The organism is Agromyces sp. NPDC058110, from assembly GCF_042884735.1.
In the GTDB taxonomy this organism is placed as follows: Bacteria; Actinomycetota; Actinomycetes; order Actinomycetales; family Microbacteriaceae; genus Agromyces.
Genome location: NZ_JBHVTI010000004.1, coordinates 1 through 57671, shown reverse-complemented (window position 1 = coordinate 57671; position 57671 = coordinate 1). Strand labels below are relative to the sequence as shown.

The 57671-nt window shown below is 72.6% G+C and carries 47 protein-coding genes (1 of these 47 running past the window's edge); 28 read left to right on the top strand and 19 right to left on the bottom strand.

Annotation, left to right across the window (positions count from 1 at the left end; genetic code table 11):
- The 11 genes from ACFVS8_RS10525 to ddaH form a co-directional block, all read left to right on the top strand.
- Window positions 1–770 carry the 3' portion of an ABC transporter ATP-binding protein gene (locus ACFVS8_RS10525; RefSeq protein WP_387061348.1) on the top strand. The gene continues 139 nt to the left of window position 1, outside the view, so the window shows 770 of its 909 coding nt (coding positions 140–909); its start codon lies beyond the left edge, outside the window; its stop codon occupies window positions 768–770.
- Between the two features lie 5 nt (window positions 771–775).
- A complete protein-coding gene (locus ACFVS8_RS10520; protein ID WP_387061346.1) occupies window positions 776–1624 on the top strand; it encodes an ABC transporter permease in 849 nt (282 codons plus the stop codon).
- A complete protein-coding gene (locus tag ACFVS8_RS10515; protein WP_387061343.1) occupies window positions 1621–1971 on the top strand; it encodes a helix-turn-helix transcriptional regulator in 351 nt (116 codons plus the stop codon). Before ACFVS8_RS10520 ends, ACFVS8_RS10515 begins: the two co-directional genes overlap by 4 nt.
- A gap of 170 nt (window positions 1972–2141) precedes the next feature.
- Complete coding sequence (gene sucC / locus ACFVS8_RS10510) at window positions 2142–3305, top strand: ADP-forming succinate--CoA ligase subunit beta (protein WP_387061341.1); 1164 nt, start codon at window positions 2142–2144, stop codon at window positions 3303–3305.
- A gap of 13 nt (window positions 3306–3318) precedes the next feature.
- Window positions 3319–4221 (top strand): succinate--CoA ligase subunit alpha, encoded by a 903-nt coding sequence (gene sucD / locus ACFVS8_RS10505; protein ID WP_387061339.1) that lies wholly within the window; start codon window positions 3319–3321, stop codon window positions 4219–4221.
- Window positions 4222–4406: 185 nt separating this feature from the next.
- A complete protein-coding gene (locus ACFVS8_RS10500) occupies window positions 4407–6011 on the top strand; it encodes a hypothetical protein (RefSeq protein ID WP_387061336.1) in 1605 nt (534 codons plus the stop codon).
- A gap of 31 nt (window positions 6012–6042) precedes the next feature.
- Window positions 6043–7668 (top strand): DUF6350 family protein, encoded by a 1626-nt coding sequence (locus tag ACFVS8_RS10495; protein ID WP_387061333.1) that lies wholly within the window; start codon window positions 6043–6045, stop codon window positions 7666–7668.
- Between the two features lie 9 nt (window positions 7669–7677).
- Complete coding sequence (gene purN / locus ACFVS8_RS10490; RefSeq protein WP_387061330.1) at window positions 7678–8268, top strand: phosphoribosylglycinamide formyltransferase; 591 nt, start codon at window positions 7678–7680, stop codon at window positions 8266–8268.
- Entirely contained in the window at window positions 8265–9875 is a 1611-nt protein-coding gene (gene purH, locus ACFVS8_RS10485; RefSeq protein WP_387061327.1) for a bifunctional phosphoribosylaminoimidazolecarboxamide formyltransferase/IMP cyclohydrolase, read from the top strand. The genes purN and purH overlap by 4 nt, the downstream gene beginning before the upstream one ends.
- 189 nt (window positions 9876–10064) lie before the next feature.
- Window positions 10065–11165 carry a Glu/Leu/Phe/Val dehydrogenase dimerization domain-containing protein gene (locus tag ACFVS8_RS10480; RefSeq protein ID WP_387061325.1) on the top strand — a complete coding sequence of 367 codons (1101 nt, stop codon included), beginning with the start codon at window positions 10065–10067 and terminating at the stop codon, window positions 11163–11165.
- A 31-nt stretch (window positions 11166–11196) separates the two neighbouring features.
- Window positions 11197–12450: a dimethylargininase gene (gene ddaH, locus ACFVS8_RS10475; protein WP_387061323.1), complete on the top strand. Its 1254-nt coding sequence runs from the start codon at window positions 11197–11199 to the stop codon at window positions 12448–12450.
- Here ddaH and ACFVS8_RS10470 read toward each other — a convergent pair.
- From ACFVS8_RS10470 to ACFVS8_RS10455, 4 genes are read right to left on the bottom strand one after another with little or no spacing between them, the layout of a single operon-like run.
- A complete protein-coding gene (locus tag ACFVS8_RS10470; protein WP_387061320.1) occupies window positions 12437–13126 on the bottom strand; it encodes an ABC transporter ATP-binding protein in 690 nt (229 codons plus the stop codon). The genes ddaH and ACFVS8_RS10470 overlap by 14 nt on opposite strands.
- Window positions 13123–14175, bottom strand: coding sequence for an ABC transporter ATP-binding protein (locus tag ACFVS8_RS10465; protein ID WP_387061318.1), 1053 nt, complete (start codon window positions 14173–14175; stop codon window positions 13123–13125). The genes ACFVS8_RS10470 and ACFVS8_RS10465 overlap by 4 nt, the downstream gene beginning before the upstream one ends.
- 4 nt (window positions 14176–14179) lie before the next feature.
- A complete protein-coding gene (locus ACFVS8_RS10460) occupies window positions 14180–16930 on the bottom strand; it encodes an FtsX-like permease family protein (protein ID WP_387061316.1) in 2751 nt (916 codons plus the stop codon).
- On the bottom strand, window positions 16927–19959 hold the full coding sequence (locus tag ACFVS8_RS10455) for a hypothetical protein (protein WP_387061314.1): 3033 nt from the start codon (window positions 19957–19959) through the stop codon (window positions 16927–16929). The genes ACFVS8_RS10460 and ACFVS8_RS10455 overlap by 4 nt, the downstream gene beginning before the upstream one ends.
- A 458-nt stretch (window positions 19960–20417) precedes the next feature.
- Between ACFVS8_RS10455 and ACFVS8_RS10450 the strand changes: the two genes are divergently transcribed.
- Window positions 20418–22337 (top strand): ABC transporter ATP-binding protein, encoded by a 1920-nt coding sequence (locus ACFVS8_RS10450; protein WP_387061312.1) that lies wholly within the window; start codon window positions 20418–20420, stop codon window positions 22335–22337.
- Complete coding sequence (locus ACFVS8_RS10445) at window positions 22334–24139, top strand: ABC transporter ATP-binding protein (protein ID WP_387061310.1); 1806 nt, start codon at window positions 22334–22336, stop codon at window positions 24137–24139. Before ACFVS8_RS10450 ends, ACFVS8_RS10445 begins: the two co-directional genes overlap by 4 nt.
- A gap of 87 nt (window positions 24140–24226) precedes the next feature.
- Here ACFVS8_RS10445 and ACFVS8_RS10440 read toward each other — a convergent pair whose 3' ends face one another.
- On the bottom strand, window positions 24227–25654 hold the full coding sequence (locus ACFVS8_RS10440) for a type III PLP-dependent enzyme (protein ID WP_387061308.1): 1428 nt from the start codon (window positions 25652–25654) through the stop codon (window positions 24227–24229).
- Window positions 25651–26313, bottom strand: a complete 663-nt coding sequence (locus ACFVS8_RS10435; protein ID WP_387061305.1) for a hypothetical protein — start codon at window positions 26311–26313, stop codon at window positions 25651–25653. Before ACFVS8_RS10435 ends, ACFVS8_RS10440 begins: the two co-directional genes overlap by 4 nt.
- A 190-nt stretch (window positions 26314–26503) precedes the next feature.
- Between ACFVS8_RS10435 and ACFVS8_RS10430 the strand changes: the two genes are divergently transcribed.
- Window positions 26504–27166, top strand: a complete 663-nt coding sequence (locus tag ACFVS8_RS10430; RefSeq protein ID WP_387061302.1) for a response regulator — start codon at window positions 26504–26506, stop codon at window positions 27164–27166.
- 56 nt (window positions 27167–27222) lie between these two features.
- Window positions 27223–28974, top strand: a complete 1752-nt coding sequence (locus ACFVS8_RS10425; RefSeq protein ID WP_387061299.1) for a sensor histidine kinase — start codon at window positions 27223–27225, stop codon at window positions 28972–28974.
- A gap of 49 nt (window positions 28975–29023) precedes the next feature.
- Here the strand turns inward: ACFVS8_RS10425 and ACFVS8_RS10420 are convergent, their stop codons facing one another.
- A complete protein-coding gene (locus tag ACFVS8_RS10420; protein ID WP_387061296.1) occupies window positions 29024–29362 on the bottom strand; it encodes an MGMT family protein in 339 nt (112 codons plus the stop codon).
- Window positions 29363–29396: 34 nt separating this feature from the next.
- Window positions 29397–29849, bottom strand: coding sequence for a GNAT family N-acetyltransferase (locus ACFVS8_RS10415; RefSeq protein WP_387061294.1), 453 nt, complete (start codon window positions 29847–29849; stop codon window positions 29397–29399).
- A 225-nt stretch (window positions 29850–30074) separates the two neighbouring features.
- On the opposite strand from ACFVS8_RS10415, the gene ACFVS8_RS10410 reads away from it, so the two are divergent.
- The 9 genes from ACFVS8_RS10410 (at window position 30075) to ACFVS8_RS10370 (ending at window position 41434) form a co-directional block, all read left to right on the top strand.
- Window positions 30075–31292: an NADP-dependent isocitrate dehydrogenase gene (locus tag ACFVS8_RS10410; RefSeq protein WP_387061291.1), complete on the top strand. Its 1218-nt coding sequence runs from the start codon at window positions 30075–30077 to the stop codon at window positions 31290–31292.
- A 188-nt stretch (window positions 31293–31480) separates the two neighbouring features.
- On the top strand, window positions 31481–33439 hold the full coding sequence (locus tag ACFVS8_RS10405; protein WP_387061288.1) for a heavy metal translocating P-type ATPase: 1959 nt from the start codon (window positions 31481–31483) through the stop codon (window positions 33437–33439).
- Between the two features lie 185 nt (window positions 33440–33624).
- Entirely contained in the window at window positions 33625–34860 is a 1236-nt protein-coding gene (locus ACFVS8_RS10400; protein ID WP_387061286.1) for an ROK family transcriptional regulator, read from the top strand.
- A 69-nt stretch (window positions 34861–34929) separates the two neighbouring features.
- Window positions 34930–36174 carry an extracellular solute-binding protein gene (locus ACFVS8_RS10395; RefSeq protein ID WP_387061283.1) on the top strand — a complete coding sequence of 415 codons (1245 nt, stop codon included), beginning with the start codon at window positions 34930–34932 and terminating at the stop codon, window positions 36172–36174.
- A 131-nt stretch (window positions 36175–36305) separates the two neighbouring features.
- The gene (locus ACFVS8_RS10390; protein ID WP_387061280.1) at window positions 36306–37289 is read left to right on the top strand and encodes a carbohydrate ABC transporter permease; all 984 of its coding nucleotides are present in this window, start codon (window positions 36306–36308) and stop codon (window positions 37287–37289) included.
- Window positions 37286–38215: a carbohydrate ABC transporter permease gene (locus ACFVS8_RS10385; protein WP_387061277.1), complete on the top strand. Its 930-nt coding sequence runs from the start codon at window positions 37286–37288 to the stop codon at window positions 38213–38215. Before ACFVS8_RS10390 ends, ACFVS8_RS10385 begins: the two co-directional genes overlap by 4 nt.
- Complete coding sequence (locus ACFVS8_RS10380) at window positions 38212–39741, top strand: glycoside hydrolase family 3 protein (protein WP_387061275.1); 1530 nt, start codon at window positions 38212–38214, stop codon at window positions 39739–39741. The genes ACFVS8_RS10385 and ACFVS8_RS10380 overlap by 4 nt, the downstream gene beginning before the upstream one ends.
- Window positions 39738–40664, top strand: coding sequence for an ROK family protein (locus ACFVS8_RS10375; protein ID WP_387061273.1), 927 nt, complete (start codon window positions 39738–39740; stop codon window positions 40662–40664). The genes ACFVS8_RS10380 and ACFVS8_RS10375 overlap by 4 nt, the downstream gene beginning before the upstream one ends.
- Window positions 40649–41434, top strand: a complete 786-nt coding sequence (locus tag ACFVS8_RS10370; RefSeq protein WP_387061269.1) for a glucosamine-6-phosphate deaminase — start codon at window positions 40649–40651, stop codon at window positions 41432–41434. Before ACFVS8_RS10375 ends, ACFVS8_RS10370 begins: the two co-directional genes overlap by 16 nt.
- 61 nt (window positions 41435–41495) lie before the next feature.
- On the opposite strand, the gene ACFVS8_RS10365 is transcribed toward ACFVS8_RS10370, so the two are convergent.
- Window positions 41496–42086, bottom strand: a complete 591-nt coding sequence (locus tag ACFVS8_RS10365) for a TetR/AcrR family transcriptional regulator (protein WP_387061266.1) — start codon at window positions 42084–42086, stop codon at window positions 41496–41498.
- 121 nt (window positions 42087–42207) lie between these two features.
- On the opposite strand from ACFVS8_RS10365, the gene ACFVS8_RS10360 reads away from it, so the two are divergent.
- Entirely contained in the window at window positions 42208–43260 is a 1053-nt protein-coding gene (locus ACFVS8_RS10360) for a hypothetical protein (RefSeq protein ID WP_387061263.1), read from the top strand.
- A gap of 102 nt (window positions 43261–43362) precedes the next feature.
- Here ACFVS8_RS10360 and ACFVS8_RS10355 read toward each other — a convergent pair whose 3' ends face one another.
- From ACFVS8_RS10355 to ACFVS8_RS10315, 9 genes are all read right to left on the bottom strand, one after another.
- Window positions 43363–43728: a YrdB family protein gene (locus tag ACFVS8_RS10355; RefSeq protein ID WP_387061260.1), complete on the bottom strand. Its 366-nt coding sequence runs from the start codon at window positions 43726–43728 to the stop codon at window positions 43363–43365.
- Between the two features lie 166 nt (window positions 43729–43894).
- Complete coding sequence (purU, locus tag ACFVS8_RS10350; protein WP_387061258.1) at window positions 43895–44767, bottom strand: formyltetrahydrofolate deformylase; 873 nt, start codon at window positions 44765–44767, stop codon at window positions 43895–43897.
- A gap of 20 nt (window positions 44768–44787) precedes the next feature.
- Window positions 44788–46785, bottom strand: coding sequence for a sigma-70 family RNA polymerase sigma factor (locus tag ACFVS8_RS10345; RefSeq protein ID WP_387061255.1), 1998 nt, complete (start codon window positions 46783–46785; stop codon window positions 44788–44790).
- A 345-nt stretch (window positions 46786–47130) separates the two neighbouring features.
- Window positions 47131–48297, bottom strand: a complete 1167-nt coding sequence (gene nagA, locus ACFVS8_RS10340; protein ID WP_387061252.1) for an N-acetylglucosamine-6-phosphate deacetylase — start codon at window positions 48295–48297, stop codon at window positions 47131–47133.
- Complete coding sequence (locus ACFVS8_RS10335; RefSeq protein WP_387061249.1) at window positions 48294–49082, bottom strand: DeoR/GlpR family DNA-binding transcription regulator; 789 nt, start codon at window positions 49080–49082, stop codon at window positions 48294–48296. The genes nagA and ACFVS8_RS10335 overlap by 4 nt, the downstream gene beginning before the upstream one ends.
- On the bottom strand, window positions 49079–49933 hold the full coding sequence (locus tag ACFVS8_RS10330) for a class II fructose-bisphosphate aldolase (RefSeq protein WP_387061246.1): 855 nt from the start codon (window positions 49931–49933) through the stop codon (window positions 49079–49081). The genes ACFVS8_RS10335 and ACFVS8_RS10330 overlap by 4 nt, the downstream gene beginning before the upstream one ends.
- Window positions 49930–50985 (bottom strand): 1-phosphofructokinase family hexose kinase, encoded by a 1056-nt coding sequence (locus ACFVS8_RS10325; protein WP_387061243.1) that lies wholly within the window; start codon window positions 50983–50985, stop codon window positions 49930–49932. The genes ACFVS8_RS10330 and ACFVS8_RS10325 overlap by 4 nt, the downstream gene beginning before the upstream one ends.
- Complete coding sequence (locus ACFVS8_RS10320; RefSeq protein ID WP_387061239.1) at window positions 50982–51950, bottom strand: ROK family protein; 969 nt, start codon at window positions 51948–51950, stop codon at window positions 50982–50984. The genes ACFVS8_RS10325 and ACFVS8_RS10320 overlap by 4 nt, the downstream gene beginning before the upstream one ends.
- A gap of 2 nt (window positions 51951–51952) precedes the next feature.
- Window positions 51953–52822 carry an SIS domain-containing protein gene (locus ACFVS8_RS10315; RefSeq protein ID WP_387062592.1) on the bottom strand — a complete coding sequence of 290 codons (870 nt, stop codon included), beginning with the start codon at window positions 52820–52822 and terminating at the stop codon, window positions 51953–51955.
- Between the two features lie 421 nt (window positions 52823–53243).
- On the opposite strand from ACFVS8_RS10315, the gene ACFVS8_RS10310 reads away from it, so the two are divergent.
- From ACFVS8_RS10310 to ACFVS8_RS10300, 3 genes are read left to right on the top strand one after another with little or no spacing between them, the layout of a single operon-like run.
- Window positions 53244–54488 carry an extracellular solute-binding protein gene (locus ACFVS8_RS10310; RefSeq protein ID WP_387061235.1) on the top strand — a complete coding sequence of 415 codons (1245 nt, stop codon included), beginning with the start codon at window positions 53244–53246 and terminating at the stop codon, window positions 54486–54488.
- A 59-nt stretch (window positions 54489–54547) separates the two neighbouring features.
- Window positions 54548–55552 carry a carbohydrate ABC transporter permease gene (locus ACFVS8_RS10305; RefSeq protein WP_387061232.1) on the top strand — a complete coding sequence of 335 codons (1005 nt, stop codon included), beginning with the start codon at window positions 54548–54550 and terminating at the stop codon, window positions 55550–55552.
- A gap of 2 nt (window positions 55553–55554) precedes the next feature.
- Window positions 55555–56487 (top strand): carbohydrate ABC transporter permease, encoded by a 933-nt coding sequence (locus ACFVS8_RS10300; RefSeq protein WP_387061229.1) that lies wholly within the window; start codon window positions 55555–55557, stop codon window positions 56485–56487.
- Window positions 56488–56585: 98 nt separating this feature from the next.
- Here ACFVS8_RS10300 and ACFVS8_RS10295 read toward each other — a convergent pair whose 3' ends face one another.
- Window positions 56586–57284: an endonuclease domain-containing protein gene (locus tag ACFVS8_RS10295; RefSeq protein ID WP_387061226.1), complete on the bottom strand. Its 699-nt coding sequence runs from the start codon at window positions 57282–57284 to the stop codon at window positions 56586–56588.
- Window positions 57285–57671: the final 387 nt, after the last annotated feature.

Here is a 57671-nt window from a genome sequence, read left to right as displayed (position 1 = left end):
CCACGATCGAGATCCTCGAGGGCTTCCGAGAGCGACTGGGCGGCGAGGTCGCCGTGCTCGGCGAAGATCCCGCGCACGCCGGAGAGGCATGGCGTGCGAAGGTCGGCGTCGTGCTGCAATCGTGGCGCGACCACGCGAGATGGCGGGTCGGCGAGCTGCTCGAGCAGTTCGGGACGATGTACGAGCCGTACGCGGCATCCGATCGCCCCGGTCCGTACGGGGCAGACGACCTGCTCGAGCTCGTCGGGCTCGAGAGCCATCGCACGTCGCAGGTGCGTTCGTTGTCGGGCGGCCAGCGTCGCCGCCTCGACGTGGCCATCGGCCTCGTCGGCCGACCCGAGCTGCTGTTCCTCGACGAGCCGACGACCGGCTTCGACCCGATCGCGCGGCACGACTTCCATGAGCTGATCCATCGGCTGAGCGACTTCGACGACACGACCGTGCTGCTCACGACGCACGACCTTGCCGAAGCGGAGAAGATCGCGAGCCGCATCCTGATCCTCGACGGAGGCCGCATCGTCGCCGACGGCAGCCCGGCCGACCTCGCAGCCGAGGTCGCCGGCGCCAGCGAGATCACGTGGCGCGAGGGCGGCACGCGGCACGTGCACAGCGCGAGCGACCCCGTGCCGTTCGTGCGCGACCTGCTCGTGCGACCCGACGTGATCGTCACCGAACTGCAGGTACGAGCGCAGACGCTCGAGGAGACCTACCTCGCGATGGTCGCCCGGCACGAGGCGGCGCCCGTCGACATCGTCATCGGGGAGGGGTGATCGCCGTGAACCCGAGGACGAACGCGGTGCGTGCGGGCATCAGGCGCGGCATCACCGAGCACTGGATCTCCCTGCGAACCCCGAGCGAGACGGCGTACACCGTCGTCGGCCTGATCGCGCTCGCCCTGGTGCTGTGGTTCACCCGTGACGGCGAGCTCGCGCCCGGGGTGCCGGTCACGTCGTTCATCATGCCGAGCCTCCTGACGATTCAGCTGCTGATGATCACCTGCTACGGTCTCGCCGCGGTCGTGGTCGCGGAGCGCGAAGACGGCACGCTGATCCGCGCCCGATCCCTGCCCGACGGACTCCGGGCCTACGCCACCGGCCTCCTCACGCGCATCATGTGCGAGTTCATCGAGTCGATCGTGCTGACGCTGTTCATCGCCGCGATCATCCTCGGTTCGACGTTCGGCATCGACGCCGCCGGGCTGGCGGTGACCGTGGGCATCCTCGTGCTCGGCACGATCGCCCTCACGACCTTCGGCCTCGTGCTCGGAACGCTCTTCCGCAACCCGCGGGCGGTCGGCGGCTGGGGTTTCGTCGTGGTCGGCCTGCTCGCGTGGGTCTCCGGACTCCTCCAGCCGCTCGCCTCGATGCCGGCGTGGGTGCAGATCATCGGCCAGGGCTCGCCGCTCTACTGGATCGGGCACGCGCTGCGCTTCGCGTTCCTCCCCGAGGGGGCCGGAGCTCTCGAGCCCGCCGGAGGCTGGCAACTGGGCATCGCCTTCGCGGTCGTCGCGGTCTGGGCCGTCGTCGGGGCGGCGCTGGCGCCGACCGTCCTGCGCCGCGTCGCACGCCGCGAGACGGGCTCGGCGATCGAGGCGCGGCGCCAGGCCGCGCTGCAGCGGGCATGACCGGGGTCGCAGAGGGCGGCGGGCGGGTCGCCGATGCACGTGCGGCGGCCGAGCGCACCGAGTCTGCCGAGCGCACGGCTCCCGCCGTCGCGGTCGAGCGCACGGAGCGATCGGAGCGCACGGATGTCGTGCACAACCGTGTGGCCATGCTGCGCGCCGAGCGGCGGGTCACCCGGCGGGAGTTCGCCGAGGCGATCGGCGTGCACTACCAGACGGTCGGATACCTCGAGCGCGGCGAGTTCAATCCGAGCCTGCATCTCGCCCTCAGGATCGCGCGGTTCTTCGAGGTGCCGGTGGAGTTCGTCTTCTCGCTCGACGAGTTCGACCGCATCGGGCCGACGAACTGACCCGCCAGCGGCCCGGCATCCGGGGCCGAGGCCTCGCGTTCGGCCGCTCGCCGGGAGCGGAGTAGCATGGACGGCGGCCCCGCTTCTCTCGACTTCGAGAGACTTTCGCCGGGGCGACACCCACCAGCCACTGTGCGCGGTCGCGCGTGCGGACCGATTGGAAGTAGAGCGTGGATCTTTACGAGTACCAGGCCAGAGACCTGTTCGAACAGTACGGGGTCCCGGTGCTCCCGGGCATCGTCGCCGACACCGCCGAGGAGGTGCGCGCCGCGGCCGAGAAGCTCGGCGGCGTGGTCGTCGTCAAGGCGCAGGTGAAGACGGGCGGCCGCGGCAAGGCGGGCGGCGTCAAGGTCGCCAAGACCCCCGACGAGGCGTTCGAGGCGGCCCAGGCCATCCTCGGCCTCGACATCAAGGGCCACGTCGTCAAGCGCGTCATGGTCGCGGGCGGCGCGCGCATCGCGCAGGAGTTCTACTTCTCGGTGCTGCTCGACCGGGCCAACCGCTCCTACCTCTCGCTCACGAGCGTCGAGGGCGGCATGGAGATCGAGCAGCTCGCCGTCGAGAAGCCCGAGGCGCTCGCCCGCATCGAGGTCGACCCCATCGCCGGCGTCGACGCCGCGAAGGCCCGCGAGATCGCGGTCGCCGCGAACTTCCCGGCCGAGCTGGTCGACAAGGTCGCCGACGTCTTCGTGAAGCTCTACGAGGTCTACAAGGGCGAAGACGCGACGCTCGTCGAGGTCAACCCGCTCATCCTCGACGAAGACGGCAACGTCATCGCGCTCGACGGCAAGGTCACGCTCGACGAGAACGCCGAGTTCCGTCACGCCAACCACGCGCTCCTCGAAGACAAGGCCGCGGCCGACCCGCTCGAGGCGGCCGCCAAGGCGCTCGACCTCAACTACGTCAAGCTCGACGGCGAGGTCGGCATCATCGGCAACGGCGCGGGCCTCGTCATGTCGACGCTCGACGTCGTCGCCTACGCGGGCGAGAACCACGGCGGCGTCAAGCCCGCCAACTTCCTCGACATCGGCGGCGGCGCCTCGGCCGAGGTCATGGCCAACGGCCTCGGCATCATCCTCGGCGACCCGCAGGTCAAGAGCGTGTTCGTCAACGTCTTCGGCGGCATCACCGCGTGCGACCAGGTCGCCAAGGGCATCGTCGGCGCGCTCGCCGAGCTCGGCTCGACCGCGAACAAGCCGCTCGTCGTGCGCCTCGACGGCAACAACGTCGTCGAGGGCCGCCGCATCCTCGAGGAGGCCGCGCACCCGCTCGTCACCCTCGCCGAGAACATGGACCAGGGCGCCGACAAGGCCGCCGAGCTGGCGAACGCGTAAGGGGCGCACAGAAATGACGATCTTCCTCAACAAGGACTCCAAGGTCATCGTCCAGGGCATCACCGGCGGCGAGGGCTCCAAGCACACCGCGCGCATGCTCGCCGCGGGCACCCAGGTGGTCGGCGGCGTCAACGCGCGCAAGGCCGGCACCACGGTGCTGCACACGGATGCCTCGGGCAACCCGGTCGAGCTCCCCGTCTTCGCGAGCGTGGCCGAGGCCATCGCGGCGACCGGCGCCGACGTGTCGATCGCGTTCGTTCCGCCGGCGTTCACGAAGGACGCCGTGGTCGAGGCCATCGACGCCGAGATCCCGCTCCTCGTGATCATCACCGAGGGCGTGCCCGTGCAGGACTCGGCCGAGTTCTGGGCCTACGCCAAGGAGAAGGGCGCGAAGACCCGCATCATCGGCCCGAACTGCCCCGGCATCATCAGCCCCGGTGAGTCGCTCGTCGGCATCACCCCGGCGAACATCACCGGCAAGGGCCCGATCGGCCTCGTGTCGAAGTCGGGCACGCTGACGTACCAGATGATGTACGAGCTCCGCGACCTCGGCTTCTCGACGGCCATCGGCATCGGCGGCGACCCGATCATCGGCACGACGCACATCGACGCCCTCGCGGCGTTCGAGGCCGACCCCGAGACCAAGGCCATCGTCATGATCGGCGAGATCGGCGGCGACGCCGAGGAGCGCGCGGCCGACTTCATCAAGGCGAACGTCACCAAGCCGGTCGTCGGCTACGTCGCGGGCTTCACCGCCCCCGAGGGCAAGACCATGGGCCACGCGGGCGCGATCGTGTCCGGCTCCGCCGGCACCGCGCAGGCGAAGAAGGAGGCCCTCGAGGCCGCCGGCGTCAAGGTCGGCAAGACACCGTCCGAGACCGCCCAGCTGCTCCGCGAGGTCTACGCAGCACTCTGATCGGATGCCACGGCCCGGCGCTCGTGTGCCGGGCCGTGCGCGTTCGCGGCGAACGCCCGTCCGCTGCTCCCCGCTTCGGCGCGGGGGTGCGGACGGGCGTTTTCGCGTCCTCCCGTGAAGAACGGCTGCGTTCGCCGCATCCGCGCCGATATGGTGTGGGAAACGCGGTACGTCGGGGGGACGGCATGGCACAGACAGGCGATCAGGAACTGCTCGCACGCATCGAGGCGCTCGAGGCCGAGAACGCGCGGCTCCGCGTCGAGGTCGAGGCTCCGGCGGCCGCGCAGGCCGCCGCGTCCGAGAAGGTCCGGCGCTCGGGTCGCGGCCGCGTCGCGGTCGCGACCGTGCTCGTGATCATCGGCGTGCTGCTCGCCCCGATCGCCGTGCTCGGCGCCTGGGCGAAGACCCAGCTGGTCGACACCGACACGTTCGTCGCGACCTTCGCGCCGTTGGCCGACGATCCCCAGGTGCAGGCCGTCGTCTCGGAGAAGGCGACCGACGCGGTGCTCGAGTCGGTCGACATCGAGGGCTACACCTCGGCGGTGTTCGACGCCATCAAGGATCTCGGCCTCCCGCCGCGCGCGGAGCAGGCGCTCGGGCTGCTCGAGGGGCCGGCGACCCAGGGCATCCAGTCCCTCGTGGGGCAGATCGTGAACCGGTTCGTCACCTCCGACGCGTTCGGCGACATCTTCGAGCAGGCCCTGCGCGTCACGCACAAGCAGACGATCGCGGCACTGCAGGGCAGCTCCGACACGGCGATCGACATCAGCGCAGCCGGCGAGCTCGGCATCCAGTTGGGGCCGATCGTCTCCGCGGTCAAGGAGCGGCTCGTCGACGCCGGCGTCGGGTTCGCCTCGGCGATCCCCGACGTCGATCGCGTCATCGTCATCGCCCAGTCCGACGCCCTCCCGACCGTGCAGATCGTGTACGCGCTCGCGGTCTCCGCGGGCACCTGGCTGCCGTGGGTCGCGGTGGCGTTCCTCGTCGCCGGCATCCTCGTGGCACCCAGGCGCCGAACGGCGATCATCTGGACCACGTCGGCGCTCGCGGTCTCGATGCTGGTGCTCGGCAGCGGGTTCGGCATCGCGCGCCTGTACTTCATCGGCACGGTGGCCCCCGGCATCATCCCGGCCGGCGCGGCCGAGGTGATCTACGACCAGATCGTCGACCGCATGGTGGCCACGACGGTCGCGATCGCGATCTTCGCCGTCGCGGTCGCCGTGATCGCCTGGCTCAGCGGTCCGGGCGCGCTGCCGCGCAAGCTGCGGGGCTTCGTCGACGCCGGGTTCGGCGCACTGCGCCGCTCGGCGGCCGAGCGCGGGCTGACGACGGGGGCGTTCGGAGCGTGGCTGGGTCGGCAGCGGGTGCTCGTGTTCTCGCTGATCGCGCTCGGCGGCGTCGCCGTGATCCTGTTCTCGCGGCCGATCACGACGTCGCTCGTGGTCTGGACGATCGTCGTCGTGCTGCTGCTGGTGCTGATCGTCGAGCTGCTGCAGCGCCCGGCCGACGAGGTCGAGGCCGCCCTCGCCGCACGCAGGGCTGCCGAAGAGGCCGAGGCGGCCGCCATCGACGCCGACGGAGCCGGGGGAGCGGGCGACGGCGACACGGCCGTGCTCGGGGTCGAGCCCGAACGTGCCGCCGACGACGAGCCCGACGAGCGGATCGACCTCGGCGACGCGGGCGCCGCGGCATCCGTCGCCGGCGCGACCCCCGCCGCCGGCGCGACGGCCACGACCACCCGCGCGAAGAAGGGCCCGGGTCCGAAGGATCGCGCCACGCCTGCCGAGTGAGTGCCGCACTCCGGGCTAGGCTCCCGGAGGAATGAGACGCACCACGATCGCCCTGCTCGCCTCGCTGGAGGCGCTCGTCGCAGCGCTCATCGGCTTCGCCCTGGCGATCGTGCCGCTCATGCTGCTCTGGGCGGTGCACTTCGGGCTCGCGGTCGACGCCATGGTCTTCGTGCACGGCGCGGCGGGGGTGTGGCTGCTCGGCCACGGCGTGAACCTCACCGCGCAGGTCGACCCGGTGACGGCGTCGCGCACGGGCCTCGAGGGCGCCGGCGACCCGTTCGCGATCTCGATCGCCCTGCTCGGCATCGCACTGCTGACGTTCGCGGCCGGACTGCGGATCGGGCGCCGTTCCGCCGCCGCTGATCACGCGCTCACGGGTGCGGTCGCGGCCATGGTCGTGTTCGCGCTCGCGGGCGCAGGCGCGGTGGCGCTGGTCGAGTCGCCGGCGCTGCACGCGAATCCGTGGTGGTCGGTCGGCCTGCCGGCGTTCGTCGTGGGGCTCGGCGCGCTCGTCGGCGCCGTGGGGGAGTCGGCGGCGAACCCGTCGACGGATGTCGCGAACGCCGGGTTCGTGCGACGAACCGTCGCCGAGCTGCCGCCCGCCCTCGTCGATGCGGCCGCGGTCTCGGTGCGCGTCGGCGCCGGCGCCGCGTTCGGGGTGCTCGCGGTGGCCGGAGCGCTCGTCGCGCTCGCGATCACGCTCGACTACGCGACGATCGCGGGGCTGTACCAGGCACTCGATCCGGGCGTCGACGGCGGCATCGCCCTGACCATGGCTCAGCTCGCACTGCTGCCGAACGTCGTCGTCTGGGCCGCCGCCTGGCTCCTCGGGCCCGGATTCGCCCTCGGCTCGGGCACGGTGGTGTCGTCGGGGGCGACGGCGCTCGGACCGGTGCCCGGCATCCCGCTGCTCGGCGCGCTTCCCGAGCAGTCGCCCGCGCTCGGCGCGCTGTGGCTCGTCGTGCCGGTGCTGCTCGGGTTCGTCGGCGCGTGGCTGATCGGCACCACCCGGCGTCGTGCTGCGCACGGCGAGGGCGACCGATGGTGGTGGCCGCTCGCGGTCGCCGCGGGTTCCGCGCTCGTCGCGGGTACGACGCTGGGGCTGCTGGCGCGCTGGTCGTCGGGCGCCGTGGGGCCGGGCCGCCTCGTCGAGGTCGGCCCCGACGGCGTGGCGGTCGGGCTCGTGGCCGCTGCGACGGTCGGCGTCGGCGCGCTCGCGGGCGGGTACGCGGCCCTCGTGCGTCGACGCGAAGAGGCCGGGTCGGATGTCGCCGTGCGCGACCGCTGGACGGCGACGTCCGACGAGCGCAGCACGCGCACCGTCGCGACGCGCACCGTCGCGACGCGCACCGTCGCGACGCGCACCGCCGCGACCGCGACGCCCGCCACGACGCCGCCCGCAGGGCCCGCCGCGATGCCCGCCCGCGACCCCGAGCCGGCGCGGAGCGCCGAGCCCGCCCGGCGCCCTGCGGCCGCCCGGCCGGTCGAACCGCCGCGCACGCCGGTGCCTCGCGCGGACCCTGCGAGATCCGATGCCCCGCGCGAGGCCGCTCCGCCCGCCACGGACCCCGACGCGCCGTGGTGGCGTCGTGACGCACCCCCGACCCGCGACGACGGCGACGCCCACGACACCGAGGCCTTCGACACGACCCGGTAGGCTCGTATGGTGCTGAAGCTCGTCGTGCTCATCTCTGGCACCGGATCCAACCTTCGTTCCCTCCTCGAGGCCGCTCGAGACGTCGAGTTCCCCGCTCGGGTCGTCGCGATCGGCGCCGACCGCGACGCCGACGGCCTGGCCCTCGGCGAGGAGTTCGGCATCCCGACCTTCACGGTGCCGTTCACCGCGTACCCCGACCGCGATGCGTGGGGTGCCGAGCTCATCGAGCAGGTGCGCCTGTGGGAGCCCGACCTCGTGATCCTCTCGGGGCTCATGCGGCTCGTGCCGCCCGCGGTGGTCGACGCGTTCTCCCCGGCGCTCATCAACACGCACCCCGCCTACCTGCCCGAGTTCCCGGGTGCCCACGGCGTGCGCGACGCGCTGGCCGCCGGCGTCGACCAGACGGGTGCGAGCCTCATCGTCGTCGACAACTCGGTCGACGGGGGCCCGATCATCGCCCAGGAGCGCGTGCCCGTACTGCCTGGCGACACCGAGTCGTCGCTGCACGACCGCATCAAGCCCGTCGAGCGACGCCTGCTGATCCAGGCCGTGCTCGACATCGCCAATTCGCATCTCGACCTGAAGGAACTCGCCCGATGAGCGGACACACGATCGACCCGAGCCTCTACCGCCCCCGCGACGTCGTCCCGGTGCGTCGGGCGCTCATCGCGGTGAGCGACAAGCGCGGCCTCGTCGAACTCGCCACCGAGCTCGTCGCCGCCGGCGTCGAGCTCGTCTCGACCGGGGGCACGGGCAAGGCCATCGCCGACGCGGGCCTGCCCGTCACCCAGGTCGCCGAGGTCACGGGCTACCCCGAGCACCTCGACGGCCGCGTTCGCACGCTGCACCCCGCGGTGCACTCCGGCCTGCTCGCCGACCTGCGGCTCGAGCACCATGAGACCCAGCTCGCCGAGCTCGACATCAAGCCGTACGAGCTCGTCGTCGTGAACCTCTACCCGTTCGCCGAGACCGTCGCCTCCGGCGCCGGCGAGGCAGAGGTCGTCGAGCAGATCGACATCGGCGGGCCCGCCATGGTGCGCGCGTCGGCGAAGAATCACCCGAACGTCGCCGTCGTCGTCTCGCCCGACCGGTACGCCGAGATCGCCGCGGCCGTCGCCGCGGGCGGCACGACCCTCGCGCAGCGTCAGGTGCTGGCCCGCGAGGCGTTCCGGCACACCGCGTCGTACGACGTGGCGGTCGCGAGCTGGATCGGCTCGGTCGTCGTGCCCGACCAGCCCGCAGAGGAGTCCCCGTTCCCCGCGTGGGTGGGCGGCACCTGGTCGAAGGACGCCGACCTCCGCTACGGCGAGAACTCGCACCAGCGGGCCGCGATCTACGCCTCGAACGGCGGCCGGCCCGGCATCGCCCAGTCGGTCGTGCTGCACGGCAAGGAGATGTCGTACAACAACTACGTCGACGCCGACGCCGCCGTGCGGGCCGCGTTCGACTTCGACGAGCCCGCCGTGGCGATCATCAAGCACGCGAACCCGTGCGGCATCGCCGTCGCGTCGGCCGGGGCATCCGACCCGATCGCCGACGCGCACCGCCGCGCCCACGAGTGCGACCCGGTGTCGGCGTACGGCGGCGTGATCGCGGCCAATCGCACGGTGACGCTCGAGATGGCGCAGACCGTCTCGGGCATCTTCACCGAGGTGCTCATCGCGCCCGCGTTCGAGGGCGAGGCGCTCGAGCTGCTCATGCAGAAGAAGAACATCCGACTGCTCACCCTGCCCGAGGGCTTCGAGCCGACCTCGGTCGAGCTCAAGCAGGTCTCGGGCGGACTCCTGCTCCAGCAGGCCGACCGCCGCTTCGCGCCGGCATCCGAGTGGACCCTCGCCGCGGGCGAGCCGGCCGACGAGGCGACCCTCGCCGACCTCGAGTTCGCGTGGCGGGCGTGCCGTGCCGTGAAGTCGAACGCCATCCTGCTCGCCTCGGGCGGCGCCTCGGTCGGCGTCGGCATGGGCCAGGTCAACCGGGTCGACTCGTGCAGGCTCGCCGTCGAGCGGGCGGGCGACCGCGCCGCCGGTTCGGTGGCCGCCTCCGACGCGTTCTTCCCCTTCGCCGACGGCCTGCAGATCCTGCTTGACGGCGGCGTGCGCGCGGTCGTGCAGCCCGGCGGCTCGGTGCGCGACGACGAGGTGGTCGAGGCGGCGAAGGCCGCAGGCGTCACGATGTACTTCACCGGCGAGCGCCACTTCTTCCACTGATCAGGGCGGCTCGCCGGGGCCCGTCCCGACGCGGCCCGCGAGACGACGGCGACGGATGCCGCGGGCGGCCGCCCGCGGCATCCGTCGTTCGTCGTGGCGGCCGACGATCGCAGTACCCTTGAGGTGAAGGCGCTCATGAGGCGCCCGCACCGCTCCGCCCACAAGGCGGACTCAGAAGGAGAACGATCGATGACGATCACCCACGCCCCCGCACACCCGATCCCGGCGGGGGCCACCGCAGCAGCACTCCCGCTCGACGCACCCGACCACGAACGCGTGCTCGTCTCGCACGGCCGGCGTTCCGGCCTCACGATCATCGTGGCCGTGCACTCCACCCGGCTCGGCCAGGCCCTCGGCGGCGCACGGCTGTGGCGCTACGCGAGCTGGACCGACGGCCTCGCCGACGCGCTGCGCCTCTCGCAGGCCATGACCATGAAGAACGCCGCGGCCGGCCTCGCGCGCGGCGGCGGCAAGTCCGTCGTCGTGATCCCCGAGGGCCTCGCCCTCGACGGGCGCGCGATCCACGACGCGATGCTCGACCTCGGCGACGCGATCGAGTCGCTCGGCGGGGCGTACATGACCGCCGAAGACGTCGGCACGAGCGCCGAGCTGATGGCCGTCGTCGCCGAACGCACCGAGCACGTGTGCGGGCTCCCCGCCGAGCAGGGCGGCGTCGGCGAACCGGCCGACGCCACCGCCGCGGGCGTGCACGCCTCGATCGTCGCCACCGTGGCGCACGTGTTCGGCTCGCCCGACCTCGCCGGCCGGCACTTCGTGATCTCGGGCCTCGGCCAGGTCGGCGGCCGGCTCGCCCGCTCGCTCACCGCCGCGGGGGCCGAGCTCACCGTCACGGATGTCGCGGTCGGCAAGCGCGCCCTCGCCGACGAGCTCGGGGCGGCGTGGGTCGACCCCGCCGACGCGCACCTCGTCGAGGCCGACGTCTTCGTGCCGTGCGGGCTCGGCGGCGTGCTGACGCCCGAGGTCGTGCGCGACCTCCGGGTGCGCGCCGTCGTCGGCGCCGCGAACAACCAGCTCGCCTCGCGCGAGGTCGCCGGGCTGCTCGCCGCGCGCGGCATCGTCTGGGCGCCCGACTTCGTGGCGAACGCGGGCGGCGTCATCTACCTCGACGTCGCGAGCCGCCCCGGAGCCGACCAGGCCGCACTCGACGCGCGCATCGCCGCCATCGGCGACACCGTCGCCTCGGTGCTGCGCTCGGCCGAGGAGCACGGCACGACGACCCTCGCCGCCGCCGACCGGCTGGCGCACGCGAGGCTCGACGCCGCGAACTGAGCGTGCGGCGGGGGCCGCTAGGCTCGTGGCCATGACGTCCCCCGCCGCCACGCCCGCCACCCCTGCCCGGTTCAGACCCGAGCCCACGCTCGGACGCCGGGTGCTGGCGGTGTTCGCGGCATCCGCGGCCGTCGCCGCGCTGGCCGCCGTGGTCGCCGTGCTGGCGTTCTTCATCGGCAACGCCCAGTCGCCGCAGGCCTTCGGCCAGATCTCGGGCCACTTCGCGCTCATGGCGTTCATCACCTGGGCGCTCCTGTCGGTCGGCAACGCGGCCGGCGCGACCCGCGCGTGGTTCCTCACCCTCATCACGGGCTTCACGTCGGCCTGCCTCGCATCGCTCATCGGCACGACCATCACGGCGGCGTCGATCGGGTACCCCGTCTCCGCCCCGCTGTTCCTGTTCGTCGTGGGCTCCCTGGTGAGCCTCAACCTGCTCTTCATCATCGCGGTCGTCGTGGGCGAGATGTTCCTCGCGCCCCGGGTGCTGCGGGGCATCCTCGACTACGCGCCGCAGCGCGCGCCCCGCCGCATCGCGCTCGTGCGCATTCCCGCGACGAACCTCGACGAGGGCCTGCTCACGCACGTCGAGCGCCGACCGGTCGACCACGCCCTCGCCGACGACCAGTGGGACAACTACTGCGCGGCGCTCGTGGCCGAGGGCTGGGAGACCATCGAGGTCGACGCGGCTCCCGACCTCGCCGACTCGGTGTTCGTCGAGGACGCCGTCGTCATGTTCGGCGACCTCGCCGTCATCGCCCACCCCGGCGCCGAGTCGCGTCGCCCCGAGACCGAGGCCGTCGAACGCGCGGTCCGATCGATCCCGGGGGTGACGGTCGCGAGCATCATCGCACCCGGCACGCTCGACGGCGGCGACGTGCTGAAGGTCGGCTCGACGGTCTACGTCGGCGCCAGCAGCCGCACGAACGCCGAGGGCATCCGGCAGCTGCGCGCGCTCCTCGCCCCGCACGGCTACGAGGTCGTGGCGGTGCCGCTGACGAAGGCGCTGCACCTGAAGAGCGCGGTGACCGCGCTGCCCGACGGTACCGTCATCGGAGACCCCGAGCGCATCGACGTGCCCAGCCTGTTCCCGCGCTTCCTGCCGGTCGGCGAGCCCGAGGGCGTCGCGGTGGTCGCCCTCAGCGACGAGTCGCTGCTCATGTCGTCGGCCGCGCCGAAGACGGCCGCGATGCTCTCGGACCTCGGCTACCGGGTGGTCACGGTCGACATCAGCGAGTTCGAGAAGCTCGAGGGCTGCGTCACCTGCCTGTCGGTCAGGGTGCGCTGACCTCCGCCGCTCGCGCCACGCCGTCGTGCAGTTCGAGCACGCGATCGGCCCGGCGCGCGAGCGCCGGATCGTGCGTCGTGACGACGGCCGCGACGCCGCGCGCATGCACGAGCTCGCCGATGAGGTCCATCACCGTCGCCGCCGTGCCGCTATCGAGCTGACCGGTCGGCTCGTCGGCCAGCAGGAGCCGCGGGCGGGCGGCGAGCGCCCTGGCGATGCCGACGCGACGCTGCTGACCGCCGGAGAGCTCGTAGGGGCGCTGGGCGCCGTGGGCGCCGAGCCCGACGGCCTCCAGCGCCTCGGCCACCCGGGCCTCGCGCTCGTCGGGCTGCATGCGCAGCAGTCGCAGCGGCACCTCGACGTTCTCCGACGCCGCGAGCACCGGGATGAGCCCGAACGACTGGAACACGTAGCCGAGCTGCTCCCGCCGGATCGCGGCGAGGGCGTCGTCGCCGAGCGTCGACAGGTCGGCATCGCCGAGGAGTACCCGGCCGGAGGTCGGCCGGTCGAGGCCGCCGAGCAGGTTCAGCAGGGTCGTCTTGCCGGCGCCCGACGGCCCGGTGACCACGAGCAGCTCGCCCGGGCGCACCTCGAGCGAGACATCGGCAACGGCGTGGACGACGCCCGCCTCGGTCTCGAAGTCGCGGCTGACGTGTTCGGCGGCGAGCGTGCTCATCGCGCCTCCTCCTCGGGGTGCTGACGCGGATCGGCTGCGGGGGAGGGCGCGGAAGCCGACTCAGGACCGACCTCGGGCACGGCCTCGGGCCCGGGCACGGCCTCGGGCCCGGCCGCCGCCTCGGCCGCCGGCGCCGCAGGTCCGGGATCTGCCGCGGACGAGGGCGTTCCGCCGCCGGGCCAGACGCCCACGTGGTCGGGCTCGAGGGCGAGGCGCACGCGGTCGTGGAGGTCGAGGCGCTGCACGAACTCGTGGGGCAGCTGCAGTCGCCCCACACGGTCGAGCACCGCGAACTCCTCCGCGACGTGCTCCTCTGCTCCGTGCTCGTCGACGCGGGTGGAGCGCAGCACCTCGGTGGAGGTCCGGCCGTCGCGGATCTGCACGGTGCGCCGCACGTGGCCGGAGACGGTCGGGTCGTGCGTCACGATGAGCGTCGTCACGCCGAGCTCCTCATTGACGCTGCGCATGGCCTCGAGCACGGCCGACGAGGTCGCCTCGTCGAGCTCGCCGGTCGGTTCGTCGGCGAGCAGCACGAGCGGATCGTTCGCGAGGGCGACCGCGATCGCGACGCGCTGCTGCTGACCTCCCGAGAGGTCGGCGGGCCGCCGGTCGCGCACGTCGCCGACCCGGAGCAGGTCGAGCAGCTCGCCCACGCGGCCGGCCCGCGCGGGTCCGCGCGAGGTGCCGGCGACGCTCATGGCGAGGGCGACGTTCTCGGCCGCGGTCAGGTAGGGGAGCAGGTTGCGCGACGCCTGCTGCCAGACGAAGCCGACGGTGTGCCTGCGGTACTGCACGCGCTCGCGCGATCCCATGGCGAGCAGGTCGTGGCCGGCGACGCTCGCACTGCCCGCGGTGGCGGTGTCGAGGCCGGAGAGGATCGTGAGCAGCGTCGACTTGCCGGAGCCCGAGGCGCCGATGACGGCGACCATCTCGCCGGGATCCACGCGCAGGTTCAACCCCTGCAGCGCCTGCACCTCGACGCCGTCGGCGGTGAAGATGCGTACCAGGTCGGTGCACAGGATGTGCGGGTGGGTCAGCGTGTCTGCCACGTGATCATCCTTCCTCCTCCTTGCGCATCGCGCGGGCCACGTCGATGCGCGAGCCGAGCGATGCCGCCAGCGCCGACGCGACGACGGTGACGACGACGGATGCCGCGAGCACCGCCGAGATGAGCAGCGGGTCGTACGCGACCGCCGGTTGCGCGTCACCGCCCGTGAACGCGCTGAGGTCGATCCCGCCGAGCACCACGAAGGGCAGCACGGCGCCGAGCGCCGCCCCGACGACGAGCGACACCGCCGCGACCGGGCCGATCTCCCACGCCACGAGCCCGCGCTCGCCGCGCCGGTCGAGTCCGAGCGTCGCGAGCAGGGGAAGCAGGCGCTCGCGCGCCGGGCGGCCGACGACGAGCGTGAGCACGATCGCGAGGGCCGTGAGCAGGCTGGAGAGCACGATCGCGGCGATCAGCGCGGCGATGAGCCCCTGCACGGTCGGGCCCGAGTGCAGGGCCTCGGCGAGGCTGCCGGGGGTCTCGACCGTGCTGCCCGGCGCGATGCGCTCGAGCGCCGCGACGACCTCGTCGGCGTCTGCGCCCTCGTCGAACCGCACGAGCACGGTTCGCGGCACGAGCGTGTCGGTGTACGGCTTCGCGTTCGCGCGGTCGATCAGCATCCAGTTGGCGCGCGGCGAGTACGCGGTGGTGCCGTCGACGACGCCGACGACGGAGTACGGGTCGCCGTCGAGCTCGACGTCGTCGGCATCCGCCGTCACCGCGGCGACGACGCCCGAGAGCAGCACGGGCACGCCGTCGTCGGCGGCCGGGGCGGCCAGTGCCTCGGGCAGCGGCGTGGCATCGGGGCGGCCCTGCTGCACGGCGCGCATCTCGGCGACGTCGACGACGATGAGCGTCGTCGTGCGCTGGCGGCCGTCGATCGAGATCGAGGCGTTCCTCGACGAGTACACGGGAGCGATGGCCGCGACGCCGGGCGTGTCGGCGAACTCTCCGAGCTGCGCCTGCGTCAGCGGCAGCCCCGACACCGAGGCATCCGCCCCCACCCGATGGGATGCCGCGGCGTCGACGCCCGAGCGGATCGTGCCGAGCAGCACCGACGAGAACACCGCGACCGAGACGCCCACGACGACCGCGAGCACCGGCACGAGCCCGGCCGACGGGTCGCGCAGCGCGCGGGCCGACCCGAGGAAGCCCACGAGCCCCGGCTTCGCGGCCATCGACCGCACGATGCGCGCGAGCGGCAGCGGATAGACCCGGAGCACGACGAGGCACGCGGCGAGCGAGAGCAGCAGCGGCACCGCGGCGAGCAGGGGGTCGACGCCGACGGCGGCCGCGGAGCCGGCCAGGCCGCGGCGCAGCAGCAGCACCACGGAGGTCGCGGCGAGCAGCACGACCACGAGCTCGCCGATCCAGCGCAGCCGTCCGCCGCCCGCCGTGCCGAGGTCTGCGCGGGCGCGACGCAGCGGGCTGAGCGAGGGCGCCGAGGCGATCAGCAGCGCCGCCGGCGTCGCCGCGAAGACCGCCGCGACCGTCCACCCGACCGGCCCGCCGTCGGCGTCGAAGGCGAGCGTGCCGGCGATGCCGCCGACGACCGCCGCGGGCACGCCGATCAGGGCGCCCTCGAGCGCGAGGATGCCGCGCAGCTGCCCGGTCGAGGCGCCGCGTGCCGCGACGAGCTCGAGGCCCTCGCGTCGCCGTTCGAACACCACGCGAGCGCCCAGCACGAGCACGGCGACCATGACGCCGATGGGACCGGAGGCGACGGTCGCGAGCACGGCGTCGCTCGCGGTCGCGGCGGCGGTCGCGACCGCGAGTTCGTCGCGCAGGCTGCTCGAGAAGCCCAGCTCGCCGACCGTGAAGTACTCGTCGATCCATTCGCCGTCGCCGACCACGTGAAGGTCGCTCGAGAAGCGGCCGAGCATGGTCTGCAGCCCTGCCGTGGCGTCGGCCGTGATGCGCGACGTGTCGATCGGGATCCAGACCTCGAGCGTCAGCGGCACGCTGACCCGGGCGAAGTCCGCCCAGGAGGCGGGGTCGAGGAACGCGATGGCGGTGATCTCGGGCGGTGCGAGCCCGTTGTCGACGACCGAGGGCTCGAGCGCGGGCACGAGATGCGTCCACACCCCGTCGTCGGGGTCGACGGCCGCCACGGTGCCGGCGAGCACGACCGGCTGCGGGGCGCCGTCGACGTCGATGATCCGTTCGTCGCCGATCGCCCACTCCATTCGCTCGGCGACGGCGCCGGTGAGCACGAGCTCGATGGGGGAGTCGGACGGCACGTCGGCGTCGACGGGTGCCGGCCAGTCGCCCGCGGTGAGCTGGAGATGCTCGCGCATGCGCGGGTCGAAACCGGGCATGATGCGGTACGACGGCGAGCTCGGGCCGGCGCCGGGCACCTGCGCCCTGATGGGCGCGACGGTGAGCATCGCGAGCGGGGGTTCGGTGATCGCGGCGAGCGGCGCGGGCATCTCGTCGACGATCGCCGAGAGGCGGTCCTCCTGCGCGCCCCACACGGCCGCGACGTCCTCGTCGAGCGTCGTCGCGCCCGATGCCGGACCGACGCCCGGGCGTTCGCGCGAGGTCGCCGTGAGGTCGAGCTCGGCCGCGGGCACCGACTCCAGCTGCTCGTGCAGCGCGGCGGTGTGGAGGGCCGTCGCCGCGCGGGGCACGGCCGTCGCGAGCAGCGCCCCGGCGAGCACGAGCATCGCGAGCAGGATCGATGCGCCCGGCGAGGTGGTCAGCTGGCGTCGCAGCAGCCCGGCGGTCGAGAGGTGGGAGTGGTGCGCCCGGCTCATCGTTCCTCCTCGCGGATGCCGGGCGTCGCCGCGAGTCGCCTGACGGATGCCGCGGCCGCGAGGCCGACCGCGGCGGCGATCGCGAGGAACGCGACGAGCGCCGCAGCCCAGGGCAGGGCATCGAGTCGCAGGTCGACCGCCAGCCCGGCGGGCGCGCCGGCGACGGCGGCGCGGGCCAGTTCGCGGGCGGTCGTGAGCCCGGCGAGCGCGCCGACGACCGCGCCGATGGCGACGGCGGAGCCGACCGCGGTCGCGAGCTCGGCGAACCGCGACCGCGCCTGCAGGCCTGCGGGCATGCCGAGCGCGCGCAGCACGACGACCTCGCCGAACCGGGTGCGGGCGAGTGCCGCGGTGAGCGCGGCGAGGGCGACCGCCGCGAACGCCAGCGCGCCGCCCGCCCCGGCCCAGAGCGCGGCCACGGCCGGGCCGATGAGCGGGGAGGACGACGCATCCGCTCGTGTGGTTGCGGTGAGCGCCGTCGTGCGGCCGTCGCGGATGCCGTCGGCGACGCCGGTCGGGTCGGCCGTGGTGATCCAGCGCTCGGTCGACGCCGGAACGCCGGCGTCGGCGCGGAACGCCGCCGCCGAGAGTGCGCCGAGGTCCGCGAGCACGCCCGCGTCGCCGGCACCGGGAACGGCGGGGGTGATGCCCGCGACGGTCGCCTGCACGTCGGCACCGCCCGTGAGCACTCGGAACGCGAGGGAATCGCCCGTCTGCGCGCCGAGGCGTTCGGCGAGGGCCGCGCCGAGCACCACCTGCACGGGTGCCGGCTCGGCGCCGCCGTCGACGGGCGCCCGCCCGCTCGGGCGCTCGGCGCTCACGCGCACGGTGCGTTCGGGCTCAGGGGCGGCTCCCGCATCGGCGCCGTCGAAGGTCGCGCCTCCGAAGCCCACCTCGACCTCGCCGAGCCCCTGCGAGCCGGTGAGGGCCGCATCGAATCCGAGCAGGCGGAGCCCGTCGACGTCGGGGAGCGTCGCGGTGCCCGAGCCGCCGCCGGACGCGACCTCGAAGGACCCGGCCGGGATCCGGCTCGCGTCGCCGCCGGGGCCGAGCACCCACGCCGACACGGCGACCTCGCCGGGAACGCCGACGGGCGCGGTCACCCGCACCGGGACCTCGAGGGACGTGGCGCCCGTCGGGACCCCGGCCCCCGGCGACCCGGGCACGAGCACGTCGGCCGCAGCCGGCAGCAGGCCCGCCAGGTCGGCGTCGTGCACGGGCAGCGCGACGAGCGTCGCCGGTTCGGAACCGATGCGCACCTCGCCCGTGAACACCGGGAGGCTCGCATCGACTCGCGCGGAACCCGCGAACGGGTCGTCGAGGGCGAGCGGATCGGGGCCGCTCACGACCGACCGGCCCGCGAACGCGACCCGGACGTCGCCGCCGAGCGCCGAGGCCGCGGCCGCGCGGTCGAACGCCTGCCAGCTGCCCGCGAAGGCGGCGGTGAGCGTGAGCCCGCCGACCGCGAGCACGGTCACGAGGGAGGCCGAGGCGTAGAGCCCGGCACGGCGGGCCAGCTGCCGCATCGGCAGTGAGGGCACGAGGCCGGGTCGGCGGGCGGCGACGCGTTCGAGGCCGTGCGCGATCGGACGCATCAGGGCGTTGCCGACCAGGGCGAGCGCGACCAGCACGAGCACCGGGGCGAGCACGGCGACCGGATCGACCTCGAGCACGCCGGCCGAGTCGCGAACGAGCGGGGATCCGTAGAGCCGGAACTGCCACAGCGTCAGCGCCGCGGCGACGGCGACGAGCAGCACGCCGCCCGCGACGGCCGCGCGCGGGATCCGGCCGACCTCGTCGCCCGAACCGCGCAGCAGCGGGCGCGTCGCCTCCCACCAGGCGCGCCCGGCGACGAGCGCGATCGACCCGAGCACGCAGGCGACGCCGACGGCCGCGGCGGTCGTCGGGATGCGCGGCGTGCCGGGCACGACGGCGTCGAGCACGCCCCACGCGATCGCGATGCCCGCGAGTGCCGCCGGGATCGCCAGCGCCGCGACCTCGGCGGCGGTGCCCGCGACCAGCCTGAGCGCCGACGCGCCCCGAGCGCGCAGGAGCACGGTCTCGCCGCGCCGCGCCGCCGCGAGGAGCGCTGCGAGCCGGTCGATCGCGGCGAACCCGGCGAACGCGAGCAGCAGCACGGGCAGGGGGGCGATCGCCCGAACGGCCGTGAGCCCGGCGAGCAGGCGGTCGAGCGTCGCGGTGAGCCCACCCGAGGCGGCGAGCCCGTCGGTGCCGATGCCGTCTGTCGCGCGGAGGGCGGGCTCGACGTTCGGCAGCGTCGAACGCAGCGCAGCCGCCCGCTCGGGCGTCGCGCCGTCGACGGTCGCGGTCCAGCGCACGACGACCGCCGCGGGCAGGTCGGCGAGGTCGGCCTCGTCGGCGACCGCGAAGGGGCCGGCGGCGCCGTCGACCAGCCCTGCAGCCACGATCGGCTCGCCGAACCAGGCGGGCTCCGAGGCGTCGACGGGCTGCCACGTGCCGACCACCACGAGCCGGGTGCGCGCGGAGTCGCCCAGGTCGACCACGTCGCCGAGGCCGATGCCGAGCGCCTCCGCCGCGGTCGCCTGCACGGCGGTGGCGACGGCGCCGGGACCCGCCTCGTCGGCCGCCCCGGCCGCCTGCGGGTCGTCGGGCCAGACTCCGTCGACGAGGCTCGCGCGCCCCTCGAGTCCGGGGTCGGCGAGCAGCACCGCGTCGAACGGGCGCCCCTCGGTCTCCGCCTCGACGGGCGTGGTCTGCACCGACCGCTCCCAGGCCGCGCCGGACGGCACGATCATGCGATCGAGCACGGATGCCGCGGCATCCGCCTGCTCGTCCGGATCCGCCGACATGCGGATCTGCCACCGCGCGGCCCCGTCGACCCCGGTGGCCGAGGCGAGGCTGCTGCGCAGCCCGGTGGTCGACGAGCCGGCCAGCGCATCGAGCACCGCCGTGCCGAGCAGCACGAGCACCAGCACGACGCACGCGATCGCCGCGAACACGCCGCCGTGCGCGCGTGCGCGCGCTGCTGCGGTCGTGATCGCACCCACGAGAGCTCCTCGGTCGTCGTTCGGGCCGCGACGAGGGCGGAGTCAGGGCGACCCTCGAGCGCAGGACGAGTGGGCACAGCCTACTCACGAATCCGGTCTTGCAGGGAAGGGATCCTGCGTAATAGTCTGTAGGGCTGGCTGCGCTCGCCGCGGCCCGCTGGTGATGAAGACGACGATGACGCAGGAGGACACCATGCAGACAGACAGCTACGCCCGCCCGTTCGTGGCCGGTAGCGCTCTGCGTCCGGTCTCCTCGGCCCAGGGCGCGCTTCGCGGGTAGCCAGACCCGGCTCCGCAGGCTCAGCCTGCCCGATCAGCGGGAGCTTCCTCCTCAGAGGCAGACCCGCCCGGCGGTCCCACCGCCTTCTCGTCGCCGTCCGCGACGCTGTTCCAGCCCACGCGCTGCCGATCCGCCATCAGTGTGCGGTCCTCGGCAACCGTTTCGAAAGGGATCCGGCTTGTCCGCCACCCAGCACCACCCCGACCCCACGTCCACCCCGAACGCGGTGCGCGCGCTGTGGCGCCTGCGCCCGTTCATCGGTCGCGCCGCGCCCGCGTTCGTGCTGAGCGCCGTGTTCGCCTCGGCGGGCCAGCTCATCGGCCTCAGCATCCCGCAGGTGCTCGAGTCGATGGTCGACGGCCCGCTCGCGCACGGCGAGGCGTCCGCCGTCGTGCCGTTCGCCCTGCTCATCCTCGGCCTCGGCGCGCTCGAGGCCGTGATGTACGCGCTGCGCCGCTGGGTCGTCGTCGGCCCGGGCACGCGGGTCGAGTCGCGCATGCGCAACGCGCTCTACGCCAAGCTGCAGGACCTGCCCGTGAGCTTCCACGACAAGTGGCCGAGCGGGCAGCTCCTCTCGCGCGCCGTGAGCGACCTCGGCCTCGTCCGCCGCTGGCTCTCGTTCGGGCTCGTGTTCACGTTCGTGAACCTGCTCACGATCGTGGTCGGCACGGGCATCCTCATCTCGATGAACTGGATGCTCGGGCTCGTGTTCTTCGTGTGCGCGACGCCGCTCTGGATCGTCGGCTTCCGCTTCGAGGGCCGCTACTCCGAGATGTCGCGCCGCAGCCAGGACCAGGCGGGCGACCTTGCGACCGCGGTCGAGGAGTCGGTGCACGGCATCCGCGTGCTGAAGGCCTTCGGCCGGGGCAAGCACGCGCTCTCGAGCTTCCGCAGGCAGGCGGAGTCGCTGCGCAGCACCGAGATCGAGAAGGCGCGCCTCGACGCGAACATCTGGGCGTGGCTGCTGCTCGTGCCCGCGCTCTCGATCGCGCTGTGCCTCGGCCTCGGCATCTGGCTCACCGCGAACGGGCAGATGAGCGTCGGCGCGCTGGTCGCGTTCTTCGCGACCGCGACGATGCTCGCCTGGCCCATCGAGTCGATCGGGTTCCTGCTCGCGTTCGCGCTCGACGCGCGCACCGCGACCGACCGGTTCTTCGAGGTCATCGACGCCGAGAACACCGTGACCGACCCCGAGGCGCCGCGCGTGCTCGACCGGGCGTCGGGCGCACTGCGCTTCGACGACGTGCGGTTCCGCTACCAGGACTCGCCCGAGCGGTTCGGCGACCTGCTGCAGGGCGTCGACCTCGACGTGCGGCCGGGGGAGACGATGGCGCTCGTGGGCCTCACCGGCTCCGGCAAGACGACCATGACGGCGCTCACCACGCGCCTCTACGACGTCACCGGCGGCTCGATCACGCTCGACGGCGTCGACGTGCGGGCGTTCACGCGCGAGGAGCTCCGACGGCACGTCGCCATGGCGTTCGAGGACGCGACGCTCTTCAGCGACTCGGTACGGGCCAACGTGCTGCTCGGGCGCCCCGAGCTCGAGGGCGAGGCCGCCGAGCAGGTGCTGCACGAGGCGCTGCGCGTCGCCCAGGCGGGCTTCGCCTACGACCTGCCCGAGGGTGTCGACACCAAGGTCGGCGAGGAGGGCATGAGCCTGTCGGGCGGGCAGCGTCAGCGGCTCGCGCTCGCACGAGCGGTCGCGGCCAAGCCCGCGGTGCTCGTGCTCGACGACCCGCTCTCGGCGCTCGACGTCGCGACCGAGGCCCGCGTCGAGGCCGAACTCCGCACGGTGCTCGCCTCGACCACGGCGCTCATCGTCGCGCACCGCCCCTCGACGGTCATGATGGCCGACCGGGTGGCGCTCCTCGAAGACGGCCGCATCACCGCGGTCGGCACGCACTCCGACCTCCTGCGCGAGTCGGAGCACTACCGCTTCGTCATCTCCAGCCTCGAGGACGAGGCCGTGAACCAGCCGGGATTCGGCGAGGTCGCGGCATCCGACACCGAGGCGGCCGGACGCGAGGCGGCCGAACGGGAACTCAGATTGCAGAACACCATGACCGGACCGATCAGCACGGGAGGCGCATCATGAGCGTGAGCGGCGTCCAGGGCGAAGAACGCCTCGACTACACGCGCGCCGAGTCGCGCGAGATCCGGCGCCGTTCGGGGCGCCTCCTGGGGTCGCTGCTGCGGCCGCAGCGCACGCGCCTGTGGCTCACGGCGCTCGCCGTCGTACTCTCGTCGGCGGCGCAGGCCGCAGGCCCGGCGATCATCGCGTACGGCATCGACAGCGGCATCCCCGCGCTCCTCGAGCAGGACTGGTTCCCGGCCGGCATGGCCGTGCTCGCGTACCTCGCGACGGGCGTCGTCGGCGCGTTCCTCATCTCGGTGTACATCCGCCTGTCGGCGCGCGTCAGCCAGGCGGTGCTCATCGACCTGCGCACGCGCGTGTTCCTGCACACGCAGCGGCTGAGCCTCGAGTTCCACGAGTCGTACACGTCGGGCCGCATCATCTCGCGGCAGACGAGCGACCTCGACGCGATCCGCGAACTCCTCGACGAGGGACTCGTGGTGCTCGTGCGCTCGTTCACCTACATGGCGTTCACGGCGCTCGCGCTCGTGCTGCTCGATCCGCTGTCGGGACTCGTGCTGCTCGTCGCGCTCGTTCCGATGACGCTCGTGACGCGGTGGTTCCAGGTGCGCTCGCAGGCGCTGTTCCGGCGTTCGCGCGTGGCGTCGGCGAGCCTCATCGTGAAGTTCGTCGAGACCATGACGGGCATCAGGGCCGTGCAGGCGTTCCGCACCGAGCGCCGCAACGCCGACGAGTTCGGCGACCTCGTCGAGGACTACCGCGATGTCAACGCGCGCGTGCTGGGGCTGTTCACCGTGTTCAACCCGGCGCTAGCGTTCATCGGCGCGGTCTCCGTGGCGGCGACGATCGTGCTCGGCGGGTTCCGCGTGGTCGACGGCTCGCTCGCGATCGGCGTGCTGCTCGCGGCCGTGCTCTACGTGAAGCGGTTCTTCGACCCGATGGAGGACATCGCGGTGTTCTACAACGGCTACCAGTCGGCTTCGAGCGCGCTCGAGAAGATCTCGGGAGTGCTCGACGAGAAGCCGGGCGTGCCCGACCCGACGCACCCGGTCGACCTCTGGAACGCGAAGGGCCGCGTGCGGTTCGAGAACGTCGAGTTCGCGTACACGCCCGAGCGGGTCATCCTGCCGCGCTTCGACCTCGAGCTGCCCGCGGGGCAGACGATCGCGCTCGTCGGCTCGACGGGCGCCGGCAAGACGACGCTCGCCAAGCTCATCGCCCGGTTCTACGACCCGAGCGACGGCGTGGTCGAGCTCGACGGCGTCGACCTGCGTGCGCTGCACCCGAAGGACCTGCGCCGCGCGATCGTCATGGTCACGCAGGAGGCGTACCTCTTCTCGGGGTCGGTCGCCGACAACATCGCGCTCGGCAAGCCCGACGCGACGTTCGCCGAGATCGTGGCCGCGGCCGAGGCGGTCGGCGCGCACGAGTTCATCGAGGGCCTGCCGAACGGGTACGACACCGACGTGAACAAGCGCGGCGGGCGCGTGAGCGCCGGGCAGCGGCAGCTCATCTCGTTCGCGAGGGCGTTCCTCGCCGACCCGGCCGTGCTGATCCTCGACGAGGCGACGAGCTCGCTCGACATCCCGAGCGAGCGCCTCGTGCAGGAGGGGCTGCAGTCGCTGCTGGCCGACCGCACGGCCGTCATCATCGCGCACCGCCTCTCGACGGTCGCGATCGCCGACCGCGTGCTCGTCATGGAACACGGTCGCATCGTCGAGGACGGTTCGCCGGCCGAGCTCATCGGCGGCGACGGGCGGTTCGCGGCCCTGCACGCGGCCTGGCGCGACTCGCTCGTCTGAGTCGGGGCGCACGAGCGCGAACACGGCCGCCCGCGGCATCCGTCATCGTCGGAGCGGATGCCGCCGGCGGCCGTGCCCCGCGCCGGCTCAGCGGGAGGTGTGCTGCGGGTCGCGCCCGAGCACGTGGATCGGGGTGCGGTCGATGCCGTTGAAACCCGTCGCGGTCGCCCAGGTGTAGGCGCCCATCATGGGGCTCACGAGCAGGTCGCCCGTGGCGAGCCTCGGAAGCATCGCGCCCCGCGCGATGACGTCGACGCTGTCGCACGTGGGCCCGGCGAGCGTCACGGGCTCGTACGCGCGTTCGCGCAGGCGCCGGACGGCCCGTTCCGCCGTCTCGTCGGCCGGCGGACGGAAGGCGAGCTCGGACGCGGCGAAGACGAGCGCGTGCACGCCCTCGGCCGGGATGTTCGAGTACGAGCCGTAGACGCCGTCGTCGAGATGGGCCCACCGCCCGTCGGAACGCTCGGAGGTGCCGATCACGCGCGTCGCGAGCGTCATCGCGGGCGCCGCGACGAACCGGCCGGGCTCGACGATCACGCGGTACCTCTCCGGCGCCTCCGCGAGCGCCTCGCGGATGCCGTGCGCGATCACGCCGACGGCCGGCACCGGCTCGTCGTAGGCGACCGGGAACCCGCCGCCGAGGTCGAGCGTGTCGAACTCGACCCCGAACCGGTCCTCGAGGGCGCGCATGAGCCTCAGCGTGCGGGCGACGGCCCGCTGCCAGGGGCGAGCGCTCGTCGTCTGGCTGCCGACGTGGAAGGTGAAGCCCGCAACCGGCCGCCCCGCCCGCAGGCAGTGCTCGACGAGCGAGGGAGCGTCGTCGGGGGAGACGCCGAACTTCGCGGACAGGTCGGAGACGGCATCGGGGTTCGGGAACGACAGCCGCACGAGCACCCTGGCGTCGGCGGGCAGGCCCGAGAACTTGTCGACCTCGCCGGCGTCGTCGACGACGAAGGTGCGCACGCCGCAGTGGTACGCGCCCGTGAGATCCGCGACCGTCTTCACGGGGTGCGTGTGCACGCACCTCGACAGGTCGACGCCCTCGTGCTCGAGGAGGTCGAGCTCGCGCCGCGAGGCGACGTCGAAGCTCGCGCCGAACGCGTCGACGGCCCGGATGAGCGCGGGGTGCGGCAGCGCCTTCAGCGCGACCGCGATCTCGACGCCGGGCAGCTGCCTCCGGAGTTCGAGCAGCTGCGAGGTGATCGCGTCGGGGTCGAGCACGAGCAGCGGCGTGCCGTGCTCCTCGACGAGCGCCGCGAGGCCGATGCGACGGGCCTCGCGTGCGAGGCTGCGGCGCACGAGCTCGCGGTGGGGCGGCACCTCGTGCGCCTCGGCCGGCCCCTCCGTGTGCGGCGGCAGCCCTTCGTGCAGGCGCGCCTCGGCCTCGGCCTCGCCGGCGCGGCGTGCCTCGCCGGCGCGGCGTGCCTCGCGGCGCTCGGCCCTCGTGCGGCGCCGCGACGCGCCCGCGGGTGCGCGGTCGGCGTGCCGGCCGTGCTCGGTGGTGGTGACGGTCATCGGGAGCCTCCGGTGATCAGTGGTCGGGCGAGCGCGCCCGGCCGGACGGTGGAGCGGGCAGGGGTGCCGGCCCGGTGCGGGGCGGCGTCCGACGTCGCGGGGCCTGCGGTCGCGGCGCCGGCCGAGGCGTCGCCGTGCGTCGCGGGGCCCGCCGCCGTGGCATCCGTCGGTTCCGCGCCGGGCAGGATGATGCGGCGGCCCGTCTCGAACGAGACGATGGCGATCGCGTAGAAGACGGCGTCGGCGACGAGCTTCCCGGCGAGCCACGCGCCGGGGTTCGGCCCCCACAGGGAGCCGGCCGTCCAGAGCAGCGCGGGCCGCACGAGCAGCGTGTCGACGAGCTCGGCCGGGCCGAACTCGACGGCGATGCTCCGGAGCGAGAGCCAGGCGGTGGCGAGGGCCGCCCGACCGCGGCCGTGCGCCGTGCGGATCGCCCGCACCCGCGGCGAGACGGCGTGCCCGTGCACGGCGCGCACGACCACGGGCGTGTAGTACCCGACCGTCTCGGCGAGGCTGCCGACGAGCGCCGCGACGGCGAGCGAGCCGGTCGCCTCGTGCGCGTACCACGCGCCGGCGACCGCGGCCACGGTGCCGAGCGCCTCCGCCGGGAGGTAGCGCAGCAGCCAGGCGCGTGCCCGGGCGCGCGTGATCTGGGTCATGTCGGGCAGCCTGTTCGACGGCTCCCCGCGCCGCATCGGTGCCTCCACCCACCCGGCGTCTGGGCCTGCCCTGAGCACCGCGCCCGCCAGTACCCCTAGTTTGGGGGTACTGGAAGCGCGTTCGCTGGCGGTAGGGTCGCTCAAGCGGACAAGCCCGCCGCAGTGTGCCTGACGACCGGAGGGTGCCCCCATGAACGATGCCCGCCCGCTCCGCGTCGCCATCGCCGACGACGCACTTCTGCTGCGCGAAGGCATCGCGAAGGTGCTCGAGGGCGGCGGCATCGACGTCGTCGCCTCGGTCGGCACGGGCGACGAGCTCGTCGAAGCGGTTCGCGGCGGCGGCATCGACGCGGCGGTGCTCGACATCCGCATGCCTCCGACCCACCGCGACGAGGGCGTCCGCGCCCTCGAGACCATCCGCGCCGGCGGATCGACCATCGGCGTGCTCCTGCTCTCGATGTACGCGACGCCCGAGTATGCGCTGCGCGTGATGCAGGCCGGCAGCGGCACCGGCTACCTCCTGAAGGAGCGCGTCTCCGAGCCCGAGACGCTCGTGCGCGCCGTCGAGACGGTCGCCTCCGGCGGTTCTGTGGTCGACCCTGAGGTCGTCGAGCAGCTCGTCAAGCGCACGCGCGCCGACGACCCGATCTCGCGGCTCACCGAGCGCGAGCGGTCGGTGCTCGAGCTCATGGCGCAGGGCTACTCCAACGGCGGCATCGCCCAGACCCTGTTCCTCGGCCTGAAGACCGTCGAGACGCACGTCCGCAGCATCCTGCAGAAGCTCGACCTCGAGGAGTCGCCAGAGCACCACCGGCGCGTGCTCGCCGTGCTCACCCTCCTCGGCGAACGGTGATGGCCCCCGGCCGCAGAGGCCGGATCGTCAGACGCACCATCACCATCGCGCTCGCGGTGACGCTCAGCCTCGCGATGGAGGTCGGCGGGTTCCTCGCGACGCCGCCCGACCAGCGTCCGGAGGTGTCGTACACCACGCTGCACGCGATCGTGCCGCTCGTGTTCGCGGCGTGCGCGGGCGTGGCCTGGCACATCGGGCCGGCGCGCACCCCGGCCCGCCTCATGATCGCGTTCGTCGTGCTCTGGATCCCACAGTCGTTCTACTTCGTCATCGGCGGCTGGCAGTGGGTCTGGCCGGTCGTGCGGGGCGTCGACCTCGCCTGGGCGGTCATCGCCGGCGTGCTCGTGCTCGTCTACCCCAAAGGCCGGCTGAGCGGCCGGTTCGACCGCTGGATCGCCGGCATCGCGATCGTGTCGTTCGTCGTGAACCTGCTCGTCGTGGTGCTGTTCGCCGGGCCCGATGCGAACCCGTGCGGGTGCGCCGTGAACGGCTACCAGATCGCCGAGGCGCCGGTGCTGTTCGCCGTCTCGGACCTCGGGTACCGCATCATCGGCGTGGGCCTCGCGCTCGTCATCGCCGGGCGACTGCTCGTGCGCTGGGTCCGTGCCAGCGTGCCGGCCCGCACCGTCGCGTTCCTCATGCCCGTCGCGCTGTTCGCGTGGGCGACGACGCTCTCCGCGCAGGCCGTCGGCTACCTCTTCTCGGCCGAGGCCGACATGGTGCTCGCCACGTTCTCGCTCATCGCGATCGCGTCGATCCCGGTGAGCTTCGACGCGGGCGTCGCGCACACCCGCAACATGCGCGCCAGGGTCGCCGACCTCATGCGCATCACGCGCGAGGGCGCAGACCGCGGGCTGTGGGCCGAGTCGCTCGCGCGCACGCTGCGCGACGCGTCCGTGCGGGTGTTCTGGTGGGACGAGACCAGGGGCAGGTACGCGGATGCCGCGGGCGACCCGATCTCCGAGGAGGACATCGGGTCGCGGGCGGGCCACAGCATCCTCCCGGTGTCCTCGCCCCTGGGCGCCCCCATCGCGCTCATCCGCCACGACCGCGTGCTCACCGACAACATGCGCCTGCTCGACGGCGTCTCGAGCGCGCTCAGGCTCTCGGTCGACAACGGTCGCCTGCGCTCCGAAATCGAGCGCACGCTCGAACAGGTGCGCCAGTCGCGCCAGCGCATCGTCGAGGCGGGCGTCGAGGCGCGTCGGCGCATCGAGCGCGACCTGCACGACGGCGCCCAGCAGCATCTCGTCTCGCTCGGCATGCAGCTGAGGCTCGCGGCGAACGGTGCGAGGGATGCCGGTCGGGCCGACATCGCCGACGACCTCGAGCGCACGATCGTGACCCTGAACCAGGCGCTGCGGGAGCTCCGCGAACTCGCCCACGGCATCCACCCGAGCCTGCTCAGCTCCGGCGGGCTCGCGCTCGCCGTGCCCGAGCTCGCCGGTCGCTGCCCCGTGCCGGTCGAGGTCGAGGTGCAGGGCGAGGGGCGCCTGCCCGAGCTCATCGAGTCGACCGCCTACTTCGCGATCGCCGAGGCGCTCGCGAACATCGCGAAGCACTCCTGGGCGACGCGTGCCTGGGTGCGTGCGCACGTCGTCGACGGCGACCTCGTGCTCGAGGTGCGCGACAACGGCGTCGGCGGCGCATCGGTCGACGGCGGCACCGGCATGCTGGGCATCGTCGACCGCATCGACGCGGTCGACGGCGTGCTCGCGGTCGAGAGCCCCGCGGGCGCCGGAACGACGATCACGGTGCGGATCCCGCTCGGCGAGTCGAAGTGGGGCGCGTCGGAGTGGGGGCTCTGAGCCGCAGCGCTCATGCGCTCCCGGTGGCCGGCCGAGCGGGCCGAACCGGTCAGGCGCGCCAGCGCGCCCGACGCAGGTCGATGCGGTAGCCGTCGTCGTCGCCCGACGGCACGAGCGGGGTGCCCTCGGCGTCGTAGTGCGGCCTCGCCGAGGCGGCGTGGCCGGCGGGGGGCCGTCCGTCGGCGCGCACGACGCGCCACCACGGGGCGTCGGATCCGTACCTCGCCATGACCGTGCCGACCGCGCGGGCCGCACGCGTTCCGAGGAGCGCCGCGACGTCGCCGTAGGTCGCCACCTGCCCCGACGGGATATCGGCGACCACGACGAGCACCGCCTCGACGAACCCCGTCGCGACGGGATCGGTCGGCTGCGGCATCCGTTCGCTCACGAGGTGCGCGACGCCAGGTCGTGACGCCGTCGGCTCAGAGGGCGAGCGCGCCGATGACGTCGCCGTACGCGGTCTCGCCGACGTCGGCGAAGCCGATGCGGTGGAAGAAGGCCTCGGGGCCGTCTTCGCCTGGCTCCCAGAGCACCGTGATGCGGTCGAATCCGCGGCGCTTGGCCTCTTCGGCGAGCGACTGCGCGAGGAACCGGCCGACGCCCTTGCCCTGGGCGCCCGCGTCGACGTTGATGCGCCAGATGCAGGCCCGGAACTCCTCGTGCGCGTTCTCGGGATCGAAGTTGCCGTGGATGAAGCCGACGACCCGCTCGTCGAGCGTGACGACGCGCTGCCACGAGGTGGCCGGATTCACGACCGAGGCCTCTGCCGAATAGGTGACCGGCGCGATGAACTGCTCCTGGCCGGGCTTCAACGAGAGCGTGTTCGCCGCCACGATGTTCGACGCGGACAGTTCTTCCAGTCTCAGCTCAGCCATGCTGCCAAGGCTAACCCGACGAGGCCGTACCGGGAAAGCGGGGGAGTCTCGCCCGCAGCGAACGCGTCAGGAGCGCCGAGACGTGCGTCGGCGACGGCGCTCCCGGACGCCGGATGTCTCGATGTCAAGATATCCGGACGGACACGGTAAACTGCACGATGGCGTTCGCGCGCCCTCTCGAGACTTCCTCGATTCTTCCCGACCACCGCAAGGAGACCCCGCATCGTGTCCAAGATCAAGGTTGAAGGCACCGTCGTCGAACTCGACGGCGACGAGATGACCCGCATCATCTGGCAGGCCATCAAGGACCAGCTCATCCACCCGTACCTCGACGTGAACCTCGAGTACTACGACCTCTCGATCCAGAAGCGCGACGAGACCGACGACCAGATCACGGTCGACGCGGCGCACGCCATCCAGAAGCACGGCGTCGGCGTCAAGTGCGCCACCATCACCCCCGACGAGGCCCGCGTCGAGGAGTTCGGCCTGAAGAAGATGTGGCGCTCGCCCAACGGCACGATCCGCAACATCCTCGGCGGCGTGATCTTCCGCGAGCCCATCATCATCTCGAACATCCCGCGCCTCGTGCCCGGCTGGAACAAGCCGATCATCGTCGGCCGCCACGCGTTCGGCGACCAGTACCGCGCCACCGACTTCAAGTTCGAGGGCGAGGGCACCCTCACGATGACCTTCACCCCGAAGGACGGCTCCGAGCCGCAGTCGTTCGAGGTCTTCCAGGCGCCCGGCGCCGGCGTCGCCATGGGCATGTACAACCTCGACGAGTCCATCAAGGACTTCGCACGCGCCTCGCTGAACTACGGCCTCTCGCGCAACTACCCGGTGTACCTCTCGACGAAGAACACCATCCTCAAGGCCTACGACGGCCGCTTCAAGGACCTCTTCCAGGAGGTCTTCGAGGCCGAGTTCAAGGAGGCGTTCGACGCCGCAGGCCTCACCTACGAGCACCGCCTCATCGACGACATGGTCGCGGCGTCGCTCAAGTGGGAAGGCGGCTACGTCTGGGCCTGCAAGAACTACGACGGCGACGTGCAGTCCGACACCGTCGCGCAGGGCTTCGGCTCGCTCGGCCTCATGACCTCGGTCCTGGCCACGCCCGACGGCAAGGTCGTCGAGGCCGAGGCTGCGCACGGCACGGTCACCCGCCACTACCGCCAGCACCAGCAGGGCAAGCCCACCTCGACGAACCCGATCGCCTCGATCTACGCCTGGACGCGCGGCCTCGCGCACCGCGGCAAGCTCGACGGCAACCAGGAGCTCATCGACTTCTCGCTGACCCTCGAAGACGTCGTCATCAAGACGGTCGAATCCGGCGCCATGACGAAGGACCTCGCGGCCCTCGTCGGCCCCGAGCAGGGCTACCAGACGACCGAGGAGTTCCTCCAGACGCTGGCCGACAACCTGAAGGCGCGCATCGCGGCGTAGTCGACACGGTTCGACCGGAGGGGCGGATGCTGTGGGCCCACGCGCCCGAGGCTCCGCGCATCGCGAAGCGATGTGTGGAGTGGCGTGGGGAGCATCCGCCCCTCCGTCGTCTCCCGAGCGGCGCGCCGAGGCATCCGCCCTCCGTGTCGCCCCGCCCGCCTGTACGGCGTGCGGGGCAGGATGGAGGCATGGCACGCCTGCTGAAGCTCGCCGCCCGGTACTGGGCCGTCACGCTCACGATCGCGATCGGATGCCTCGGCATCGTGCTCGCGCTCACCGGCGCCGGAGCCGTGGTGCCGTGGCTCTTCAGCGCATACGCGCTCGCCATCGCGGCGTGGCAGGCCGTCGGCATGGTCCGCGACATGCTGCGCGGGCACTGGGGCCTCGACGTGCTCGCGATCACCGCGATCGTGGCGACCGTCGCCGTCGGCGAGTACATCGCGGCGCTGCTCGTCGTGCTCATGCTCACGGGCGGCGAGGCGCTCGAGGACTACGCGAACCGCCGCGCCAAGCGCGAGCTCGACGCGCTGCTGACGCGGGCGCCGCAGCTCGCCCACCGGATCGAGGGCGACGGCATCGTCGAGATCCACGCCGACCAGGTCGCGGTGGGCGACGTGCTGCTCGTGCGCCCGAGCGAGATCCTGCCGGTCGACGGCACGCTGCGCTCGGCGGCGGCGACCCTCGACGAATCGTCGATCACCGGCGAGAGCGTGCCGGTCGAGCGCCGGGCGGGCGACGCGCTGCTGAGCGGCGCGGTGAACGGCCAGGCCGCGATCGAGATCGTCGCCACCGCGACGGCCGGTGAGAGCCAGTACCAGCAGATCGTGGCGCTCGTCGCCGAGGCCTCGGAATCGAAGGCGCCGGTCGTGCGCCTGGCCGACCGGTTCGCGGTGCCGTTCACGGTGTTCTCGCTCGCGCTCGGCGGTCTCGCCTGGTGGATCTCCGGCGACCCGGTGCGCTTCGCGGAGGTGCTCGTGCTCGCGACGCCGTGCCCGCTGCTCATCGCCGCTCCGGTCGCCTTCATCGGCGGCATGAGCCGCTCGGCCCGCAACGGCGTCATCGTGAAGGGCGGGGGAGTGCTCGAGCTCCTCGCCAGGGCGAGGACGGCCGTGTTCGACAAGACCGGGACGCTCACGCGCGGCGAGCCGGCGCTGGTGGCGATCCGGGCCGAGAACGGGTTCGCCGACGACGAGGTGCTCGCCGTCGTCGCCTCCGCCGAGCAGTACTCGTCGCACGTGCTGGCGAACTCGATGATCGAGGCGGCCAGGGCGCGGGGCCTCGAGCTCGTCGAGGCCGACGGTGCGCACGAGACGGCGACGAACGGCGTGCAGGCCAGGGTCGGCGGGCGCGACGTCGTCGTGGGCAAGTTCGCGTTCGTGCGGGAGCATGCGGGCGACGCGGTGCGCACCGAGATCGCACCTGGAGAGCTCGCGATCTACGTGGCCGTCGACGGGCGGTTCGCGGGCGCCCTGCTCGCGAGCGACCGCGTGCGCGACGACGCCCGCGCGACGCTCGCGAGGCTCGATGCGCTCGGCGTGCACCGCACGGTCATGCTCACCGGAGACGCGAAGGCCACCGCCGACCACGTCGCCGCGGAGCTCGGCATCACGCGCGTGCGCGCCGACTGCCTGCCGGCCGACAAGGTGCAGGAGGTCGCCGCCATCGATGAGCGCCCGGTCATCATGGTCGGCGACGGCGTGAACGACGCACCGGTGCTGGCCGCGGCGGACGTCGGCATCGCGATGGGCGCCCGCGGCGCGACGGCCGCCAGCGAGTCGGCGTCGGCGGTGATCCTCGTCGACGAGATCTCGCGCGTGGCGAAGGCGGTCGAGATCGGGCGCGACACCGTGCGCATCGCGCTGCAGAGCATCTGGGTCGGCATCATCGTGAGCGTCGCCCTCATGCTCGTGGCCGCGTTCGGCGTGATCCCGGCGACCGTTGGAGCCCTGCTCCAGGAGGTCGTCGACCTCGTCACGATCCTCGCCGCGCTGCGGGCGGTCGGCGGGCGCCTCGATGTCCGGTCCGCCGGCACCGCGTCGTCCCGCGCGGCCGGGTCGGTCGGTGCGGATGCCGCCGGCGCGCCGGCCGCGGAGCACGGGCCCGACTCGCCGGGAGGGAAACGCTCGGGCGCGGCGACCGGGCGCTGAGCCGGGGCCGGACCGGGACTCGGGGCGATCGCCCGGGCGTCGCACCTTCGCGGCCCCTTCGTCGCGCGACCGTCGCCCGGCCCGACCGCCGCCCGGCCCGACCGGCTGATCACGGTTCGGTAACGGCAGGGAAAAGCTCAGGAGACGTCTTGCGCATTATTTGTTCGTAAGCTTTACTAACAAACATGTCAACGGAGGCGCAGCGAGGTCAGATCCTCGAGAGCCCGACCCCCCCAGGGGTCGGCGCAGACGTGCTCACCGCGCCGTTCGACCAGGCTCCGATCTTCGCCAGGTCGCGCGCCCTCCGCCCCACCGGCAAGGTACTGCCCGAGCACGCTCGCAGCCACAACCGGGCCCTCGTGCTGCAGACGCTCTACTCGGCCGGCCCGCAGAGCCGGGCCGACGTCGCCCGCGAGACCGGGCTCACCCGCGTCACCGTCTCCGACCTGGTCGCCGAGCTCATCGCCGAAGGGCTCGTCGTCGAGCTCGGCCAGCGCGAAGACGCCCGCCCGGGCAAGCCCGCCATCCTCATCGACGTCGACCGCGCGGCGTTCCAGATCGTCGGCATCGACCTGTCCGACCACGAGCGCTTCCTCGGCGCGATCGTCGACCTCGACGGCGGCATCGTGGCCCGCGCCGAGCTGCCCCGCGACCGTGCGACCGGCGATGCGGCCGTCGCCCTCGTCGACGAGCTCGCCGCCCGCCTCGTCGCGGAGGCGACTGCGCCGGTGCTCGGCATCGGCGTGGGCTCGCCCGGTGTCGTCGACCCGCAGGGCGTCATCCGCTCGGCCCCGAACCTCGGCTGGCAGGACCTCGACCTCCGCGGCCGCCTGCACGCGGCCTTCGGCCTCCCCGTGCACGTCGGCAACGACGCGAACGTCGCCGTGCTGGCCGAGCACGGCTCCTCGACGAACGACGACCTGCTGCTCATCAAGGTCGGCCACGGTGTCGGCGCCGGCATCATCATCGGCGGGCGCCCCGTCATCGGCGGTGGATTCGCGGCGGGCGAGATCGGCCACGTCGTCGTCGGCACCGACGGCGGCCCCCGCTGCGCGTGCGGCAAGCACGGGTGCCTCGAGACCTGGCTCGCCGTGCCCCGCCTCACCGCGCAACTCGACGCGCTCGACGACGCCGGCGACGCGGCATCCGACCGCGAGGCGATCCTCACCGAGGCCGGCCGACGGCTCGGTATCGTGCTCGCACCCGTCGTGGGTGCGCTCAACCTGTCGGAGGTCGCGCTCAGCGGCCCAGCCGAACTGCTTGACGGCCCCCTCGCCCTGGCGGCCGTCGAAACGCTCCGGACGCGGACGATGGCGGAACACAACCGTGATCTGAGGCTCCGGATGACCGAGCAGGCGCAGGACATCGTCCTTCGCGGCGCGGCCGTCATGGTCCTCTCCGGACAACTCGGGGTCTCGTAAGAGCACCCCACGCACCAAGGGTGCAGCGAACCCCCGCTGCTGACCCACACCCCATGAAAGGAAACGCAAATGAGGAAACTCGGCATCGTGGCCCTCGGCGCCGCTGCTGCGCTCACCCTCGCCGGTTGCAGCACCGGTGGCGGCGACACGTCCGCTGACGGCGGCGACATCACCGTCTGGGTGGTCGGCTCCGACACGCCCGAAGACGCGCGCGCGTACCTCAAGGACACGTTCGAGGCTGAGAACGAAGGCTGGACCCTCACGGTCGAGGAGAAGACCTGGGCCGACGTCAGCGACACCTACGCCGCTGCGCTCCAGTCGAACGACTCGCCCGACGTGGTCGAGGTCGGCAACACCCAGACCGCGAGCTTCGCGGACCAGGGCCTGTTCCTCCCGCTCGAGGACTTCAACACCGACGACTACCTCCCGGGCCTCGTCGAGTCGGCGACCTACGACGGCGACCTCTACGCCGCCCCGTACTACGCCGGCGGCCGCATCGTCTTCTACAGCGAGCAGATCCTCGGCGACACGGCGATCCCCACCACGCTCGACGAGTACGTGGAGACCGGCAAGGCGCGCAAGACCGACACCCTCTCGGGCATCTGGGCTCCGGGTCGCGACTGGTACAACGCGCTTCCCTACGTCTGGTCGCACGGCGGCTTCATCGCCGAGCAGGACGGCGACACCTGGAAGGCCGGCTTCTCGAGCGAAGGCGGCATCGAGGGCCTGACCCAGCTGCAGGACGTCTACCAGAACGCGTCCAACGCGGCCAAGGACGGCGACGAGACCGACCCGCAGGTCCCGTTCTGCGCCGGTGAGGACCTCTTCCTCTCCGCGCCGGCATGGGTGCAGTGGTCGATCAACGCTCCGGCCGACGCCGAGGCCCCCGGCTGCCCCGACACGTACGGTGCAGACCTCAAGGCCTTCGCCCTCCCGGGCGAGACCGCAGGTGAGACGGCTCCCATCTTCGCCGGCGGCTCGAACGTCGCCGTCGCGACGAAGAGCGCCAACCCCGAGCAGGCCCGCGCCGCGCTCGACATCATGGCGAGCGCCGGCTACCAGGACCTCCTGGCCGCCGGTGGCCTGACCCCGGGCCTCACGGCCTCGGCGGCGCAGCTGCCCGACACCGAGATCGCCAAGGCCCAGGCCGTGGCCCTCGAGAACTCGAAGGTCACCCCGACCACCCCGAAGTGGGCCGAGGTCGAGGCCGCGCAGATCATCCAGGAGGCGCTCGTGAAGATCGCCCAGGGCGGCGACGTCAAGTCGATCGCCACCGACCTCGACGCGCAGATCGAGGACATCCTCAACAGCTGACCTGTTGAGCACGACGCGGGGGGCGGAGTCCCACACAGCTCCGCCCCCCGTTCCCCTGCCGGGATCGCCCCACGACCGGCGTACCATCAGTCCCACCCGCGGCCCGCCGCGAACCACTCGAGGAGCAGCCGATGAGCGCAACCCTCACGGAGCACGACGCAGCGCCGCGCACGCCCGGTCACCGCCCTCCGCAGCCCGCCCGTTCGGCCGGCCGCGATCCCAAGAAGAAGAAGTTCCCGTTCGCCCCCTGGATGCTGCTCGCACCCAGCATCGCGCTGCTCGCGGTCATGGTCGTCTACCCGACCGTGGTGATGTTCATCACCTCGTTCACCGATCTCGAGATCAAGAACAAGATGCTCGGCACGCCGGCGAACTTCGTCGGCTTCGACAACTACATCGAGGTCTTCACGAAGTCGGACTTCCCGGCCGTGCTCGCCCGAAGCCTCGCCCTCATGGTCATCCTGACCATCCTCATCGTCGTCGGCGGCATGCTGATCGCGCTGCTCATGCTGCGGCTCTCGAAGGGCATGCGGCTGCTCGTCTCGGTGGGCCTCCTGCTCGCCTGGGCCATGCCGCCCCTCTCGGCGACCGTCGTCTTCGGCTGGATCTTCGACACCGACTACGGCCTGGTCAACTGGTTCCTCAACACCATCACGCAGTCCAACGACTTCCGCGGCCACTCCTGGCTGCTCGATCCGATGTCGTTCATGTTCGTGCTCATCATCATCGTCGTCTGGCAGGGCATCCCGTTCGCGGTGTTCACCTTCTACGCCGGCCTCGGCCAGGTGCCCGACGAGGTGCTCGAGGCCTCGCAGCTCGACGGCGCCAACGCGGTGCAGCGATTCCGGCTCATCGTGCTGCCCTACCTCCGCAACGTGATCACCGCGGTGATCGTGCTCGAGACCATCTGGAACCTCCGGATCTTCACCCAGGTCTACGCGCTGCAGCAGCAGGGCGGCATCGCCTCCGAGACCAACGTGCTCGGCACGTACCTGTTCCGCCAGGGGCTCGGCGAGTTCGGCGTGACCGCCGCGATCGGCGTGTTCATGGTCATCCTGCTCATGGGCATCTCCTACTACAACGTCCGCTCCAGCCTGAAGGAGGAGGAAGCGTGACCACGCAGATCTCTCCCGCCGTCCAGCTCGCCGAGACCCCGGCGTCGGTGACGCCCCACACGCAGAAGGCCCGGCGAACCCACCGCTTCGGTGCGCCGAAGATCGTGATCAACACGGTCGCGATCCTCGTGTTCCTCTGCTCGGTGTTCCCGGTCTACTGGATGGTGAACATGTCGTTCACCCCGTCGAACCAGATCATCAGCCGCAACCCGAGCTTCTTCCCGTTCGAGTTCACGATGAAGAACTACGTCACGGCCTGGACCCGAGAGGCGGCGCCCGGCCAGACGGACTTCCCGCACGCGCTCGGCTCGAGCATCATCGTCGCGATCGCCGTCGTCATCGTGTGCGCCCTGATCGCCTTCCTCGCCTCGATCGCGATCGCGCGCTTCGCCTTCCGCGGCCGCTACGTCTTCATCGTCAGCGTGCTCGTCGTGCAGATGGTGCCCGGCGAGGCGATGATGTTCACGATCTACAACATGATCGACGACTGGCGTCTCATGAACACGCTCATCGGCCTGTTCATCGTGCACCTCGCCTCGGTCGTGCCGTTCACCATCTGGACCCTCCGCGGCTTCGTCGCCGGCGTGCCCGCCGACCTCGAGGAAGCGGCCCAGATCGACGGCTGCACGAAGGCGCAGGCGTTCTGGAAGGTCACCTTCCCGCTCCTCGCGCCCGGCCTGGTCTCGACCGGCATCTTCGCCTTCATCCAGAGCTGGAACGAGTTCACGATGGCGCTGCTGCTCATGAAGGGCTACAACCTGACGCTGCCGCCGTGGCTGAACTCCTTCCAGTCGGCCACCGAGGCGACCAACTGGGGCGCCGTCATGGCCGGGTCCACGCTCATCGCGCTGCCCGTCGTGATCTTCTTCCTGTTCGTGCAGGGCCGCATGACCGGCGGCCTGGTGAGCGGAGCCGTCAAGGGATGAGCGACCGGCACCGGACCGGCGCGGGCGAGGGCCTGCGCCGGGACATCCACACGACCCTGCTCCCGGGCTTCGCCGGCACGAGTGCGCCCGACTGGCTGCTCGAGCGCCTGCGCGACGGGCTCGGCGGAGTCTGCGTGTTCGGCCCGAACATCGTCGACGCCGAGCAGTTGCGCGGGCTCAACGCGAGCCTCCGCGACGCGAACCCGCTCGCCGTCATCGCGATCGACGAGGAGGGCGGCGACGTCACGCGGCTCTTCTACGACCGCGGCGCGCCGTACCCCGGCAACGCCGTGCTCGGCCGCCTCGACGAGCCCGAGCTGACCGAGCGGGTCGCCCGCGAGGTCGGCGAGGCGCTCGCGGCCACGGGATGCACCGTCACGTTCGCGCCCGACATCGACGCGAACTCCAACCCCGACAATCCGGTGATCGGCGTGCGGAGCTTCGGCGCCGACCCCGAGCTCGTCGCCCGTCACGCCTCGGCGTGGGTGCGCGGCGTGCAGTCGACCGGCGTCGCTGCGAGCGCGAAGCACTTCCCGGGCCACGGCGACACGGCGACTGACTCGCATCTCGCGCTGCCCGTCGTCGACGTCTCGCTCGACACGCTCCGCGAGCGCGAGCTCGTGCCGTTCCGGGCGGCGATCGCCTCCGGCACGCGCACCATCATGACCAGTCACATCCTGCTCCCGCAGCTCGACGCGGAGCACCCCGCCACCCTCTCTCCCCGCATCCTGCAAGGCCTGCTCCGCGGGGAGCTGGGGTTCGAGGGCGTCATCGTCAGCGACGCCCTCGACATGAAGGGGGCGAGCGGCGTGCACGGCATCCCTGAGGCTGCCGTGCGCGCCCTCGCCGCCGGTTGCGACCTGCTCTGCATCGGCGCCGACAACACCGACGCGCAGCTGAGCGAGATCGTCGACGCGGTCGAGGCCGCGGTCGCGGCCGGCCGCATCCCGGTCGAGCGCATCGCCGAGGCGGCGGCGCGCGTGCGGGCGCTGAGCTCCGACGCGCCGCAGATCGCCGCGGTCGCCCCGGTCATCGAGCCCGTGCACGACGCGGAGCAGCTCGTCGCGTTCGCCGCCGCGTTCGAGGTGACGGATGCCGCGCGCTCGCGCCTCGGCTCCGCACCCCGCCTCGGCACCGTCGTGCGGGTCGACACCGTCGCGAACATCGCGATCGGCGTCGCGCCGTGGGGCCCCTTCGCGGTGCCCCTCGTCGACGAGTCGCCGGCCTGGTTCGCGGATGCCGCGGTCGTGCCGGTCTCGGAGGGCTCGCCGCTCGGCGATGCATCCGCCCTCGCGGGGCCCGTGCTCGTGGTCGGCAAGGACCTGCACCGCCACGCCTTCGCGGTCGACGCGATCGAACGGCTCCGCAGCGTGCGCGACGACGTCGTGACCGTCGACATGGGGTGGCCGTCGAACGACCGCGCCTACGCCGACGTGTCGACGTTCGGCGCCTCGCGGCTCATCGGGGCCGCGCTGCTGGCCTTCGTCGATGCGGCGCTCGCGCCCGAGACGGCGGACGTCGCATGAGGCTCGGCATCGACATCGGCGGCACGAAGACCGCCGCGGTCGCGATCGGGGCCGACGGCGAGCTGAGCGACCTCGTGCAGCTGCCGACCGGCTTCGGTGCGCCCGAGGTCGTGCACACGGCGCTCCAGGTCGTGGCCCGCATGAGCGAGCTCGCTGGCGTGCACGCCACGAGCTTCTCCTCGATCGGCATCGGCATCCCCGGGGCGGTCGACAGCTCGACCGGTCGGGTCGAGCACGCCGTGAACCTCGGCCTGGAGGGCCTCGACCTCGGCCCCCGTCTCGCCGACGAGCTCGGGGTCGCCGTGCGCGTCGAGAACGACGTGAAGGCGGCTGCGCTCGGTGCGCACCACCTGCTGGGCGTCGCCGACGGCATCACGGCGCACTCGATGGCCTACCTGAACCTCGGCACCGGCCTCGCCGCGGGCATCGTGCTCGACGGCGAGCTCCTGCGCGGCGGCCATGGCGTCGCGGGCGAGATCGGGCACATCCCGGTCGACCCGTCCGGGGTCGTCTGCGGGTGCGGCCAGCGCGGCTGCCTCGAGACGTTCGCGTCGGGTTCGGCCATCGCGCGCATGTGGCCCACCTCGCATCCGCTGCCGGCGCGCGAGCTGTTCGACGCCGCGGCCGCCGGCGACGAGCGGGCGATCGCGGTGCGCGAGGAGTTCCTCCGCGGCGCCGCGTCGGCCGTGCGCCTGCTCGCCCTCACCACCGATGTCGACGACATCGTGATCGGCGGGGGACTCGCCTCGCTCGGCGAGCCGCTGCTGCTCGGCGTGCGCCGTATCCTGAACGAGTGGGCCGGAAGCTCGCCCTTCCTCGCCTCGACCGATCTCGCGGAGCGGGTGCAGGTCATCCCGCTCGGATTCCCCGCGGCCGCCGTCGGCGCCGCACTCGTTGGAGAACCTTCATGGCAGAACTCGTAATCGTCCGCGACGAGCAGGCGGCGGGCGATCTCGTCGCCGACTCGATCGTGTCGCTCATCCGTCGCAAGCCCGATGCGGTGCTCGGCCTCGCGACCGGGTCGACGCCGCTGGCCACGTACGGTGCGCTCGCGGGTCGCATCGCGGCCGACGGCATCGACGTGCGCGGTGTCCGCGGGTTCGCGCTCGACGAATACGTCGGCCTCCCCGCCGGCCACCCCGAGAGCTACCGGTCGGTGATCACGCGCGAGGTCGTCGAGCCGCTCGGGCTCACGCCCGAGCTCGTTCGCGTGCCGAACGGCGACCCCGAGCAGATCCAGCACGCGGGCGCCGACTACGAGGCGGCCATCGCGGCTGCGGGCGGCATCGACATCCAGATCCTCGGCATCGGCCGTACGGGGCACATCGGGTTCAACGAGCCGGGCTCCTCGCTCGCGTCGCTCACCCGGGTGAAGACGCTCACCGCGCCGACCCGGGCCGACAACGCCCGGTTCTTCGACTCGCCCGACGAGGTGCCGATGCACTGCATCACGCAGGGCATCGGCACGATCCTGCGGGCCCGGCACCTCGTGCTGCTCGCGTTCGGCGAGGCGAAGGCGAAGGCGATCGCGGCCGCGGTCGAGGGGCCGGTCACGGCGAGCCAGCCGGGGTCGGCGGTGCAGCTGCATCCGCACACGACGGTGATCGTCGACGAGGCCGCGGCCTCGCTGCTGGAGAACCTCGACTACTACCGCCATGCGTGGGACAACAAGCCCGTCTGGCAGGGAATCTGACCCGCGCCAGACCCGCAGTCGATCGGCATCCGACCCGCGGCGCCGCCACGGCGGACCTCGGTCAGCGGGGAAGCAGGAGCGGGACCATCGCGAGGTAGGACTCGCCGTCGAAGTCGTCGATGACGGCTCGCTGCAGCAGGAATCCCGGCCCGAGGCCGAGCACGACCGGTGCGGCCCGCCGCGCCCATTCCGACGGGTCGCCCTCGACCTGCTCGGGGTTCGCCGCAGCCCAGGCGTGCAGGCCTGACTCGAGGATCCCGCGAAGGCGGGAGAAGACCCCCTGCACGATCGCACGGATCTCTGGGTCGACGGCGGCGTCGCCCCAGAGCTGCACCACGATGTGGGCGAACGGCTCCCGGCTCATGCCGCCGAGGAGCGACGCCATGAGCTCTCCCGGCGAGGGGGTCTTGCCGGCTCGGCCGAGTTCGGCGATCTCGGCGCTGCGTGAATCGAGCACGCGCTCTGCGACCGCCGCGAAGAGCTCCTTCTTGCCGGCGAAGTGCCCGTAGATCGCCCCCGCCGAGAGCCCCGACGCCTCGATGATGTCGGCCATCGAGGTGCGCTGCATGCCGCGCTCGGCGAAGCTCTTCAGCGCGGCGTCGATGATCTCGTCGCGTCGAGCCGCACGGTACTCGTCGGTGACCTTCGGCATCTCTGCTCCCCTCGGACCGCTCGGTCGAGCCGCCCGAGGGTGAAACCGAACGAGCGTTCTTGACAAGCATACGAGCTCCGTTCACAATAAAGAACGAATATTCGTTTTTATTGGAGGAATCATGTCGCATCCGGATGCAACGTCGGCGCACACGCCGATCGCCCGGGTCGTGGGCCTCGCCCTCGGGCTCGTGGCGCTCGTGGGCGTGCTCGTGCTCGCATTCTCGTGGCCGACCGTCACGATCGATCCGAAGGACCTGCCGGTCGCGATCGCCGGCCCCGAGCGGGCCGTCACCGCGGCGACCGAGGCCATCGACGAGAAAGCCGACGGCGCCATCGCCCTCGAGACCGTCGACGATCGCGACGCGGCCGTCGACGCGATCGAGCAGCGAGACGTCTACGGCGCGATCATCCTGGGCGAGCAGCCCGAGGTGCTCATCGCGTCGGGCGGAAGCCTCGCGGTCGCCCAGATGCTCACCGGGGTCGCGGAGACGCTCCAGGAGGGCGTCAACGCGCAGGCGCAGGCCGCCGCAGCCGCCGCCGGCGCGCCCGCCCCCGACACGATCGTGGTCGCCGTGACCGACGTCGTGCCGCTCGCCGACACCGATGCGCGCGGCACCGGCATCGCCACGGCGATGTTCCCGCTCGTGCTCGGCGGCATGATCGGCGGCATCGCGGTCTCGCTCGTCGTCATCGGCGCACTCCGCCGCGTCGCAGCCGTGATCGTGTACGGCGCCGGCGGCGGACTGCTGCTCGGCTGGGTGCTCGGCGGCTGGTTCGGCTCGCTGCAGGGCGACTACTGGGCGAACGCCGCCGCGATCGGCCTCACGCTGATCGCGATCGCCGCCCCGATCACCGGCCTCGTCGCACTCATCGGCCGCGCCGGCATCGCGTTCGGGCCCGTCGTCATGCTGCTGTTCGCGAACCCCCTCTCGGCGGCCGCCGTGCCGAAGGAGTTCCTGCTCGCCCCGTGGGGCGAGGTCGGCCAGTGGTTCCCGCCGGGCGCCGCGGCGACCCTGCTCCGCGACCTCTCGTACTTCCCCGACGCCGACACGTCGTTCCCCTGGCTCGTGCTCGGCGCGTGGGCGCTCGGCGGGCTCCTGCTCTCGGTCGTCGGCCACTTCCGCACCGCGGGCGGCGCCGAACCCGATGCGGAGGCGGCGGTCGCGGTCTGACCGCAGCGCCTGCACGGCACGCCTCGTGCTGGCTGCATGACGAAGGCCCCCGGTATCCGGAGAACGGATGCCGGGGGCCTCGTGCGTGCGGTCTCGGGCCGTTCAGTCGGCCAGCTGGCTCCGCCCGTGCAGGATGCCGCTCACGGCCGCGACGACGGCGAACACGATCGCCACGACGGGCTGCCCGAGCATCCACCAGGCGAGCGCGACCGTCGTGAAGACGACGATCTCGACGATCGCCCGGCCGAACACGTCGATGCGGAAGACCGATTTCGGCGACAGGAAGAGCGCCCAGGCCAGGATCGCGAGCGCCGGCGCGCCGAGCCCGATGAGCACGCCGGGCCACGGCAGGGGGAACGACATGAAGCCCCAGATGCCGAGGCTCACGAACGCGAACAGCTCCAGCAGGAAGCGGAGGATGTCGTTCGGGCCGATCTTGGGCTGGGGCTGGGGGAGTGCACTGCTCACGGGAGACCAGCCTACTTCGCCGGAGGGAGTGCAACCGCCTCGAACGGTGTCGAGCGGGGCCGGCCCGCCCGCGGCATCCGCCCGCCCGAGCGACCGACGGATCGGGTCATGAGGCTGGGTGCTGCCCGGCTGGCCGGGCGAACCCCGTGCGCCGTCGTCGGCGCGGTCAGCGGAAGATGATGGTGCGCGCGCCGTCAAGCAGCACGCGGCGCTCGGCGAACCACTTCACCGCCTGGCTGAGGGTGCGGCTCTCTTCGTCCTGCCCGATCGCGACGAGCTCGGACACCGAGCGGGAGTGGTCGACGCGCACGACGTTCTGCTCGATGATCGGACCCTCGTCGAGGTCGCTCGTGACGAAGTGGGCGGTCGCGCCGATGAGCTTCACGCCTCGAGCGTGCGCCTGACGGTACGGATTCGCCCCCTTGAAGCCGGGCAGGAACGAGTGGTGGATGTTGATGCACCGGCCCGCGAGCGCCTCGCAGAGCTCGGGCGAGAGGATCTGCATGTACCGCGCGAGCACCACGAGCTCGATGTCGTGGGCGTCGACCGCCTCGAGCACGCGCGACTCGAACGCGGCCTTCTCGTCTGGGTTCGTCACGGCGGATGCCTCGAACGGCACGCCGTAGAAGTCGACGAGGTCGCGCAGGGTGCCGTGGTTCGAGAGCACCAGCGGGATCTCGACGGGCAGCTGCCCGGCGCGCTGGCGGAAGAGCAGGTCGTTCACGCAGTGCCCGGCGGTCGAGGCGAGCACGAGCGTGCGCAGCGGCCGGCCGACCTCGTCGAGCTCCCAGGTCATCTGCCACCGGCTCGTGACCGGCTCGAGCGCCGCCTCGAACTCGGCGCGCTGGGCGGGCGACTCGACTTGCACCCGCATGAAGAAGCTGCCCGTCTCGGTGCTCGCGAACTGCTGGCTCTCGGTGATGTTGCCGCGGGCGGCCACGATCGCCCCGCTGATGGCGTGCACGATGCCGGGCGAGTCGACGCAGCTGAGCGTGAGGACCCAGTGGTTCAGGCGGTCGGGCGTGGCATCGGTGGTCATCCGCCCAGCGTAGCCGTGACTCAGCCGGCCTTCGTCACGGCGGCGGCCGGGCCGGAGCGGCCGTCGGCCACGTAGCGCACGGTCACGTCGACGAAGTCGGAGATGAGGGCCAGCAGGGTGCCGGATGCCGCGGCGCGGCCGTTCGCGTCGAGGCGCACGTCGGTCGTGAACCACCCGCCGAGGTCGACCCGCACGACGGCGTTCGGTCGACCCTCGTACGAGCCGCGCCAGCGGAACCGATCCCACGTGAGCAGGAGCTGCGGGCTCGTCAGCACGACGTCGACGACGGTCGCCTCTGACACGTTGCCGGCCACGTCGGTCTGCACGACGGCGAGCGGCGTGGTCGCGGCGGGCAGGCCCTCGACCGCGAGCGACCACGCACCGTCGGGGGAGGCCGTGGTGGTCCACGCCCTGTCGCCCGCGGTGACGTTGATGCTCGCGCCCGGTTCGGCGGTGCCCGACAGGATCGGGTCGACGAGCCCGCCGGCGGTGTCGGGCTCGGCCACGACCGGCGGCAGGGCGACGACATCGACGGGGTCTACCGGGTCGACGGGGTCTACGGGGTCGACGGGATCGACGGGATCGACCGGGTCGACGGGATCGACCGGGTCTACCGGGTCTACCGGGTCGACGGGGTCGACGGGGTCGACGGGATCGACGGGATCGACCGGGTCGACGGGGTCGACCGGTGCCGGGCTCGGAGGTGCGGGTGTCGTCGGATCGGTGACGATCGGCGCCGTTGGCTCGACGGGCGAGAGCCCGGGGATCGGGATCGGATCGGGGGCGACGACCGGCGCGGGCGTCAGCGGCGCGGGTGCGGGCGGAACGGCGGGAGGCGCTGCGCTCGACGGGTCGGAGGGCGACGTCGCCGGTGCCTCCGCCGCAGCGGCAGGCGGAGCCGCGGCCGGTGCGGCCGGAACGAGGTTCGGCGCGATCACCACGGCAGCGGCGACCGCGGCTGCGGCGAGGGCGAGCACGCCGATGCCGCTGCCGATCGCGACGCCGCTGACACCGGCAGCGGCCGCGCTCGAACCGGCGACGGCCGCCGACGACCCGGCTGCGGCGCCAGTGCCGGTTCCTGCCGCGCCGGTGCCCGTCCCGCTGGCACCGCCCACGCCGGAAGCACTGGAAGTCCCGCCGGAGGCGCCGGATGCACCGGACGCGCCCGAAGCGGTGCCGGTGCCCGCGAGGCCGGCGCCGCCTGCGCCGAGCGCGAAGTCCGCGACCGGGGCGCCCTGCGACAGCCAGGCGGAGTAGGCGGTGGCTCCGCCGAGTCCGGCCGCGAGGGGCAGCAGCACGAGGGCGAGGCGGGATCCGACCTCGCGCGCCTCGGCCGCGATGATGGTGCACTTCGCGCATCCGTCGAGGTGGTCCTCGAGCCGTGCGGTGTCACGGGCGCCGAGCTTGCCGCGCGAGTAGGTGCCGAGGCGCTCGATGCTCCACCCGCACGCGGGCTCGGTCTCGGCGTCGCGGAGGTGGGCGCGGATCCAGGCCTGCCTGAGCCCCTCGCGTGCCCGATAGGCGAGGGCCGCCGTGCTGTTGGCGCTCATGCCGACGAGCGGGGCGATCTGCTGGGGGGTCATCCCCTCGACCTCCGAGTACCAGAGCACCTCCTGCCAGCGGGTCGGCAGCGATCGGAACGCCCGCGCGGTCGTCGAGCGATCGAGGGCGTCGAGGGTCGCGGACTCCGTCGTGGTCGGGTCTTCGAAGGACTCGAGGGTCTCGAGGTTCGTCTCGTGGCGTGCGCGACCCCAGCTCGCGGCCGTGTTGCGGATCGTCGTGAACAGGTAGGGCCTGAACGCCCCCTGCGGCCCGCCTCCGGCGAGCAGCATGTCGTAGATGCGGGTGAACGACTCCGACACGAGATCGTCGGGGTCGAGCGAACTGTACGAGCGCGCGACGGTGCGCGCCGCGCCCGCATGGCGCTGCCAGAGCTCCCCGTACGCGGTGCGGTCGCCCGTGCGTACGCGGTCGATGAGCGCGACGTCGGCGGAGGGCTCGGGGCGCGGGCGTGCCATGCCGCCTCCTTCGGGTGTCTGCGGGGCTATGGGCCTTCGACTGAGGGACGCATCGTCGGGCGGATCATGACGCGGTTCAGCACGGGTCGCAGTATTTTCTCAGATTTCCTCGAAACCGGCGTCATGAATCCGGTTCTCCGTCGTCTTCTGTAGTGAGGGCGACCGCAGGGAGCCCTTCGGACGACCGGAACCGGGCCCCAACCCGGCATCGGTCGCCCGGCTCGGTCGGTTCGTCGCGGGGGCGACGGTGCGATCGCCCAGAGCGGGTCCGGAGGTGAAGGGGAACACACCTGCGGATCCGCTCAAGCGGACGGCTCGGCCGGGTCGTCGCGCGCGAGGGGTCGCTCAGGACAGGCGGACGCCCGCGCCCCACACCTGCTCGACCGCGAGGTCGTCCGAGAGCAGCACGGCGTCGGCGGCATAGCCGACGTCGAGGCGACCGAGGTCGTGCGCTCGACCGATCGCGGCTGCCGGCACCTCGGTGAGCGCCGCGACCGCCGTCTCGAGGGGGAGTCCGCTCACCGCGACGGCGCGCTGCAGCGCCACGTCGAGCGTCAGGGTCGAGCCCGCGATCGATCCGCCGTCCACGAGCCTCGCGACCCCGTCGAGCACGTCGACCTCGAGCGAGCCCAGGATGTAGCGGCCGTCGGCCGATCCGGTCGCGGCCATGGCGTCGGTGATGAGCGCCACGCGCCCCGGCGCGCCGGCGAATGCCAGCCGGACAACGTCGGGATGCACGTGCACGCCGTCGTTGATGAGTTCGAGCGTCACGTGCGGCGCGTGCATGGCCGCGACGACGGGCCCGGGCATGCGGTGGTGGATGCCGCGCATGCCGTTGAACGCGTGCGTCAGCAGCGACGCACCTGCCTCGAACGCGGCGAGGGCCGTCTCGAAGTCGGCGCCCGTGTGGCCGACCGCGACGCGGACGCCGGCCTCGACGAACCGGGCGATCGCGTCGGACGCGCCGTCGTGCTCCGGCGCGATCGTGACCTGCCTGAGCGTGCCGGCCGCGGCCTCGAGCAGGCGGTCGACGGATGCCGCATCGGCCGCCCGGAGCAGGGCGGGATCGTGCGCGCCGCGGAACTCGTGGTCGAGGAACGGGCCCTCGAGGTGTGAGCCGAGCACGCGGGGGTCGCGCGCGGCGACCTCGGCGAGCATCCGCACCTGGGAGACGAGGCCGTCGATCGAGGCCGTCACGAGCGAGAGCACCGTGCGGGTCGTGCCGTGGGCGGAGTGCACCGCGAGGATCCGCTCGACGGCCTCGGGCCCCTCGTCGGCGGCGGCGCCGCCGGCCCCGTGGCAGTGCAGGTCGATGAACCCCGGCGCGAGCAGCCGCCCCGCGGCATCCGTCACCTGATCGGGAGCGCCCGCGCTCGCCGAAGGGTCGGCCCAGTCGCCGCCCGTGCCGACGGCGGCGATGCGATCACCCTCGAAGCGCACCCAGGCGTCGTCGACGGTGCCGGCAGGGCGCACGAGGCGCGCGGAATGGATGACGGTCGTGCCAGAGCTCACGAGGCAACGATAACGTCGTAGCCGTGCTCGCCGAGGCGCTGGCGCTGCTCGAGCGTCGCACCCTCGTCGGTGATGATCGTCGTGAAGAGGCGACGCGGTCCGATCGCGGCGAAGGCCCGCTTGTCGATCTTCGACGAGTCGGTCACGATGACCGCATGCGCCGCCCGTGACGCCATGAGCGTGTTGACCGCCGCCTCGCGCTCGTCGTGCGAGGTGGGCCCGACGATCGCGTCGATGCCGTTCACGCCGATGAACGCGAGGTCGAGCGTGATGTTGCCGAGCACGGCGTCGACGTAGGAGCCGACGAGCTCGTACGAGCGGGGGTGTACGACGCCGCCGGTGACGACGGTCTTGATCTGCGGGCGCACCGACAGCTGCATCGCGATGTTCAGCGCGTTGGTGACCACCGTGAGGCCCGGGTCGGGCGCTGGCTCCATGATGTCGGCCCTGGCCATGAGCGCGTCGGCGATCGCGGTCGAGGTCGTGCCGCCGCAGAGGCCGATGACGGCGCCGCGCGGCACGAGCGCGCTCGCGGCGCGCGCGATCGCGGCCTTCGCATCGGGGTTCTGCTGGTTCTTGTACCGCAGCGGCAGGTCGTACGCCACGGAGTGGGCGACCGCACCGCCTCGCGTCCTCGTGAGCAGTTGCTGCTGCGCGAGCGCGTCGAGGTCGCGTCGGGCGGTCGCGGGCGAGACGCCGAGCCGATCGACGATCTGGTCGACCTCGACCTGGCTGCTCTCGGCCAGCAGGTCGAGCACTGCGCTGAGACGCTCGGCACGGTTCATCCGTTGGGTTCCTTTCCGGCGGATCCGAAGAGTTCGAGCAGGCGTGCCGCCTCTCGGGAGATCGCGTCGCGCCCGGCGGCGAGGTACTTCCGCGAGTCTACGGCCGACGGGTTCGCGTCGAGGAAGGCGCGGATCGCCGCCGTGAACTGCGCGTTCAGGTGCGTCGAGACGTTGACCTTCACCAGGCCGGAGCGGATGCCCGAGACGATGAGCTCGTCGGAGACGCCCGACGATCCGTGCAGCACCAGCGGCACGGGCACGGCGTCCCGGAGCCGTGCGATGAGGTCGAGGTCGATCGCGGCCACGCGCTCCGTCATCGCGTGCGAGGAGCCAACCGCGACCGCGAGCGCGCCGACGCCGGTCTCGCCGACGAACCTCGCCGCCTCGTCGGGGTCGGTGCGCACGCCGGGCGCGTGGGCGCCGTCCTTGCCGCCGATCTCGCCGAGCTCGGCCTCCACGAGCACGTCGGATGCCGCGGCGCGGGCGACGATCCGCCGGGTGGCCGCGACGTTCTGCGCAAACGGGAGCTTGGCGCCGTCGTACATGACCGACCCGAATCCGAGGTCGATCGCGCGCAGGGCGAGGGCCTCGTCCTCCGCGTGGTCGAGGTGCACGGCGACCTGCGCGCTCGACGCGTCGGCGACGGCGAGCGTCGCGCGGGCGATCGGTTCGAGCCCGCGGTGGAACCGTACGCAGTTCTCCGACAGCTGCAGCACGACGGGCAGGCCGGTGCGCTCGGCGGCGTCGACGAGCGCCTCGGCGGTCTCGAGGTGCAGCACGTTGAAGGCGCCGAGGCCTCGCCGTGCGGCGACCGCCTCGTCGAGCAGGCGTCGGGTGGGGGCGAGCGTCATGCGGGTTCCTCGGCGTTCTCGGGGGAGCGGTGGGCCGTCGTGTCGGGCTGGAGGGGCTTGGCTGGCGCCGGGTCGACCAGGACCTCGCGCTCGAGCGCCTCGTGCTCCGGGGCGAGCGAGCCGGCGACAGGCACGAGCACCGCCGAGGCGGACCACGCGACTGCGCGCCGCACGAGCGAGCGGCGAGCCGCTGCAGCCGGCGCGATGTCGGCGTCGAAGGGCAGGGGAGCGGCGAGGCCCGCCGCGAGGGCGGCCACCGCGGCGTCGCCCGCGCCGGTCGCGTTGCCGCGGAGCACCCTGGGCAGGCGGGCCCTGACGGGGCGCCTCTGCTCGGCACGGCTCACGAGCATGAGGCCGTCGCCGCCCTGCGAGACCATGACCAGGGTCGCGCCGAGGTCGAGCAGCAGGAGGGCGCCCTCCTCGGGATCGGTGATGCCCGTGGCGGCCGCGAGCTCCTCGGCGTTCGGCTTCAGCGCGTACGCCCCGGCACGCGCCGCCTCGAGCAGTGCGGGGCCGCTCGTGTCGACGACGACGCGGGCGCCCGTCTGCCCGAGCCGGTGCACGAGGCCCCCGATGCGCTCGGGACCGTACCCGGGAGGCAGGCTCCCAGAGATCACGGCCACGTCGCGGCGGCGGGCGGCGCGCGCGGCCGAGGCGGCGGCCGCGGCGGTCGCGGCCTCGACGGCGACCGCGTCGAGCGCGTCGGCCTCGGCGTCGGTGAGCGCCGCCCCGCGTTCGTTGAGCACGGCGGTGTGCGCGGCATCCGTGTCGACGATGGCGACGCTGCGGCGGGTGGCGCCGCCGACCGGCACGAGGCGGTGCGGCACGCCGCCGACCGCGAGGTCCGCCGCGAACTCGCTGCCCGCCGCCCCGCCGAACGTCGTGAGGGCGAGCACGGGAACCCCCTGCTCGTGCAGCACGCGGGCGACGTTGATGCCCTTGCCCCCGGCGCGGGTGGCGCCGGCCGGCACGCGATGCGTCTCGCCCGGCCTCAGCCCGTCGACGTGCCAGGTGAGGTCGAGCGCCGGATTCGGCGTCACGGTGACGATCATGCGCGGTCCTCGCGGCTGCCGCCCGACACGAGGTCGCGTGCGGCCAGGGCCGTGCCGAGCAGCCCGGCGTCGTCGCCGAGGCGTGCGCGCACGAGCGCGGGGCGGCGGTGGAAGCTCAACCTCGCGTCGAGCCGCTCGCGCAGCGGGTCGAAGAGGGCGTCGCCCGCCTGGGAGAGCCCGCCGCCGATGACGACGGCCTGCGGGGCGATCGCCGCGGTCAGCCTGGCGAGGGCGTCGGCGAGGGCGTCGAGCGCCTCGTTCCACACGGTTGCGGCGACGGCGTCGCCCCGCGCCGCGGCCGCGAGCACTTCCCGTGCGCCGGGGACCGAGGTGCCGGACGCCTCGGCGTACCGTCGGGCGATCGCGCCAGCCGAGGCGATCGTCTCGAGGCATCCGATCGCGCCGCACGCGCAGCGCTCGCCCGACGGATCGGCCAGCATGTGGCCGATCTCGCCCGCGAAGCCGCCGCTCGCGAGCGGGTGCCCGGCGAGCACGATCGAACCGGCGATGCCCGTGCCGATGGCGAGCACGACCACGTCGTCGTACCCGCGCGCGGCGCCGAGCCGGTGCTCGGCCTCGCCGGCCGCGCGCACGTCGTGACCGAACGCGACGGGCAGGCCGATCGCCTGTTCGGCGAGCGAGCGGATGGGCGCGTCGCGCCAGCCGAAGTTCGAGGCGAACACGCCGATGCCGTCGACCTCGTCGACGATGCCGGGAACGCTGAGCCCCGCCGTGGAGGGCCGTACGCCCGGGTGCTCCTCGAGGTGGGCTCGGGAGAGCGCGGCGAGGGACTCGACGACCGAGGCGGCCGGATCAGCCGGATCGATCGGCGTCGCGGTGCGCCGCAGCCCGAGGATCCGACCGTCGCGATCGATCAGCGCCGACTTGGTGTCGGTGCCGCCGACGTCGAAGGCGAGCACGGCCGGCCCGGGGCCGAGCGCGAGGTGGAGCGGGTCGGCGGTCATGGTCAGGCGTCGAGGATGACGGAGCGGGTGAGGTTGCGCGGGGCGTCGGGGTCGAGTCCGCGGGCGCGCGCACGGGCGAGCGCGACGCGCTGGGCGCGGACCAGCTCGGCCATCGGGTCGAGCCCGCCGGCCTCGAAGCGGGCGCCGGTCGCGCGCACGTCGTCGGCGAGGCCGACTGGAGACACGCCGAACTGCCAGGTCACCCGACCCGGGGCGGCGATCGCGATGGGGCCGTGGCGGTACTCCATCGACGGGTAGGACTCGGTCCAGGACTGCGAAGCCTCGCGCATCTTGAGCGCGGCCTCGTGCGCGAGGCCGACCGACCAGCCCTGGCCGAGGAAGGAGTACTGCTCCGCGTCGACCAGCCCTGGGTCGAGGTCTTCGGCGAGGGCCGCCTCGGCATCCGAGATCGCGCGTTCGAGGCCCTCGCCGAGCGAGACGCGGAAGAGGGCGAGCGCCGTGGTCGCGAAGCGGGTCTGCACGACCGACTGCTCGTCGGCGAAGGGGAGCGTGATCGCCTCGTCGACGAGGTCGACGAGGGGCGACGTCGGATCGCCGATCACGCCGATCGTGCGCACGCGCCCGCGCAGGTGCTCGACGAGCTGGAGCACCTCGGTCGTCGTGCCGGATCGGGTGAGCGCGACGACGGCGTCGTAGCCGCGGTCGACGAACGCCTCCGACGCCGTGAACGCGTCGGTCTCGCCGTGGCCGCCCGACTCGCGGAGCCAGGCATAGGACTGCGCCATGAACCACGACGTGCCGCAGCCGACCACCGCGATGCGGAGGCCGGGCGCCGGCAGCGCGCGCTGCTCGTCGGTGAGCGCGGCCGCCCGGGCCCAGGTCTGCGGCTGGGACTCGAGTTCGGCGGCCATGTGCGCCGCGGGCGCGGTCACGGCGGAGTGATGGTTCGGCGTGGAGGTCACGTGTTCTGCTCCCGGAGGCGTCGGGCTCGCGATGCGAGCGTGATGGCAACATGATCGCAGATGACTGCTCTGCGTGTCTAATGATCAATCAAACGCGCGTTTGGAAAGAACCCGATCAAGGCTTGCGGTTTGTGAGGTTTCTGAACAAAATCGGTAACGATCACTCCCAAGGGGTTGACGACCGCCGGACGGGGGTCGTAAGTTTTCCGCACCGGATGAACGCACCTGCTCGTTTGTTCGGAGAAACGCTCAGGAAAAAGCACTCTAGGCGCCGTCAGGTGCTCGAAGTCGCTCGATCCGATCGCACGCACCGTGGCGTGAACGCTCGTCGACACCCGGTGCACCACCCATCAGAGTGAGGAAAGCATCCATGAAAAAGTCACTGCGTCTCAGCGCAGCGGTCGCCCTCGCAGCCACAGCATCGTTGACGCTCGCGTCGTGCGGGTTCGGCGGCGGAGGCTCCGACGACAGCGCGTCGGGCAAGACCACGATCGACCTGCTCGTCCCGAGCTACTCCGATGCCACCCAGGGTCTCTGGGAGGATGTCATCGACGGCTTCGAAGCCGAGAACACCGATATCGACGTCAAGCTCGAGGTGCAGTCGTGGGACAACCTCGAGTCCGTTCTCGCCACGAAGATCCAGGCGGGCGAGGCACCCGACATCTACAACGGCGGCGCGTTCGCGGGCTTCGCCGCCGACGGGCTGCTCTACCCGGCCGAAGACGTGGTCTCGGCCGACACCTACTCCGACTTCCAGGACTCGTTCCTCGCCAACGCCGAGGTCGACGGCACCGCGTACGCGCTGCCGCTCATCGCCTCGGCGCGTGCGCTCTTCGTGAACAACGCCCTGCTCGAGCAGGCCGGGGTCGAGGCGCCCACGACCTGGGACGAGCTGCTCGACGCGGCCACCAAGGTCTCCGCGCTCGGCGGCGGCGTCGCCGGCTACGGCATGCCGCTCGGCTCCGAGGAGGCGCAGGCCGAGGCGGCCGTCTGGCTCTGGGGCGGCGGCGGCACCTTCGGCGACGCGACCGAGATCACCGTAGACGACCCGGCCAACCTCCCGGGCGCCGAGCAGATCAAGAAGATGATCGATGCCGGTGCAACCCAGGCCGATGCAGGATCCACCGACCGCTCGCCGCTCATGGACATCTTCGTGCAGGGCAAGATCGGCATGCAGGTCGGCCTCCCGCCGACCGTCGGCCAGATCGCGGACAACAACCCCGACCTCGACTACTCGATCGTTCCCATCCCGACGAAGGACGGTTCGCCGTTCACCCTCGGCGTGATGGACCAGCTCATGGCCTTCCAGAACGACGGCGACAAGCAGGACGCGATCACGAAGTTCTTCGACTACTACTACACGGCCGACGTGTACGTGCCGTGGGTGCAGGCCGAGGGCTTCCTGCCCGTCACGAAGTCCGGCGCCGAGCAGCTCTCGTCCGAGGAGGCGCTTGCGCCATTCCTCGAGGTCCTGCCCGACGCGCAGTTCTACCCGAGCACCAACCCCAAGTGGCAGGCGACCGACGGCGCGTTCAAGGCGCTCTTCGGGCAGCTGCAGACGAAGCCGGCCCAGGACGTCCTCACCGAGATCCAGGCGCAGGCCGACGCGGGCTGATCCTCACCCGCATCCAGCACTGACCAGCACGACCCGGAGGGATCGGTGACCACCGACTCATGAGCACCACGTCAGACGTGTCATCGACCCAGGCGGGGGCGGCCGAGCGCCGCCCCCGCTCCGGCGGGTCCGACCCCGGATCGGGCGCCGGCTCCAGCCCCGCACCTGCCAGGTGGCCCCGCAGCGGCGGCCGCGACGTCCTGTCGGCCCTGCCGTGGATCGGCCCCGCGCTGATCCTGATCTTCGGCGTCGTGCTCTACCCGGCCGTCGTCATGTTCTTCAACTCCACGCGCGACATCTCGCAGTCGGGCGTCGACCGGGGCTCGGTCGGCTTCGACAACTTCGTCGAGGTCTTCTCGTTCCCGTACTTCTGGCCGATCTTCGCTCGCACCATCGTGTGGGTGGTCGTGGTGGTCGGAGCGACCGTCATCATCTCGCTCGGCCTCGCGCAGATCCTCAACAAGGCGTTCCCGGGGCGCCGCATCGTGCGCCTCGCCGTGATCATCCCGTGGGCGGCCTCGGTCGTCATGACGACGATGGTCGTCTACTACGGCCTCGAGCCGTACTTCGGCATCATCAACAAGTTCCTCGTCGACGTCGGCCTCGTCGACACCCCGGAGGGATACGGCTGGACCCGCAACCCCGAGACGGCCTTCGCCTGGTCGATCGTGGTCGCCGTGTTCGTGTCGTTGCCGTTCACCACGTACACGATCCTCGCGGGCCTCGCGACCGTGCCCGGGGACATCGTCGAGGCCGCCAAGATGGACGGCGCCGGCCCCGCCCGCACCTACTTCAGCATCGTGCTGCCGCAGCTGCGCGGCGCGCTCAGCGTGGCCGTGCTCATCAACATCATCAACGTCTTCAACTCGCTGCCGATCCTGAAGGTCATGACCGGGTCGATCCCCGGCTACGACGCCGACACGATCATGACGCTGATCTTCAAGTACATCCAGAACCAGCACAAGATCGATGTCGCGAGCGCCCTCTCGGTCGTCGCGTTCCTCATCGTCATCGTGATCGTCGCCGTCTACGTGCGGGTCGTCAAGCCCATGAAGGAGGTCTGAGCATGACCGTCACCGAGACTCGCGCCATGCTCGCCGCGGACGCCGGCCACGGGGCATCCGACCGCGGATCGGGCACGGTGCGCAAGCGCCGCTACACGGAAGACCAGGTGCCGCTCGGCCGCGTGCTGCTGCGCATGCTCGCCGGCCTCGTGGTGCTCGCGATCTTCGTGCTGCCGTACACGATCATGTTCTTCGGCTCGGTCAAGACGAAGGCGCAGATCCGCTCGGTCGACCCGACGTACTTCCCCCAGGAATGGCACTGGGAGAACTACGTCACCATGTGGTCCACACCCGAGACCCCCCTCGTGCAGAACCTCATCTCGACGATCGTGATCGCCGTGTTCGCGACGCTGCTCGTGCTGCTCGTGGCCATGCCGGCGGCGTACTACACCGCCCGCTACCTGTTCCCCGGGCGCATGCTGTTCCTCTTCCTGGTGATCGTCACGCAGATGCTGCAGCCCGCGGTGCTCACGTCGGGCCTGTTCCGCCAGTTCGTGGCGCTCGACCTCGTCGACACCTGGGCGGCGATGATCCTCATCAACGCGGCGTTCAACCTCTCGTTCGCCGTCTGGATCATGCACTCGTTCTTCGCCGGAGTGCCGAAGGAGGTCGACGAGGCCGCGCAGATCGACGGCGCGGGCCGGCTGACGGTGCTCTTCCGCATCCAGCTGCCGCTGGTGTGGCCGGGCATCGTGACGGCCATCGTCTTCACGTTCGTCGCGTGCTGGAACGAGTTCGCGGCCTCGCTCGTCATCCTCTCGACCGCGGGCAACCAGCCGCTCTCGGTCGCGCTCACGAAGTTCGTCGGCCAGTACGAGACGTCGTGGCACTACGTGTTCGGCGTCTCGGTCGTCGCGATCGTGCCGGTCGTCGTGCTGTTCATGCTCATCGAGAAGCGACTCGTCGGCGGCCTCACGGCGGGCAGCGTCAAGTAGGTTCCGGATCCGCGTGCGACTCGGACGCCGCATCCGAACGCCCCGGCCCGTCATCGCCCCGCTTACGCGACCGCCCCGCCTACGCCATCGCCCCGCCTTCACAAGCGGAGGAGATTCGCGCGAGGGGAGGTCGGGTTCGCACCAGGGCTCCTCCCGTCGCGCGAATCTGCTCCACTCCGGTGGAGGCCCTGGGCAAGGGCCATGCGGATCTCGAGTTCGACGCGATCCCAGTCGGCGAGCACGTCGTGGTAATCGAGCCGGAAGACCGTGTACCCCATGAGCTGGAGCCTCCGGTCCGCCTCGATGTCGCGCCCGCGCTGCTCGGGAGTGCGGTGGAATCGGTACCCGTCGATCTGGAGCACGAGTCGGTCACCGATGAGTCCGTCGACCGGGCGACCGTCGATCACGACCTGCTGGGCGACGAGGATGCCGATGCGTGCGAGTCGGGCCACGGGGATCGACTCGATGCCGGAGTCCGAGAGGGCGGTGGCGGCAATGAGCAGCTTCCGGATCGCCGGGGTCTGCATCGGCAACCGCGCGAGCACGGCGATGCTCGTTCCGCGTCGGACCGCGGACTCCCAGGTGGCGAGCGCCGCCTCGAACGGGCGGCAGTCGGCGAGATGCCAGAGGGCGTCGGCAACGGGCTCGACGAGCGAGTCGCGGTCGCGTGGGACGGGGCCGCGATTCCAGTGGGCGGTCGCGTCGCCGGGCGTCAGTCGACCCGCGTGCGGCGGGGCCGAGAGATGGAATCGGCCGTCGTCGAGCGTCCAGAGGCCATGATGCCTCGCAGCCGACACGCAGGCGACGCGGCCCCCTGATGCCGCCGCGCGCACGAGTTCGGGCGCGGGCGTGGTGGCCAGCCAGCTGCGCCGGATCCGCCGGACGGTGCGTGCCTGGACGGCCGCCCGGCAAGCCGAGACGCTGAAGCCGGCGCGGACGAGATCGTGGGTGTGCGCGATGCCCGCGTGGTGGTCGAGCCAGCTGGGATGTCCATGCCCTCATGCTGGGGCGGCTCGGAGTCGGCTGGCGCGGCACGGGTCGCGGCCGGGCGAGGTCCGGTGCGGAGCGACGATGTGGAGGGCGGGCCGCGTCAGGGACGGGTGCGCCTGCGACGTGCCACTGCGCAGCGAGGGGAGGAGATTCGCGCGACGGGAGGTCCGGGCTCGCCCCAGGTGCCTCCCGTC

Excerpts from the sequence above, each read along its gene's own strand:
- ACFVS8_RS10405 (WP_387061288.1), top strand. The coding sequence starts at position 31,481 with ATGGCACGCCTGCTGAAGCTCGCCGCCCGGTACTGGGCCGTCACGCTC.
- ACFVS8_RS10325 (WP_387061243.1), bottom strand. The coding sequence starts at position 50,985 with ATGATCGTCACCGTGACGCCGAATCCGGCGCTCGACCTCACCTGGCAC.
- ACFVS8_RS10370 (WP_387061269.1), top strand. The coding sequence starts at position 40,649 with ATGGCAGAACTCGTAATCGTCCGCGACGAGCAGGCGGCGGGCGATCTC.
- ACFVS8_RS10335 (WP_387061249.1), bottom strand. The coding sequence starts at position 49,082 with ATGAACCGTGCCGAGCGTCTCAGCGCAGTGCTCGACCTGCTGGCCGAG.
- ACFVS8_RS10430 (WP_387061302.1), top strand. The coding sequence starts at position 26,504 with ATGAACGATGCCCGCCCGCTCCGCGTCGCCATCGCCGACGACGCACTT.
- ACFVS8_RS10480 (WP_387061325.1), top strand. The coding sequence starts at position 10,065 with ATGACGATCACCCACGCCCCCGCACACCCGATCCCGGCGGGGGCCACC.
- ACFVS8_RS10400 (WP_387061286.1), top strand. The coding sequence starts at position 33,625 with ATGTCAACGGAGGCGCAGCGAGGTCAGATCCTCGAGAGCCCGACCCCC.
- ACFVS8_RS10415 (WP_387061294.1), bottom strand. The coding sequence starts at position 29,849 with ATGGCTGAGCTGAGACTGGAAGAACTGTCCGCGTCGAACATCGTGGCG.
- ACFVS8_RS10300 (WP_387061229.1), top strand. The coding sequence starts at position 55,555 with ATGACCGTCACCGAGACTCGCGCCATGCTCGCCGCGGACGCCGGCCAC.
- ACFVS8_RS10435 (WP_387061305.1), bottom strand. The coding sequence starts at position 26,313 with ATGACCCAGATCACGCGCGCCCGGGCACGCGCCTGGCTGCTGCGCTAC.
- ACFVS8_RS10515 (WP_387061343.1), top strand. The coding sequence starts at position 1,621 with ATGACCGGGGTCGCAGAGGGCGGCGGGCGGGTCGCCGATGCACGTGCG.
- ddaH (WP_387061323.1), top strand. The coding sequence starts at position 11,197 with ATGACGTCCCCCGCCGCCACGCCCGCCACCCCTGCCCGGTTCAGACCC.
- ACFVS8_RS10360 (WP_387061263.1), top strand. The coding sequence starts at position 42,208 with ATGTCGCATCCGGATGCAACGTCGGCGCACACGCCGATCGCCCGGGTC.
- ACFVS8_RS10380 (WP_387061275.1), top strand. The coding sequence starts at position 38,212 with ATGAGCGACCGGCACCGGACCGGCGCGGGCGAGGGCCTGCGCCGGGAC.
- ACFVS8_RS10495 (WP_387061333.1), top strand. The coding sequence starts at position 6,043 with ATGAGACGCACCACGATCGCCCTGCTCGCCTCGCTGGAGGCGCTCGTC.
- ACFVS8_RS10470 (WP_387061320.1), bottom strand. The coding sequence starts at position 13,126 with ATGAGCACGCTCGCCGCCGAACACGTCAGCCGCGACTTCGAGACCGAG.
- ACFVS8_RS10460 (WP_387061316.1), bottom strand. The coding sequence starts at position 16,930 with ATGAGCCGGGCGCACCACTCCCACCTCTCGACCGCCGGGCTGCTGCGA.
- purH (WP_387061327.1), top strand. The coding sequence starts at position 8,265 with ATGAGCGGACACACGATCGACCCGAGCCTCTACCGCCCCCGCGACGTC.
- ACFVS8_RS10395 (WP_387061283.1), top strand. The coding sequence starts at position 34,930 with ATGAGGAAACTCGGCATCGTGGCCCTCGGCGCCGCTGCTGCGCTCACC.
- ACFVS8_RS10390 (WP_387061280.1), top strand. The coding sequence starts at position 36,306 with ATGAGCGCAACCCTCACGGAGCACGACGCAGCGCCGCGCACGCCCGGT.
- sucD (WP_387061339.1), top strand. The coding sequence starts at position 3,319 with ATGACGATCTTCCTCAACAAGGACTCCAAGGTCATCGTCCAGGGCATC.
- ACFVS8_RS10345 (WP_387061255.1), bottom strand. The coding sequence starts at position 46,785 with ATGGCACGCCCGCGCCCCGAGCCCTCCGCCGACGTCGCGCTCATCGAC.
- ACFVS8_RS10330 (WP_387061246.1), bottom strand. The coding sequence starts at position 49,933 with ATGACGCTCGCCCCCACCCGACGCCTGCTCGACGAGGCGGTCGCCGCA.
- ACFVS8_RS10320 (WP_387061239.1), bottom strand. The coding sequence starts at position 51,950 with ATGACCGCCGACCCGCTCCACCTCGCGCTCGGCCCCGGGCCGGCCGTG.
- ACFVS8_RS10445 (WP_387061310.1), top strand. The coding sequence starts at position 22,334 with ATGAGCGTGAGCGGCGTCCAGGGCGAAGAACGCCTCGACTACACGCGC.
- ACFVS8_RS10375 (WP_387061273.1), top strand. The coding sequence starts at position 39,738 with ATGAGGCTCGGCATCGACATCGGCGGCACGAAGACCGCCGCGGTCGCG.
- ACFVS8_RS10315 (WP_387062592.1), bottom strand. The coding sequence starts at position 52,822 with ATGGCCGCCGAACTCGAGTCCCAGCCGCAGACCTGGGCCCGGGCGGCC.
- ACFVS8_RS10365 (WP_387061266.1), bottom strand. The coding sequence starts at position 42,086 with ATGCCGAAGGTCACCGACGAGTACCGTGCGGCTCGACGCGACGAGATC.
- ACFVS8_RS10305 (WP_387061232.1), top strand. The coding sequence starts at position 54,548 with ATGAGCACCACGTCAGACGTGTCATCGACCCAGGCGGGGGCGGCCGAG.
- ACFVS8_RS10310 (WP_387061235.1), top strand. The coding sequence starts at position 53,244 with ATGAAAAAGTCACTGCGTCTCAGCGCAGCGGTCGCCCTCGCAGCCACA.
- ACFVS8_RS10440 (WP_387061308.1), bottom strand. The coding sequence starts at position 25,654 with ATGACCGTCACCACCACCGAGCACGGCCGGCACGCCGACCGCGCACCC.
- ACFVS8_RS10500 (WP_387061336.1), top strand. The coding sequence starts at position 4,407 with ATGGCACAGACAGGCGATCAGGAACTGCTCGCACGCATCGAGGCGCTC.
- purU (WP_387061258.1), bottom strand. The coding sequence starts at position 44,767 with ATGACCACCGATGCCACGCCCGACCGCCTGAACCACTGGGTCCTCACG.